The sequence below is a fragment of the Paenibacillus sp. UMB4589-SE434 genome, assembly GCF_030226685.1.
Taxonomy (GTDB): domain Bacteria; phylum Bacillota; class Bacilli; order Paenibacillales; family Paenibacillaceae; genus Paenibacillus_B.
In genome coordinates, this window is sequence record NZ_JASOYK010000001.1 from 346,029 (window position 1) to 403,699 (window position 57,671).

A 57,671-nucleotide genomic window follows, 5' to 3' on the forward strand; every position below is an offset into this window, starting at 1 on the left:
TTAACAATCCAATAGTTGGCATTTTATCATACAAAGACCCTCATCTGCAATCTGAAACTAGGTACAAAATAGGTAGGCCAAAATAAACAGCAGAAAGGACCATTCCTATGAAAGCGTTGAAGCAACAAGACAAGGTAGTGGCAAATGCCATTTCGCAAGAACTCGCACGTCAGCAGAATAAAATCGAATTGATTGCATCTGAAAATTTTGTGAGTCCAGCTGTGATGGAAGCTGCAGGTACGGTATTGACAAACAAGTATGCGGAGGGCTATCCAGGCAGGAGATATTATGGGGGGTGTGAATATGTTGATGTGGTTGAGGAACTAGCCATTCAGCGTGCCAAAGAACTTTTTGGTGCTGAACACGTCAACGTCCAGCCTCATTCGGGCGCTCAGGCGAATATGTCGGTCTATTTTGCTTCCGTAAAGCCCGGTGACACCATCTTGGGTATGAATTTATCCCATGGCGGTCATTTGACCCATGGAAGCCCGGTGAATTTTTCAGGTAAGCAGTATCAGTTTGTGCCTTATGGCGTGAGTGAACAAACCGGACGTATTGACTTGGACCAAGTGCGCAAACTTGCCCATAGGCACCGTCCGCGCATGATTGTAGCTGGCGCAAGCGCTTATCCGCGGACAATTGAGTTTGATAAGTTTGCTGAAATCGCGGACGAAATTGGTTCCTTGTTTTTTGTGGATATGGCGCATATTGCAGGGCTAGTTGCAGCGGGGCTGCATCCGAACCCACTGCAGCATGCCCATTTCGTTACAACCACTACACATAAGACGCTGCGTGGACCAAGAGGCGGTATGATTATGTGCCGCCAACCGTGGGCGCAGGCTATTGATAAAGCGGTGTTTCCAGGATCGCAAGGCGGGCCGTTTATGCATATTATTGCTGCAAAAGCTGTAGCATTGGGGGAGGCTCTGCAATCGGATTTCAGAACCTATATGAAGAACGTGCTGGTAAACGCCCATGTATTGGCAGAAGCGCTACAAAGTGAAGGGCTGACTGTCGTTTCCGGTGGGACGGACAACCATCTTGTATTGCTTGATTTGCGAAATTGGGGGCTCACTGGGAAAGAGGCGGAAACGATACTCAATGACGTGGGGATTACGGCCAATAAAAATGCCATTCCGCATGATACGGCAAGCCCGCTTATCACCAGCGGCATTCGCTTTGGAACACCAGCCATGACAACACGTGGATTAGGGCCAAAAGAAATGAAAGAGATCGCTCGCCTAATTGGATTTGCCTTCAAAAATCCCAAGAGTGAGACGGTCAAAGCACAGATTGCAGGCAGCGTTCGCGAGCTGACATCTCAATTCCCGCTGTACTCAAGGCTCTAGGGGCGGTGGGCAGGCACTTTCCCTCACAGCTTTGTTTTGGGGCATAGTGTGCTTGCTGCAATAAAAGCAGTTAGGCGGGGTAGAGTAGAGACGACATATTTTGAATATAGGCATCGTGATGCTTCGGCAAGATATTGTGACTGACGGGTATATTAGAGATAGCAGCGTTTAGCATGCTTCGTAAACAGATTTGGCTGCTGAATTGCGTCTGGAGTATGCTTTGTCCAAATAGAGCAGCGTGACAGGGAAAAGAAAGATTCAATTTACTTGCATGGCTATAAAGGTTGCTAGCAGCCTTTATAGCCATGTTTGTTGTGCGGCACTCCAACACCGAAACCGCGTCAGCTGCTGGAATTGGAAACTGATTTTCCCGGGTAAAACAGGTTTTGCTCGTGGACAGGATTTTCTTTCGCTGTTATTGTGTGTGGTTGCAAGCGATATACAGATACTGTTTGATTATCAAGAGAGGAACGGTATTTATCAACATGAACTTTCGACAATGGACGGTCGTAAAAACCGGGTACATACTTGTTCAGGAATTGTTGAAGAACATCTGTCGAATCGTCCAGTTGATTTACTTTTTCCACGCTTCCAAACAACATTACGCTCATGTAGGCTGTATCTGTTTTAGCTGGGACTGGATCAGTCACGGTGCCAAACTCTTCGAATACCGTAAAACAAGCAGTATTATTTTGCTCGATTATGGAAACTTTCCTGCCGCTGCTCAGGCCGTGGAAGTAGATGCATGAATTCCACCAAACAAAATTTAATGGGATGACATACGGTTGACGTTCATCGGTCAAGCCTAATAAGCCTGTTCGGGTTTTAATCAAAAAATCGTTAATCTTTTCCTGATCCTCGCAGTTTCTTTGTGCATGAATTATAGGTCTCATATTTAGTAGCTTCCTTTCTCTTCTCCATTAACACCTAAATTTTATTTTGCTATGATTCTATCCTAGCTCTTTTTTGATGGTTTACTACATCCAAAAAAATCAGATTGAAGCAGTCCATATTCGGTGCTTTCGTAGAAAAAACGGAAATTGTTTATATATTAATTGATAATGATTATCAATATCGATATAATGGAGACAACAATTCTGAATATGAGCAGGGAGGATTAAAAGGATATGGATCAGTATAAGTCTGTAGTCTCAAATGTAATCCGGGAAAGACGGACGATTCGGAGCTATAAGTCGGAACCGTTGTCTTCTGATCGTATAGAAGCCTTATTGGCTGCTGCTGCGGTATCCTGTGAAAAAGAATTTGGCGAACTGCCCTGTCGATTCTTGCTGGCTACGAGCGAAGAGGGCAAGCGCAAGGCAGGTGAAGCTGTCATGAGCATTTATACGGAGCAGAAACTGTATAAGTGGGTACCGAATAAAGTAAGTCAATTTATGATTAGCCGAATTGTGAAAATTCCAGCCCTGCTTGCGGTCATTACACGACGAGACGTGGATGTACAACAGAGGGAGCGAAATGAAGCAGCGGTGAGCTCCTTACTGCATACCTTTTCGCTGTTGGCTTGGGAACAGCGTATAGGGATGGTATGGGGTACGGATGAAATGTTACAGCATCCTTCCTTAAAGAAAGGCCTAGGGCTTCAGGAGGAGGAGCAGCTCCATTGCTTGTGTTATGTAGGAGCGTACGACAAAGTTCCAAAGGCAAAACCGCGGATAGCTGCGAACCAAAAATTTACGCTGTTGACTGAAAGGGATGAACTTACTAATGACAACGATCCGGTCTATGATACTCGACTGGCAACCGATTCAAGATTATACGGCGCAGCCTGTTCCGCAAGAGCTGATTATGGAGATTTTAGATGATGCAGTCTGGGCGCCGAACCATCGTAATCGAGAACCGTGGAGCTTTCGTTATACAACGGATGCCGCACAAAAGCGACTTGCCAAAGCTATAGCCAAGGAGCGCAGCTCGGAACTTGGAGCCATCATGGAGCGAGCAGCAGGAATACTTATCGTTGCAGCCCGCCGGGAAAAAGATGCCCACATTGCGAGTGAGGACTATGCGGCGGCCTGCTGTCTAGTGCGCAACGTGCAGCTGTTGGGATGGTCACGTGGCCTGGGCATGTATTGGGAAGCGGGTGATTTCTCCCCTTGCAAAGAGATATTGTCACTGACGGACATTGGGAGCCATGAGTGTGTAGTAGGGCTTATTGCGATCGGATATCGTGATGGGGAGAACGCTGTGCAGGATAAGGTGGGTTCACATTCATCAATGATTAAGATTGAGCATTGGTAGGTGCGGGATATATGTTCAGTGTACGGATAGCCTTTGTCCAATGGGACAGGGGCTATTTTTATGAGGAGTTGAGCTGCTTGCTGGGTATAAAAGTGACGTTGGGAGCGGGAGTGAAGGTGAGGATTAGGCCTGACGCTCAGACAAGATAGTTCTTTAATTCGGGGTGTAAGTAGGTCACTTGGTGGCTAAGCCAAGGAAAATTGAAATGACGTAACAAATTCGTGAAATCTTCGGATAGATCATAATGACAAGAAAGAGTTAGATAGACTGTTCTCACATCCTGCACACTTTTCTGGTTGGATAGCTGATAACTAAGGGATTAATCGGTGAACTTATGGATTAATACTAACTACAAGTGATATGTTAGAGATTGTATTACTGTATGTACCGGATGGGATATGGAACGACAAGATAGTAGTTACATATTCAGCGAGAAGCACTGTAAGACGGATTCTGTCGTTCCGGGTGCTAATGTTATGTATTGTATTTTGTAGTATAAAAAGGAGTAGTATGGCGATGAATAATTTTTATAAGGCGCTGACATTTGTAAATGAAACGCTGTACAAACCTAATGGTTTAACGGTAAGTTCTGTTCGTGAAGAAACTCAAAATTCAGATTATGGAGCCGGGGTATTTGAGCTAAATTCTAAATCGGTTAGATTTAGGGTTGCAAAAATAACACCTGCTAAGACAGGACAGTTTGTTGCCTTTTGGGAAAAAGATATAGATCATAAAAACCAAGCATTTTCATACGAGAATACTCCTGATTTATTAGTTATTAATACTTTTACTACTAATAATCAATATTTTGGACAATTCGTTTTCCCAAAAGAAGTCCTTGTACAACAAAATATTTTTAAATCAGCTACTGCAAAAGGGAAAATGGCAATTAGAGTTTACCCAAGTTGGGATATCCCGAATAGTAAACAAGCTATTGCAACACAAAAGTGGCAATTACCATATTTTATTGTTATCAACGATAAAAATAGCTTACAAATGGAAAAATTATTAAAACTATACTTTAACTAAAAACGTCATTTATTTTAACAAGTAATTAGTAAGAGCATACTTATTTAACGAAGCGGTTTTAAAAAAATAACGTAGCACCATTTTGCTGCTGTGTACCTCGTGGAGAAGTAGTAGCGCATGGAAAGCTTACTCCTGATATTTATTTGAAAATGGCAGAAGTGCTTGAATCAAAAGTAGAAGCGTGTCATGTATAGTATGCGAAACTCAAAGAACGGAGTATGTGCAGCGAAGACTGACGGAATGAAGTATATGTATAAAGCAAGTGAATGAATATTCACAAAGAAGGGTGACAGATAAACATGGCGACAACAAACAAAACGTTAAGGACTTGTAAAAAAGGGCATCAATACTATAAAAGCAGCGATTGTCCAACCTGCCCGATCTGTGAGCTAGAACGTAAATCGGTAAATGGATTTCTTGCGCTTCTCTCGGCACCAGCGCGGCGGGCATTGGAACACAATGGAATAACTTCACTAAAACAGCTTTCGACATATACTGAAAAAGAAATCTTGCAATTTCACGGTATGGGGCCGGCATCTTTGCCTAAACTTAGGGCTGCTCTGCAGAATGAAGGATTAGCTTTTAAAAACTAACGCTTGATATTTAAATACAGAATGTGAAAATGAATAAGCGGGATCGAGCTCGATCATGAAGATGAATATTCCAATTCCAAAGTTAATATAAACATCACATGCCGCGTAAATCGCGGTTTTTTTGTAGGATTAACTGATGTGCGATTTGGTATTTACGAAGTCTATCGAATCTCATAATATGGAATAGGCAATTTAAATGACAGTCACTGAGAGATTTATGTGGAGGGAATAAAAAAGTGATAAATGCAAAGAGGGTTCTATATGCGGTTGCAGTTTTTATGGTCTTGTTGATCATCATTCAAGTATTTGTTAATGCGTTTGTTTCAACTATGATTTCCGATTATCACTTAAAGAGCTTGATTGCTTTATTGTTGTCAGTTGGACTTTCATTTTATTTTACTAGATCGTTTCTGAACAAGAGCAATCGCAGGAAGTTGTAAATTCAACAGAGGGTGATCTTAAAAAATGTAGAACAACATAAAGGAGGCTGAACTAATGGGAGTGGCTTATCAATTGAGCTGCGGGCATTGCGCATACAGCCAAAATATATACATAGGATTCGGGTTCAACTATTGTAGTTTGAGTTCCATACTAGAATGGTACAAGGATGACGTCGGTCGACAACGAATCAGAGCGTTCATTCAAACGGACAAGGAAGCGTCGTTTGAATGTTTTGACGGCCTATATGTTTGTCAGTCGTGTCGTTATCTGCTAAATGAGGTGTATTTGCACATCAATTCAGATAGCGATGCTTACACCAATCGTTATACTTGTCCACGCTGCTCGGCTTTAATGCCACCAAAGCCTATTGACTACATAGAGGATATCCAACTGGACTGTCCTGATTGCGGAAATGAAAAGCTAAGTGTTCAATCGTATATGGATTGGGATTAGGATAGGAGCATTTCATATTAATTGTATATAAATACGTTCGATGGCAAAGCAAGCATGTTCTCTTGATGACACAATAGGAAAGTCACTGATGTTATATAGGCCTTGCAAACCGCTTAAATCGCGGTTTTTTTATATTCTAATATATACCCCTTGCCGATATAGGAGGTATTTACGAAGTTCATTAATTTTCATAATATGGAATTGTTGAAGAAGTTCGGACAAATAGTTTGGTGAAATACACGCAACAATGAAATGAGGGATACGATGCCGGAATATTCTCAAATCCAAACTTATATAAAGTGCGATCAAACCAATATAAAAGAGATCATGCATGACTTTATAAACGTATTACATGACTGTGGGATTAAAGACGCTGGAATTGTATCTACTTTTCTTCGACTAGAGTGGGAAATGGATGAGGAAGGCTCTATGTATGTGAGTGAAGGTGAAGATACAAAAGAACTTATGATGGATGGACATCTTTTACACATTCGTCCTTTTGTTATGGGTTGGACCTCAAAAAGCATCAAAGAATTGCAGCAATCTTGGCTTGAAGTTAGCCTTCTTTTTTGGACAGAGGAGATTGTACAAAGTTCTTACGACTACGTATTAAGAGAAGAGCATCGATCAATGATTTGGAAGGTAATAAGTGCATTCTCACATCTCCCTAATCATTCTGGTGTGTATTTTACTAATGAAGCAGCGGATGGTCGTCCTTGGGAAGCGTTAATGCAGAATGACTTGGATGATATATGGATGTTTGATGCTGCCATAATAAATAAAGGCAATATGAATTATGATCAAGTTATCGATAAGGCAATATTTTTCTCGAAGCTTCAGGAGAATGAATTATTTATAGCTCGAAGAGAAACATGGATTAAAGAACCTTGGTGATTGTATTTTATAGGGGCGTGTACCACATATAACAATTCCTTCACATAATATATAAGGGAGACATACTATGTACGATTTTATTTCAATTTGTTCTGATAGGTTGTATTCGAAGAAGATAAGAGTAAATCAACTCGATGAGTACATAGTAACAATTCTACAATTCACGAAGAAGAGCAACTTAATCTATATTAAGGAGATTGATGGAGAGGTTATTAGAATTATGGGTATCCCTGCGAATTCGCAAGGAAACTATGCGTTTGATTCACTTGATGGAATTGAAGAAATAAATTTAATTGAAATAGCAGTCCCTTGGAGTATCAATGATGTTTTGGAAAAGAAGATTACAGATCTTGCAAATGCAATTGCGAAAGATTTTTCATGGATGATAGATGAAAGCTAAATGAAGAATGAAAGTTAACTCCATTAAGCCTCACGGGCTCATCGATAGAAGAACGTTAAGTGAAATCAGACAAAAATAATAAGGGTGATGTCATGAATATATATGGCCATCTAAATAAGGTTAATGAAATATTTCTAGATCTTATTTCGCAAAGAAGTAACTTTGTTCCACTGGTTATTATTAATAAGTTTAAGGATTCTTGGGTTTATATCGAAAAATACATAAAAAATGCACATCCAAATTGGACAATCAACTGGAATCACACATTAAAGTCATTAGATCCAAACGATTTGGCTTTTTCAGAGGACATGATCAAAGATACATTTAAGAGAGTGGAGAAAATAGTAAAAGAGCGAAAAGTAAAAGAATATTTTAAATTGTATATTTCAATTGTTGAGGGTCTAACTATTTTTAATAGGTCGTATGAAGAATCATGTGATGTATGCCAAGGCGAACTCCAATATTATACAAATACAATTAGTAATACAGTATTAAAAGAATGTAGAACATGCGGTTGTTTATATAACAGTAAAAATGGAAATAAGATTGGATCAAGAGGGGCCGTTTCTTTAAGGCCAGCGACTAAAAGTGAACTACTAAGCCAAGGAATTATTGAATGAGGGGAACATAGGAAGTGGCCGAACTCGCTTAAGACCATATCTACGTCGGGCCGTGGCGGGATGCTGCTGTCTTAAGGCATTAAGGGTTCGGAGACACAAGCACGTTATATGAAGTATCGGCTGCAAATTATAAATAAGATTGAAGGGTGTTAGTCCAATGGCATTTTGTATCCTATTTAAATTACTAAAAATGGATGATAATAAAGCAATATATGTGTACGGGGATTGTTCTGAAAACTTTGAAGGGATGTTTCAATTAGACTTAGAAAAATTAATATCTGGTGAGTTACCAAGTGATACGAATATGACGGAAGTAGTGAAAGTAATTAGGCCATGCTTAAGTGATGGAAAATATCAACATAAGGCAAACAGAGCATTCAGTAAGATCTATAAACATTATAAAGAGACAACAACTTATCTGTTAGAAGGAGGTTATTATGCCTAGATTTAACTGGATAACAAAAATTCATATAAATACAATGATCATGAAAGTTATCCAAGAAGATCGATCATATAGCATCATCTCTATGCTGCGGGCTTTGCCATTTGAGGGTCCTTAGTGAACTCAAAGGTAGATATCAGATTGTAATTGTAACGAGAAAATTCTGTTGAAGCCATCAAATGAATAGCTCTCTGTAGGCGATTCATGGATAGATGGGAAGGCATAGAGATACGTAGGGATAAAGCTCATAGCTTACCGATCCGATATAACGCTTATTGTTGATTTTGCCTTGTTAAGTTAATGGGTTAGGTAAGCGCAACTTCAGTATTATTTGGCGAATGACATGGGGGCATTACGAGTGGTAAATAAAATTTGGATATTTCCACCTTATGAAAAAGACAAAGTATCGATTATTTCTGTAGTAGAACGTGTTGAACAACGGGCTAGATACATTAGACAGTCTGGGCCGCCAGGACGTTTCGCCATCATTGATTTCGTAATTGAGCCTTATGAAGGAGGCATCGTCTTTGAAAATGAGGCACGACTTCAAGATGATTTGAGAGGTGATATTGAATGGGAATTAGCATTCCCTATGGTTATATGTTCCATCTATGATGGTTTGAAAATGTTTATTCAATATAAATACAATGATAGTGATCTGGCAATAGGTAATTTCAAATTCAAACTCAAGAGCCTTGAGATCCACAAATATGATAGTAAATTAACGGATTTTGCAATAGCTACTACTATCGGTTTGAATGAAATCTTTATTAGTCAGAAACTGTCCAACCAGAATGATTAATGACAATCATCGTCTAACCAAAATGCAAATTGAGTAAGAACATCGATGAAGCCAAGGCCCCTATAACATTATATTCACGCTGCGGTTCGTCCGGGGATATTGGCTGAGATGTGGAGTCAGGTGGATACATCGATCTCCCTAAGATAAGAGATCTCTAAGGGCAATGGACGTTGCGAATAATAAATCGTTATATGATAGTGCAAGGAATTTAATAGTAGGAGGTATATGCTATGAAATTATATGAAGAACTTAAAACAAGAAAAGAAGCAGGTGAAAAATTAAATCTAGAAGAACTCACCCCAGAACTACTTAAGAACCTGTTTATTGAAGAAGAACTGTCAGATTACCTTATCTCACAATTATTTGAAGTTAAAGAATCTAAAATCACATACAGAAGAAGGAAATTCGGGATCACAATAAGGAATTCTATACTTGATGAATTACTTCTAGCGAAGACTGACGAAGCAAAGGAAGTTAATGAAAAATATAAAGATACTCTAATGGTTAGTGATAATTTAACAGTGATTTCAAAAGCAATTACGCATTTTGCTTTTAGAAATGGTCCTATTGAAGAAATGCATGCGGGTCCGAAGAACCAACTTTCTCAGGAAGATATGAAAACGCTTAATAAGTTTATGGTTAATAAAATCGCATATGTTTTTGAGTTGATTATTGAGAATCGATGGATTGAACTCGACTTTCTTATCAGACACACTGACATGATGTATGGTCAAGATTGGGATAATGCTGAACCAGATGCAGGCGATAATAGGGAACTCATTCAAATGATGATAAAGAGGCAATGATCTGGGTATTTTCAAAATACCATCGTATAACACTAACACTGTATCTACTGCTGTCTTCGCTGTGGGCTTTGCCCTAAGAGATAAGCAGTGCGGTGAAATCAGCGAACAACCCTTTTCCTAACTGCATCGTGGCCAGTCGCTATGCTACTAAGCCTTTCGGGTTCGTGATGGAAAGAAACGTTATATGAAATTCGAGAGGAATTAAAGAGATGGATAAAATCAAAGCTATAATAATCGAATTGGGCGGAATTGCTGATACATATTCATGGTGTTGAATATAGAAAAATGGAGGGGGTTACAACAAATGAAATTACGAAAAGAATTAGAACCGATAAATAGAACTGATGAATTTAAAAACCTATTAAAATCAAAAATCGAACAAATTGAGTTGTTACTAGAAAGTGGAAAAACAGCTTTTGCTGAAATTGAAGAATTCAATAAATTGACGGGAAGAGAATATGACGAGTATTACTTTTCAAATTACTGGCGTTCCATTTCGATAGATGATTTTGTAAACGAAGCTAGTAACCCTTATCCGGTGAAAATGAATGAAATTACGAAAGATGAATTAATTGAATTGGTTAGAAGAATCCTAGATATAGAGACATATGGAAATGACACTAGTTTTTATTTGGAAGTATTAACAGCGAATATGATGATGCCTGATATATCTGATTTAATATACTATCAAGATCTATCTCCGGAAGAGATCATAGAAGAAGGATTAAAATATAAACCAATCATATTGTGAGGGATATTCAAAGAAAATTCGACTAACACTGATCTGGATTATTCATCTTAAGAAAGAAAGGAAATAAAAATGGAGAGTTATACTGAAATATCCTTTTATTTGCCGTTTTTTGATTTGATAGATGAAGCAGATGAGGCATCTAGCTTTGAGGAATTAATAAGATTATTTCATATCAATATCGATCTAGCAGAATTGTATCATAAATATCTATCATATGGCGAAGGACCTTACAGTGTAGGTCAAGGGGATGTTTATGTATTTTTTGATAAAGATGATAGGGAAAGTTTTATATTAATCGATTTGTTTCATGATTTTACTGATCAATACAATATGGTGAAACTAGGAGTACGCAGTTCAATTCATAATTTTAGAGAAGTAAAGAATGTACTATATCGTATTTACTCAAGGGCAGAGGTTAAAAGCAAAATAAATGAGAGTAATGATTTATTGAAACAGGAGATATCTGATTATCCAAAGGTGATTCGTTATGGAGATCAGACGTACATAAAAAACATCTTTTACAACACAATCTAGGTAGAACGAGGTGAAGCTAATGAATAATTGGATTTCATTAGAGGATGATGAATATAGAAGAGTATGGGATAGATTCTATATAGATTTTTCATTCAAGCCAACTGTATATCCTAAGGACTGGCCTACATTTACTGTAAATAGTCCATTTGTAACTTTTGAAATAAAGAAGATCTATCATGATGAAGATATCGATGAATTTGAAGAATTTTGTGCAAGTTCTTTAAGAACTTGTTTAGAACCAGAAGAATACATATATGCTCTTGATTGGCAGCATGAATCGTTTTATTACTCTCCATATCTACAAGACACGTACCAAAGAATTTCATTTTATCCTGATGGAGATTATTCCTTATTCTTATCCAATGATTTTAGCTTTGGCCTTTTAGGTCATCCTTGGGAACGCAGTATTACAATATTTGGTGAGCAATTAATAGAACAATTTATTAAGCATAAACCAAAGCTTTTGGAGGGGATAATTAGAAGATGTGGATGAACTCATCTAAAATTGTATTTACGCCGCGTTGCGGCTGGACGCTGTCGATCCCTTAAGACATTGTAGGTTCGGAGACACAAGAACGTTATATGACATCAAGGCAAGTTAAAATTAATAATTGAAGTATAACTAGGAGGAATTGATATAAATAAAAGAATAAGAAAGAAAAAACATAAAGAGCATCTCGTAGATGTTGTGTATGCAGTAAGTGTATCTTCCGTATGGAGAGAGCGACTATTCGGCATGGATAATAAGGGTATAAAATTGGAGGTTAATAAGGGTCAATTGAAGGGAATTGAAGAGTTTACAACCAGGCTTATTAAAAGATTTGATTTAAGATATTATGTATCGAATGTTCCACATTCTAAAGCCGAAGGTTGGGATGATTGGTCTGAAGATAATGTATATTTTAAAATTGAATCACAAGAATTTCCATCAATACGATCCTATTCTGCGAATAACAAGGATGTAATATAGAAAAGAATTATCTAGTTGATCTAAGATGGCCTAGACCGTATATCCGCTCCGGCTACAACTTTGGTTCGTATGAATAGGTAAGCAGAGAAGTGGAGTCAGCTCACAATCCTATGAAGCATCCATTAAAAGGCATTGTATTTAATATGGATAATACTATTTTAAGATCAAGAATTGACTTCCAAGTCATGAAGAATGAAACCTATCAATTTCTCGTATCGAAAGAGATTCTAACCGATGGATATGATCTTAATTACCATACAACATCAACTATTGTTGAAGAAGCAATACAAACGAATCGAATGAGTGAAGAGTTACGAAATGATATGTGGGATATTGCTAAGAAGCATGAAGTGTGTGGAATGAAGGGGGCAGACTTGGAGCCTGGTGCTGTGGAGGTCCTTAGTAAACTCAAAGGTAGATATCAACTTGCAATTGTAACGAATAATTCTGTTGAAGCTGCAGGAATCGCATTAAGAGATAATGATATTTCTGAATACTTTGATTTCATTATTGGTAGGGAGTTAATCAAAGCATTGAAGCCTTCACCTGATGGATATTTGCGAGTGTTGGATGAGTTTCAGCATTCAGCGAATGAATGGCTCTCTGTAGGTGATTCATGGATAGATGGGAAGGCATCGATAAGCGCAGGGATAAGGTTCATAGCTTATCGATCAGATAAAGAAAAGTTGAAGCAGATGAAAGTATACCCGACTGGAGAAGTGTCCAATCTCTTGGAATTGATGATTTTGATTGAGCAATTCGAATAAGGCTGAGCCATCAGATAGCACCATGTTCATGCATCGGGGGACTGGTCTCCCCTTGGTCTGCAAGAGGCGATTCGGGGAAGTGAATTCAGCAGGCAGCCTTGCGAGGCTAAGCCCGTCGGACTCGGTCGCGTTGCTCCCTTAAGCTTCTCGGGTTCGTAGATACAAGAACGTTAGCTGAAATTGTCTAAATACTATAACAAAGAAGATTATCAAGGATGATGGTAAATGGAAGATAAGAACGCCCGTATGATTAGAATTGAACAACTTAAGAAAAAAATAAAAAAAGATGTTTCATATGGAAATTTGTTTAACGAGTGTATTGAGGTCCTTGATGTAAATTCTCGTATATATAGTCATGAAAAATCACAAGAACTAGTTAAGCAGATGGTTGACGAATTTATTTTTACTAAGTGGGGCAGGGTTGATTGGAACTTGACCCCCCATAAATTCACTATTAAAGAGCCTTTAGAGTTAAATATTTATTCTATTGATATAACCGAAAAATACTTTATTATCTGGAATGAGAACAACTTGCCGGTAATAGAAACGACTATAGAAGATATTATAAAAAATTTTGAAGATATAGTTGCTGTAGGATTTGATACATGGATTATAAATTTTGATGAAGGAATTATCATTGAGAATTACCATGAAGGAGAAATAACAATAGGAAAGAAAGGCAATATGTAAGCTGATTCAATGAAGAGACAACATCAGCTAACTGGACTGTCAACACCAAACTAGACAACTTTTTAAGGGCCAATTTTCTGAAATCAACTGGACTCATATAGCCTAGTGTTCCGTAAATTAGGTGTTCAATTTCAGATGCTGAAGGCATTACTAAGAGTGCAGCGTCTTTCGGCCCCACATTGAAATCAATAATTTCTCGATTAAAAAGATCGACCAACATACAGATGTAGTGCCATCTGTTTTTGACTTTGACATCGGTTAGGTCGCTGACTACAATGCGTTTAGCCTCATATTACTGGAATTGCCGATTCAGTGCAATTGTTCCTGCCTGCCTTTGTGCAGGTTTTTGATGTTTTAAACATAGCAATTCCCCTTTCTGGTAGGATTTAACTCGATTGGTGTCGAAGTATGGTGAGAAGATGAACAGGACGATATCACATGAAATGTAAATAGAGAAAGGGGATTACAATGAGAGATTTAAAAAGCCTTAAAGAACGAAAAGAGTGTATGCTTTTTCAAACGAGTGAAAAGGATAGCCGTAATGGATGGATCGGAGGGAATGCACCGGCTTATTTTGATGAACTAGAAGGCATGGTTAATAAGGATATGCAGAGGTATTTTTATTGTTCTATCGTTAACCCTTTTGATGAAACTGAGATGATCTCCATTTTTGCTCCTAAAGATTTTGAAGATCGTATTTCGAAAAATAGATATCCCAATTGTTCATTATTAACAATGAAACATCCTAAAACAGAAGAGAGTAAACTTGGTACTTTTGCCGATCCTGATTTAGTAAAGCACTATATTTCAGAAGCCAACATACTAAGTGATAAAGCGTCATTTGAGGAACGTTTTCTTATTAAATTCGGGGGAACTCCAAGGCATATTCAGGGAGAAAAGTATTATTATACGGAGTTGCATGATGACGGTTTTGATTTTCTATTTCAGGTCGATGAGGATGGGTATCCAGATACACTCATAAAACCAAGAAAAAGTTATCCCTTTGCGTTCGGTGCTATCTATTTATATGCACAAATGTTAGAAGATTCGATTGAGAACCCCATAAAAAGCTATTGGCAATATTCTTAAAAGTATATATGAAATGCCCGCCCTAAAAAGTGTAGAGAGGTTGATTTTGAATGAACGAGGATATTACAAAAATGATTGATTGCCTAAAAGTAGCTTTAAAAGAAGATCCTTCAGCTATTGTGTTTGGAAAATTAAATGACGGGATTACGGGAATTCATAAAGAAGCTGATTCGTTAAAGCTAGGGAAATACTACGACTTATTAAAAGTAACAAATGGAGCACGGTGCGGTGACATTGATTTGTGGAGTTACAGTGAATTAGAGGGTCATCAATATGTGCTCTCAGATATGCAAGATGATAAAGAATCATGGCTAGCAATAGGCCAGATTCTGTATGAACCAATACTCATGAACAGATTTGACGGGAATGTTTATAGATTGGATGAAGACGGAACTACGATGAATGGCTTTGGAGAATTAGATTTCTTTATGCAAAATGTTGTGTTTGGATCTGGATATTGCAGGGTGATCCCGGATTCTGAACAGGATGATTGGCTTTTGTTCCTGAAAAAGAAAGGAATCATTTCTGATTAGGAGGAGCGCTGCATGGATAAATGACATTAAAATGTGGGCACGCGAAATTCCTTTGAAAATGGATCATGGTTCAACAATAAAGCTTATTCTTTACGATTTGCTTGAATACGAACATACTGACAGACTGTGTTCATGCAGCACGGTCGTCTTTTAGAAGGATGTGAGCGAACAAGATGAACTGGGAGCGATATTTGCTGGATGAGAAATCTCCTGTTTCCTATTATGCTCATTTGGGTGTTATGGAGGGGACTAGGAGAGCAGAGAACTTTGATCTTGCTACATTGGAAGAAGATACTCGGATTGTTGATTTATTTACGCCTCTGAAAAAATTTAAGAAGGAATATGTGAATTATGAGTCGCTGGTCGGTAATCAAATGGTAGAGGGAATCTACCTCACTGATCTAGATGAAGAACGATTACGAATATTTTCTACATTGCCGAATCTAAAGTACTTACATATTTCCTCTGGAAAAATGGGGGATCTCCCCAATTTGTCATGTTTACATAGCTTAGAAGTGTTGATTCTAGCGAATTTGCCCCAAGTAAAAGATTTGAACTTTCTGATAGGGTTACAGAACCTACAAACCTTATATATCTATGGCATGAATCACTTGTACGATTTAACGGCGCTTGCATCATTATCGAATGTAAAGGAATTAAGTCTTAATCATGGACGAATGAGCGGGACGGGAAAGCCAGTTAAAAGCTTTGGGCCTGTTGGAGAATTAATGCGATTGGAGTATTTATCTTTGATGCTGGCATTAGAGAATAAGAGCCGAGATATTACGCCTATTCTAAAATTGAAAAATATAAGGAAACTTCATCTATTGCCGCGACACACCAAGGGAATGAAGGAAACAATTACAGCCAGTTTTCCAAATTTGCTGAACAAACAAGACTTTGAATAGGATCAGAATTGAAGTGATGATGTACATTGAGCGATATTTATACTACGTGCAAGTAAATTTGTGATTGAAGGAGTAATTATGAAGATAATAGAGGTTATTAAAAAAATTGAACAGGATAGTAATTGCAGACTTGTGAAGAGGACAACAGACTTCACAAATGAATCAGCTCCTCCAGAAGATTTGAATTATTTCTTTAGCCATTATGACTCCTTACAAATGTTTTCAGATAAGCCTTATGGGATAAAAATAGTTTCTTCAAATGAGTTTATTCCAACTAGTAAGAGGCTTTACCTAGAGGATGATGTTATTTGGGAGGAACTAGAAGGAGATATTAGTAACGAGTGGTATCTAATTGCTGAATCTGAACAAATAAACCAGTACATTAGCATCGACTTAAGCGCTTCTCATTTAGGTTATTGCTATGATAGTTTTTTGGAAACCCATGCAACACCAGGGGATAGTCAGATTATTGCTAAAAGCTTTACGGAACTGTTAGAGCATTTATACGCTAGTAAAGGTGGAAATTGGTTTTGGTTGGCTGACAATTTCGAGTCGTATGGGGATGCCTATGAGGGCAGACAACTGTAAAAACATCAACAATAAAGTCCGCAAAAAAACGAGCCTTTAGAATCGCTTCTAAGGCTCGTTTCGCATTTCGACTTCCATTTTACGGGAGTAATGGATGCCGTTCATATAAAGTAAAAATAAAAAATGGAGAAAATATTTAATTTTATTTATAAAATAAGCGGAAATATTCTTCCTTGAATGTGAGTTGTCTGTTATGATCAAGAGGAATACGCCATAATTATTGATGGAGGTGATGCTTGTAAAAAACTCGGCAAAAGTAGATCTGTAGATGAGATCAGTTGTACATAAGATGGAGTGCTTGGGAAGCTGTTTTTTCATGAACAACATGGGGAGGTTTGAAAATGAGATTAAAGAATACACTGTCTTTTATCTTATGTTTTGCTCTCATTTTTTCAGGGACGTCGTTGACTGTGTTGGCCGATGAAGCCATCACGGCGAAAGCTGCAAATGGCAACACCATCAGCATTTCAGCAGTGAATCGAGCCATCGGAGCTTCAGATGAAATGATTCTGTTTACCCGAGAAAATAGTAGTAAGCTCACAGATTCGAACCCTTATGCGGCTGCTGCAGTCGTGGTCTATCACGAAGGTAGTTACAGCGTTACGGACGTCACTTATCGTGAAGGTGCAGTACAAATACCGATGAATGGCTTTGTACTGTTTGGTCACGGATCGAGTGAACAGTGGATTAAAGACAATATGAGTCCGGGAGATCCGGTTGAGATTGTTGGCTACACGTTACCTGGACCGGTGGTTGGAGGTCCACAGCTCATCACAGAGCAGGGAACGATACCGATCGACGTTGTAGATCAGGATCAACCGACGAACACCATTGCGGTCTATACACGTCATTTTGGTGAGATAACAAAACCATTCTCTGAAGATACCGTTCAATATATCATCACCAATGATGTATCGGTCGTGAAAAGCACATATGGTGTTCATGGTCAGAGAGGAACCTACATTCCCGCGAACGGTTATGTCATTTCGGCTTCTGGCTACGCTGCGTCATCCTTGAATTTGGAGGTGGAGCAGTCTGTACAAGCGATTAACGTAGATATTCCTATTCTGCCTAGCAAATATTTGAAAGTGAATGGTATTGCAGTAGGCATTGATAAAATAAATGGACCGCGTGGATCGGGAGAAGTGGTTTTGTACCAGCCTACTTATGGCGCAACCACCAATCAGAATGCTTGGGGAATGGAGCTTACAGTTGTTGGGAATAAGGTGATCAACGCCGTGGCGATTGCATACGATGCCAACACAGGGGCTTATCTTGATAACAACTCCTCCATTCCATCGGATGGATATGTACTGTCGATTCAATCGGCAAGTCCATTCTATAACCAACTAGCGGGTCAAGTGCGCATTGGTGCAGAGGTTGAGCTCGTGACGGATAGTTTAATTTACCAAGCCGCTATAACCTCGTTTGATGCATTTAATCCGAAAGTAAAAGAAGATAATCCCGAAGGCTGGGACAATGTTGGCAATGTGCCTTATCCAGGATTTCGTGGGTCGAATCAGTTGATCGTCTATAATCGTAATTATGGCGAGGAGACTGGCACGAACCCATGGGGCAATGAAGTGATTGTTAACGCTGATGGATATGTAACAAACAATGGCGGGAACAACAGTAAAATTCCTGAAGGCGGCTATGTATTATCCGGTCATGGGGTTAAAAACGCATGGTTAAAGAACAACGCACTGGTCGGAGCTAAATTGAGTCTGGATTTTGCTAGAAAAGAAGTGTTGGTTATTTTTACGCCGGAATCTTACTTAGATAAAGCCTCCATAAGTATCGATAGCGTAGAGAAGGGGCTCCAGTTATCCAAGAATCAATTTATGGATGTACCTTATGCCGATATTGAACAGAAGATCGTAGAGGCAAAGGGCGTTTATGAATTAGCCAAACAGCGATTAAATGAAAGCGGTACCAACGGGTTAATGGATTTACTAAATGATTTAGATCAGAAAGTTACGGATGCAAGTTACATGAATTTTGAGTCTCCGAAAGTACAAACTCGAGGTCTCTGGATGAGGCCGAAGGAAAAGAACTTGGAGCAGGTTCGAGATCATGTGAAGAAAATTAAAGAGACCGGTATCAATGCCATCTATCTAGAAACATGGTGGAATGGATATACCACTTGGCCAACATCGTTGCCAGATACCGAATTAAATCCTTTGTATGAAGGCTTTGATGTACTTGGGGCATTCATTGAGGAAGGCAAGAAACAGGGGATTGAAATTCATGCTTGGGTAGAGAACTTCTTTGTAGGCGGACCGGTTGTGGTGAATCATCCCGATTGGCTTATGAAAAGCAGACAAGGTATTGATTATGAAAAAGGCAGTCACAAAGCCAAGTGGTATTGGCTTAATCCAGCGCTTCCGCAAGCTAGAGATTTCGTTGCTTCTGTATACGATGAACTCGTTACGAAATATGACATTGCTTCACTGCATTTGGATTATGCCAGATATCCAGGGTCTGGAGATTACACGAATGATTTCGGTTACGACACGTATACTCGCGACTTATTCAGCGAGAAGTATGGCGTTGATCCACTGAACCTTCATCCAGGAGATCAGTACTGGGATGAATGGCTGCAATTCCGTGCGGACATGATCAATACCTGGGTCGTTCGGGTAATTAACGAGGCGCATCAAATCAAACCAAAGCTACAAATTACAACTGCGGTATGGCCGAACTATGATGAAGCACCGAAATCGCACGCACAAGAAGCGAAATACTGGTTAGATCATAATTTAATCGATCACTTGTTCCATATGTCTTATGCGCCAGGCTCGGAATTAACGGTAACTGACTTGAGAAACTCCATGGCATTAGCAGGGGACAATGCGTTTGTCTCATCGGGTCTAGACACGTTCCAAGGCAATCCTACATCGACTGTTGTGGATCAAATTAACGATGCGACAAAGAATGATGGAGCTGGATCCGGATTATTCGAGTTCGAAGGACTATTTAATTATAAGTATGACAAGGTGCTGAAGATTGGAGTGTATCGTAATAAGGCAATTTTGCCTCAATATGATACGACCAAGCCGCTAGCGACCGTGATGGAAGAAATGATCCGTAAAATCAATGAAATTTACGTTCCTTTCCAAGGGATGAGCGGTAAGGACGGCAAGAAATTAATACAGAAACTTGAATCCGCTGTAAAAGATCTACATGTGAATCCTGATATGACGGATGAGACTGCAAGTGACGTGAAACTGAAGATCGACAGCATAAGCAAACTTCTTGCAAGCAACTCGATTAATAATGAAGTGAAGAATCGAATGAAGCATGATTTGGACTACGGCCGTAAAATGATAGACATTTATTTCTCCAAAACAGCGAAAACGCATTTAAGTAAATTGACGGTGAGCTCGGGGAAGAAGGTAATGAAGTTAACGCCTTCCTTCACACCATCAACGTATGATTACAAGGTAAAGGTCGGGCACTCGGTTACGCAGCTAGATATTATGGCGACTACAAGTAATCAGAATTCAGTTATTTCCGTGGATGGCAAGCATGTTAAAAATGATTCGGTCATTCCCGTACGACTTAAAGTGGGATCGAATCTGGTTACGTTACAAGTGATATCCGAAGATGGACGAATGAAAAACTACACGCTGACGATTCAGCGCGCTGGTAATGATAAAGGGAACCACGAAGAATGACGATAGAGGTAAAGCTGCAATATTTAGGATTTATCAATTCCTAAAGAATTCACGGGGTGCCGCAGATCAATTTGGCACTCCAAATTTTAAAAATTATAGAGTTGAGGTGATCCCAATATGAGTATATCTATGGAAAAAGGTGCAAATGTGTTGTGGGTTGATTTTATCGCGAATGGGGTTCGACTAGCGGATCGTGCAGAGAGGCAGCGCCTTGTGAACAGTGCGAAACAAGCTGGAGTAAGCCATTTGGTGGTGGATGCCAAAATTCCCTATGGACATACGACATTCCCAAGTTCTTATGCTTATCATGTAAGTTGCTGGTCGGACGGACGTTATCAAGTATGGGAAGGAAGAGATTTTCTTGCAGAAATGATAGAGGAGGCGAGTGGTGTCGGGCTTCAAGTCATTGCCAACATGGATGTATTCGCTGAAGGTACGACGCATTCAAGAGACGGTATTGCTTATGACAAGAAGGATTGGCAGGTCATGCTGTATAATCCGAGTCTTTCTTCGGAAGCGGTTGCAGCTGAAAATGCGGATGATGATACGATTTTTGTGAATCCGATTCATGAAGAAGTTCAACTGCACGAACTTGGCATTCTGAAGGAGATTGCCTCGAACTATAAAATTAGTGGTATTGTGCTTGACCGCTGCCGCTATCCGAATGTCTATGGTGATTTTAGCGAATTAAGCAGGAGAGCATTCGAACAATATATGGGGAAGCCGGTAGCACAATGGCCACAGGACATTTTTACCTTACTAGAAGGTACGAAACAAATTGAGTATGGTCCTTGGTTCGCGAAATGGACGGAATGGCGTGCGCTGAACATTAAACATTTCGTGCAATCGGCTAAGCAAGTTGTTAAATCCACAAATCCAAGTCTATCCTTCAGCATTTATGTTGGATCGTGGTATCCGTTATATTTCAACGAAGGTGTCAATTGGGCTAGTGAAACCTATCGTTCGAACTTGCCATGGGCTTCTGAAGAATATCATATTTCCGCCTATGCCGATGAATTGGATTTCATTATGACCGGTTGTTATTATCCCGAAGTGCGAATTGAAGAAGCCGCACATAATGGCAGGCCTGCGGAATGGTACAGCGTAGAAGGCGCGATCCAAATGAGCCTAGAGGCAATTAACGGGCAGATTCCAGTCATCGCGAGCTTATATTTGAAGGATTATGAAGGAAACATTGATCAATTTGAAAAAGCTGTTCGGATGTGCCGAGAACGCACGCACGGTGTCATGCTGTTCGATGAGAGCCATTTGGATGATTATAGCTGGTGGGAGCAGCTGGATTCAGTATTATCTGAGATGTCTTGAAGGGAGAGACGAATGAAGTCGGTCAGTTGCCATATTTCGACCCATTCAAAGGCAACATGAATAGGAGTCAATGCATTAGAAGAAAATAATCTCCTTTTGTTAAAAATATAGTGGAGAATTTATTCTATTCGTGTTACAATGAACATGCAAGAAGGGAGAAGGTTGCAGGAACGACTCTTTTTCCGAAATCATTTATGGATTGGAGCAATTACAGATATAGCTTAGAATAACAAGGTTTTTTTGTAAGCGCTACCGTTTCCGGACTTATAGTCATTTCTTCTCCTAGCTTTAAGAGATCGTTTATAAAGAAGAGAGGGTGTTGTGGTATGAGTTTCAAAGGCAGAAGGTTGATTTCATTAGTATTGGCATCAATGATGATGGTGGGGTTATTGGCGGCGTGTGGTTCGGATTCATCGGGCAACAAAGGGGCTGCTTCAAGTGAGAACAACGATAGCAAAAAGCCCGCGGAACAAGTCACAGTAGAGTTCTGGACCATCTCATTGCAGCCGACCTTCAATGATTACTTCCACAAATTGATTGCGGATTATGAAGCGAAGAATCCAAATGTCAAGATTGATTGGAAGGATTACCCTTACGATGCTGTGCTTAACAAGCTCATGACGAATATTGCTGGCGATGATGCGCCAGACGTGGTGAACCTTAATACGGAGCTGGCCAATCAGATGGGAACCAAGGATGCCTTGGTTGACTTCAACCAAGAGCTGACAGCGGACCAGAAGGCAGCTTATTTCCCGGGAATTTACTCCTCAACAGAAATGAACGGCAAAGGGTTCGCACTCCCTTGGTACACCGGACTGCCCGTCCTATTCATGAATAAGGATCTGGTGGTGAAAGCGGGACTGAATCCGGACAATCCGCCGAAGACGAAACAGGAATTAAACGAATGGGGTCGCCAGATCAAAGAGAAAACCGGCACCTACGGCTACATCTTCACGATGGAGGCGCGCACTCTGCTAGAAGAGAACTTGCCGTTCCTGACCGAGGATTATAAGAAGGCAGCTTTTAATACACCAGAAGTGGAAGAGTATGTTAATGAGAATTTACAGCTATTAAAAGAAGGCGTCATTCCAAAAGACATTATCAACTACGATAAACAAGTGCAATACTTTGCGAGTGAGCAAGTGGCCATGTCCTTATCCAGCTCGCCATTCATTAACAAGATCAAGACAGCCGCGCCGGATGTATATAACAAAATGCTTGCCGTTCCAAGTCCGGTTGGCAAAGCGGGCATTCGCTATTCCAACACGATGAACATCGTCGTGCCTTCGGCAACATCTCATAAGAAAGAAGCGGTTGACTTCGCTGTATTCGTAACAAATGCGGCCAATCAACTGGAATTCTCCAAGCTCGCTAATACATTGCCTTCCACAGTAGAGAGCGCCAAAGATCCGTTCTTCTCGCAAAATGACGGAACTCTGGAAGGGGTAGCTAAGACCGTATCTGCAGTCAGCCTTGATAAAGCCGAGGATTTCTACATCGGCGTTGAGAGTGCCAAAGATGTCAATCATGCTGTCACCAAAGCATTGCAGGAAATTTATTTAAACGGTGCTGATGCGAAGAAGACATTGAATGAGGTCGAGGGCGAGGTTAACAAAATCTTAGGCAACTAAATACGTCTGGTTGGGCAGGCTTGTCCTGCCCGCTTTCTATAATGAATGTTCAAAAGTGGACTTTTTGAACTACCTAATTAATGGTGGTGGAGGATTACTATCATGAAAAAATTCTTTACTAGATTCGGCAAGTCGGAAGCGTCGGTGGCTTGGCTCTTCATGACGCCGGGTTTGATTCTACTGGCCCTATTTGTCTTCTGGCCGATTATTTATAGCGTACCGCTGGCGCTGACGAATTACTCCGTCATAGGCAAGACCGAATTTGTTGGCTTGGATAACTTCGTTAAGGCGTTGCAGGATAAGAGCTTCATCACGTCACTGCTCAACTCGTTGCTATACGTCATTGTTGTGCCATTTATTCAGATTATATCTATTCTTATGGCGATTCTAGTCAACAGCAATGTCAAAGGCATTAAGTTATTTCGTACGGCTTATTACATCCCCGTAGTTACTTCTATGGTCGCGGTAGCGCTTATTTGGGGCTGGCTGCTCAACCAGAATGGGGTCATAAATTATGTGCTGACCAATGTAGGGTTAATGAAAGAGCCAATTACCTGGCTGTCCAACAAAGATACAGCACTGTGGACACTGATGTTCATTACGATGTGGAAGGGCCTTGGCTACTATATGATGATTTATTTAGCCGGATTGCAATCCGTTCCGAAGGACCTGACAGAGGCTGCGATGATTGATGGCGCGAACCGGGTGCAGACGATTCGTAAAATTACAATTCCGCTGTTGAAGCCGTATGTCTTTTTCTGCACGCTTATTTCTCTAATGGCAGCAATCCGTGTGTTCGATGAAGTGTTTATCCTGACGATGGGTGGACCGGGGGATGCTACCTTAACATCGAGCTTGTATATTTATCAGCAGGGTTTCCAACAGTTTAATTTCGGCTACTCTTCGGCACTTGGCTTAATTGTCAGCGTCATGATTGGTGCGCTTAGTATCGTCATCTTCAGATTCAACCGGAAGGGTGGTGTCAATCCATATTAATGGATGCATGATATGAGAAAAAAACCACTTCGATTATTGAAATTATTATTGTTGTATGGAGCTTTGATTCTGTTTGCCATTTTTATGATGGGACCATTCCTATGGATATTAAGTGTGTCGCTCATGCCCGGCAAGAATGTGTTCAGCTCTCCGCCGGCGATCTTGCCGACATTTATCGACTTTGATAACTTCATTCAAGTATGGAATTATATGGACTTTCCAAGATACTTAATGAATACCGTTATCATTGCGCTGATGGGTGTTGTAATGAACATCTTCTTTTCTTGTCTTACAGCCTATCCACTTGCCGTATTCCGTTTCAAAGGCCGGGATCTAATCTTTACACTACTGGTAGCGACGATGATTATTCCCGCTGCAGCCGGCATGGTAGTTAATTATTTGACGGTAAAAGCACTAGGCTTGATGGGCGGGTTTCTTGCAGTCGTGCTTCCTTCAGCAGTTACCGTGTTCAACGTATTCCTAATGAGACAGGCGTTTATGGGCATGCCACATGAGCTGCGCGATTCCGGCAAAGTGGACGGTGCCAGCGAATTTCGTATTTGGCTGCAGTTGGCGCTGCCGATTGTGAAGCCGGCGATCGCCGTTATCGGACTATTGGAGTTCATGGCGATGTGGAATAGCTTCCTCTGGCCGATGATTGTGCTTAATGATACGAAGCAGTATCCCATCGCGTCCGCGCTCAGCTTTTTAAATGGCCAATTTTCCTATAATTTTGGCTGGATTGCCGCCGGAACCGTCATTTCGGTTATACCGATTATCATCGTGTTCCTATGCACCCAGAAATATTATATGGAAGGTGTATCCGGGGCAGTTAAAGGATAGGAGGACCCTACTCAAATGAAAAAAATTATATATATTCCGCTGGATGAACGTCCGTGCAATTACGAATTTCCGGCACTTCTTGCCGCGGGAACGGATTATCATGTTGTCCGTCCGGATATGAGCATGATGGGGCTGAAGAAGCGCCCTGGAGACATCGAACAGCTATGGGCCTGGCTATTCGAGCAAGCGCGTGATGCAGACGGAGCGATTGTGTCCTTGGACACATTGCTATACGGAGGAATAATCCCCTCGCGGCTGCATGAGATGACAGCGGAACAATGTGCGGAGCAATTGGAAAAGCTCCGTCAATTGAAGCGGATCAACCCGGCTTTGCATGTATTTGCTTATCAGCTCATTATGCGTTGCCCGCGCTATTCCAGCAGTGATGAAGAACCGGATTATTACGAGAATTGGGGCAGGGAGATTTTCCGGCGCGGCTATGTCCGCCATCGGTTGGAGCTGGGCATCGCGACGGAAGAAGAGCAAAATGAATTGCAGCAGATTGAGGATGTTTTGCCTGAATCCATTCGGCAGGACTACACGGAGCGCCGTGCTGTTAATTTAACAGCGAATAAGAGAGCAATCGAACTGGTGCAGGACGGGGCCGTCGATTTCATGATCATCCCACAGGATGACTCAGCTCCTTATGGTCTGACTGCGGTGGATCAGCAGCACGTTCGCGAGCATGTCAAGAAGTGTCAGCAGCAGCTGTCCGTCTATATGTATCCCGGGGCAGACGAAGTGGGATGTACGCTACTCGCCCGCATGATCAATCATTTTGAGCGTCGTAAGCCACGGGTGCATGTTCATTTTGCCAGTGTGCAAGGGCCGTTAGTGATACCTCTATATGAAGACCGTGTACTATATGAATCGGTTAAATATCAGATTATGGCGGCCGGAGGACTAATGTCGCCTTCCCTGGCAGAAGCCGATATGGCCCTATGCGTTAATACACCTGGCGAGAGCATGATGGAGTCGAATGATCAAGGACAGCATTATTTAGGGTATCAGGTATACCGGAATTTAGTTGAATTGATTGAGGTGGCTGATGATATTGTTCACCGTCTCGACAAGCCTTGTGTTATCGCCGATATTGCCTACGCCAACGGTGCAGATCTTGAACTGCTGCAGCTGCTTCGCGATAAGAAGCTATTGTTCGAATTGGCCGGTTATGCAGGCTGGAATACAAGTGGCAACACGCTCGGAACTTGCATTGCTCAAGGCATGGTCTATGCCGTGTATGGCAATACGCCGCAGCATCGCGATTTCCTGTCACTACGCTACGTCGAGGATGGGGGCTATTGTGCCCATGTGCGTAGGGATGTAAGTGATCGGGTGCTGCCTGGTACGGGATACAATTATTTCTCAATCGACGGACAGCGGGGAAAAATCGCCGAGCGGGTCAAAGCTGAATTGACTCGGTTCATCGAGCAGCATTTGCATCATCCAGAGAATAATTATGAGATCGTGATCGACGATTGCTATATGCCTTGGAGTCGGATGTTTGAGGTCGGATTGAAGACCCATGTCCGTGATACGAAGCAAGGACAATAAAGTACGACGAGGGTTCGAGCTTCGCTAACGCTGCGAGGGTCTACAAATGTTGCAAATAACAGAAAAGGTGCATGAACAGCTCAGGTGGATGCTGGAAGCACCGGAGAAGGAGCCAGCGAGAGATGCATAACGAGCGAATGACAGACGTCGCCGTCCTAGGCGGCGGGTTGGGCGGATGCATGGCCGCATTGGCTGCAGCCAAAATGGGCGTGCGTGTGATCATGACAGAGGAGACGGATTGGCTCGGCGGTCAGCTGACAAGTCAGGCGGTTCCGCCGGATGAACATCAGTGGATCGAGGAATTCGGCTGCACAGAGACGTATCGCGAGTTTCGAGACCGGGTGCGTGCTTATTATCGAGAGAACTATCCGATGTCAGAGGAAGCGAAGAATAATGAACTGCTTAATCCCGGAAATGGTTGGGTAAGCCGCTTATGCCATGAGCCGAAGGTAGCGCTGCGCGTCATCGAGGATATGTTGGCCCCGTATGTGAACAGCGGCCGTATCACGGTATTGTATCATTTCAGACCAACTGCAGCCTCAGTGAACGAGGATCAGATAGAGAGTGTAACCGTCACACATATAAGCTCAGGTGAAGAAGTTGTACTAAGGGGATCATACTTCCTCGATGCTACGGAATGTGGAGACGTACTGCCGTTAGCGGGGGTTGAATATGTAATAGGCGCGGAGTCTAGGCATGAGACAGGGGAGCCGCATGCGCTGGAAGAGGCAAATCCTCTCGATATGCAGTCGATCACCCATGTGTTCGCCCTCGATTATATAGAGGGTGGCAATTTCACGATTGAGAAGCCTGAGCAATATGATTTCTGGCGTAAGTTCGTACCGAAGCATACGAATATTCCGCTGTTAAGCTGGTATGCGAACGATACGGATGACGCGGAGAAAATGAAGGAGTTCGCCCTATTTCCAGGTGAAGGCAAGGACGCTTCTGGGCGGGAACTTCTGTCGCTGTGGACGTATCGTCGTGTCATCGACCCGGCTTTATTCGAGACTGGTCTATATGAAAGCGACATCACCTTGATCAATTGGCCGCAGAACGATTATTTTCTGGGTTCCATTATTGACGTTCCTGTAGCAGAACGGGAGGAGCATCTGGCGAATGCTAGACAGTTAAGCCTCTCCCTGGTCTACTGGCTCCAGACCGAGACGCCTCGTCCGGACGGAGGGCGAGGGTATCCTGGCATCCGGCTGCGTACGGATGTACTGGGTACAGAGGACGGCCTGGCGAAGTACCCGTATATTCGTGAGTCGCGCCGGATTCAAGCGATGTATACGATCACGGAGCAGGATGTTAGTAAGGAAATCCGCGGAGAACAAGGGATTCGCCGTTACGACGATAGCATCGGTGTCGGCAGCTATCATCTAGATGTTCACCTGACGACCGTCACGAATCGAACTTTCTATATTCCGAACTATCCGTACGAGATTCCGCTTGGTGCGTTACTGCCGATCCGGGTCAAGAATTTGCTTCCCGCTTGTAAAAATATCGGCACCACTCAAATCACGAACGGATGCTACCGCCTCCACCCGACAGAATGGAATATTGGGGAATCTGTCGGTTATTTAGCGGCCTATGCGCTACAGAATCAAGTGACGCCGCATGAGGTACACGCCAATTCGGAGCATCTTCAGGCCTATCAAGCGCTGATTCAAAGGCAAGGGGTCCAAATCCACTGGCCGGACGATCTGGTTCTTTAATCGATAGAGTAGTATAAATCAGCAGACAGCCACTCTATTGATCATAAGGGATGGCTGTTTACTGATTTTAAGGAAATGGCAAATGAGCTACATATTACTCAATGAACAGTTTACGGAGGTTTGCACTATGTTAGATTCAATTATTGAAACTTTAAAAGGCGGACTCATTGTTTCCTGTCAAGCTCTTGGGGAAGAACCATTCTACGGAAGTGATTATATGGCCCGCTTTGCTCTAGCGGCTGAAATGGGCAAGGCGGTAGGGATCAGGGCGAATACGCCTCAAGATATTAGAGCGATAAAAAAGGTGACGAATTTGCCGGTTATCGGCTTATGGAAGAAGGAGTATACCGGTTCTGACGTTTACATAACTCCTACCTTAACAGAGGTTGAAGGAATAATCGCTGCTGGAGCCGATATTGTCGCTACGGATGCTACATTACGCAATAGGCCGGGCAATGTTTGTCTTGGGGATTTGGTTAAAGAAATAAGGGAGGAGCACCAAGTCCTATTAATGGCAGATGTATCTTCTGTAGCAGAAGGAGTAGAGGCGGAGAGATTGGGTTTTGATCTTATTTCTACTACACTATCTGGTTATACAGCCTACAGCCCGCAGAGTGAGGAACCAGATATTCAATTAGTTGCTGATTTAAGTCAAATGGTTAGCATCCCCGTATTAGCTGAAGGGAGAATTCATAGTCCTGAACAGACTGTTGAGTGTCTTCGGGCTGGAGCTTACGCAGTTGTAATTGGTGGAGCCATTACCAGGCCACAATTGATTACTAAGAAATATACGGATGCTATACTTCAATATCATAACATTCCTGAAATTTAGTCTTTATTAATTTATTTGCAGCAGCCTTTAATCGAGGAGGTTCTATGGATGGGATATACTGGGGAAGTAGCTATAGGTCTGGATATCGGTGGAACTAACATGAAGTCGGGGATTGTAAATGCGGAGGGAGTGGTCATTCACCATTTGAATTGTCCGACGAAGGCAAATGAAGGTGGAGAAGCACTGTTAAATCGAATTACCGAAATGACGAAGGAATTAGAAAGGTATTCAAGCAGTCAAGGATGGAAGGTAAAAGGTGTTGGCATAGGGACTGCTGGTCAAGTTAATAGTCGGACAGGCGTTGTAATGGGGGCCACAGCTAATTTGCCGGGATGGGCCGGAATGGAGCTTGAAAATCGGCTGCACTCCATGACAGGTTTGCCTGTATTGATCGATAACGATGCGAATGCCATGGCATTTGGCGAAGCATGGGTAGGGTCTGGCAGACAATGGAACGATTTCGTCTGTGTTACCTTGGGAACGGGAGTAGGCGGTTGCCTGATCCTTAATCATAGGCCGTATCAAGGACGGGATGGGTTTGCGGGTGAAATAGGCCATCATGTTATTGAGTACAGTGGTTATCCATGCAATTGCGGCAGATCAGGCTGTTGGGAACAGTATGCTTCTGTTACAGGATTGATGAGAATGGTAGAAGAAGCTGGGGCAGAGCTAGAAGGGATTAGGACCGCGGAAAGTATATTCGCATCTGCGCAGGAAGGAAACGAAGCATCTATTCACGTGCTGAGAAGATACACTCAGTATATTGCTGCTGGTCTGGCTAATCTGGTTCATACCTTTAATCCAGAGGGGATTGTCATTGGAGGGGCTATTACTCGACAAGGCGAATTTTTACTTCATCCGGTTCGTGAAAGTCTGTCGCACCAGCTGCTGCCTGTTTTTAGAGAGAGGGTTAGGGAAATTGAGGTTGTTTCGGCTTCTTTAGGAGATAATGGAGGTGTAGTTGGGGCTGTAGCAGGTTATTTTATTTGAAATTAAATTTGCATTATAATGTAACTTGTTATAGCATACTAGTTTGCCTTTTAAAGGAATTTGTGTGTATCCTAAATATAGGTTAGTCTACAGGTTCATTATTTGTTAGGCAACCTGAAAGGAGAATGGATTTGTCTAACGAGCAGGGAATGGGAAAGACGTTGTTATCGATAAGAAGTCATTTTAATGGATTAACCAAAACAGAACAAAAAGTTGCAAACTTTATTCTGGAAAACGCTCAAGATATTATTTATCATTCGGTGACCGAACTTGCAGAAAGAGCGGATGTCGGTGAGACGACGGTGATTCGCCTCTGCCGAAAACTGAAATTCCAGGGTTTTCAGGATTTTAAATTATCCCTGGCACAAGATTTGGTTAAGCCTTCCGATCGCTTATATAATGAAGTTACTGAAGAGGATGATGCAGCGACTTTAAACCGTAAGGTGATATCTATGCATATGGAGACACTGGAACAAACTTCGGAACTTATTAGCTCAGATCAGTTGGAGAAGACCATTGATTTATTGACTACAGCTACTCATATTCACTTTTTTGGAGTAGGATCTTCAGGATTGACGGCGTTACAGGCCGCGCATAGCTTCACCAGGATAGGCAAGCAAAGCTTCGCTAAGACAGATACGCACTTTCAGGCCATGACAGCTGCATTAATGCATCCAGGAGATGTAGCTGTTGGGATATCCATTTCGGGAAGCACCAAAGATACGCTGGAGAACTTAAGCCTAGCCAAGAAAGCGGGCGCCAAAATAGTCGTTATTACCAGTAATGCGCGTTCCCCTATAACCAAATTGGCTGATATCGAACTGTTAATGGTTGCTAGAGAAAATCCATTACAAGGCAGCTCACTTGCTGCAAAGATATCCCAGCTAGCTGTTATTGATATTTTGAATGTCGGGGTTTCTTTGAAAATAAAGGATGAGGCTCTGAAATACCGCGAGATAACGGCAAAATCAATCTCTGAGAAACTGTATTAATGATTAAATCATTAATTTCAATTATATTAGTCGATCAAATGAGAAGCTCTCCATCGTATGGTGAGCTTTTTGTCATTCTGTGGCCAAATATTAGGTATTGAAGCCGCATTGGTGCATCCGGTTCTTGGTGGTACGGTTGCGGTACAGCTCCGGAAGTCTAAAAAATTGAAGCAATACTAGTAAAATCATTACAACATAAACCTAAAGAGTATACAATTTACTTATTAGAACGTCTTTGAAATGAGGAAAGTAATCGCAAAAGAAAAGAATATTATACCTTATTAGAATCATTAAAAAATGGAGTGCCATAAGTCTGCGTTATATATGCTGGAGGCAAGTGTCGTGGAAAATAGTAATAGGCTTCATTATTTTGATAATTACTTGGATGATGAAGATGTGTATTCTGCTTTAGAAAAATATTGGATTGATATGTTTTTTATGTTGTTGCATAAAGAAAATGTGGACGGAAGGGATTGGATATCCCCTTATTATAACACTACCTTCAGTAATGGGGAAAAAATGATGGATGGAAGTCCTATATTTTCAGCGAAATCAACAAAAAAGAATAAAATAATTAAAATTATCCAAGAAAGCTCTAAGAATGCGGATTTATTATCTTATTGGATGAATAGTACTATGGACAATAGGAGCCAGAATGAATTGGTGATCGTTTGTACATTAAATAATAATACCTTGGAAAAGATAAAAGACTTAATCATAAGTTGGATTAAAGGAAATTTGAAAGATACACAATAAAAAGTCTAAGAGAAAATATAAGGATGAGAAGCCGCTTGACCTAAATAACTATAAACCTTTCGGCGTATGTATGGTTTTAAAAGGGGTTTCAAATAGTGCCCCGTAGGGAAAGTGAAAAATGTACAACCTAACTTGAATATCCCTATACCAGAGATTTTGATTAGTAGTGACAGGGAACAGTGGGGGGAATCGGTCCGAATTTTCACGTTACGGGGCTGACGTCCATTGGTTATTAGATGTATAATAATGGAAGGATATCAGACAACAAACGACCCAATCTCAGATAAGAACTATCTAGGGCTGGATGTTTAGCGAATACCAAAATATTATATGAAATCCCATTGAAAGATTTTTATTATTTTTTTAGAACACCAACGATTGGTGACTTTAAAACCTATATTTAGATCAATGAATTTAATCTTTGATGTTTATGGGGCAGGAATATAACTTTCAAGAATGAAATTGCCTGTGGATACAACTGTTAAGCTAGATGAAGCATCATTAACTTTTACAAAGAAAACAATAGTTATCTTAAAAATAATACTGCACTTGCTAAGTCCGTCGGATCCTGTAGCATGCGCTCCCTTAAGCCTCTTCGGTTCGTAGATACAAGATCGTTATGTGAAAGCTGGGCAAATCAATGTTTTAAGCGAGGTGTCCTATGAAGCATCCATTAAAAGGTATTGTATTTGATATGGATAATACTATTTTAAGATCAAGAATTGACTTCCAAGCCATGAAGAATGAAACCTATCAATTTCTCGTATCGAAAGAGATTCTAACCGATGGATATGATCTTAATTACCATACAACATCAACTATTGTTGAAGAAGCAATACAAACGAATCGAATGAGTGAAGAGTTACGAAATGATATGTGGGATATTGCTAAGAAGCATGAAGTGTGTGGAATGAAGGGGGCAGACTTGGAGCCTGGTGCTGTGGAGGTCCTTAGTAAACTAAAAGGTAGATATCAGCTTGCAATTGTAACGAATAATTCTGTTGAAGCTGCAGGAATCGCATTAAGAGATAATGATATTTCTGAATACTTTGATTTCATTATTGGCAGGGAGTTAATGAAAACATTGAAGCCTTCACCTGATGGCTATTTGCGAGTATTGGATGAGTTTAAGCACTCAGCGAATGAATGGCTCTCTGTAGGTGATTCATGGATAGATGGGAAGGCATCGATAAACGCAGGAATAAGGTTCATAGCTTATCGATCAGATATAGAAAAATTGAAGCAGATGAACGTATACCCGACTGCAGAAGTGTCCAATCTCTTGGAATTGATGAGTCTGATTGAGCAATTCGAAGAAGGCTCAGCCATCAGATAGCACCATGTCCACGCATCGGGGACAGGCCCCTCCCTCGGTCTTGCAGAAAGATTTCAAAGAAGCAAAGCAGCCGGACATACCTGGCATTGACCTGATCGTGAATGGTGGAGCGTTATAGGAAATAGGCATTAAGGAAAGCGAGGAAAAAATGAGCAAATATTCTTTTATAGTTTCAAATCGTTCATTACCAGAGGTAGATTTAACGGGTGTTGTGAGAATGAAGTATGGAGAATATAAAAAATTGGATATTCCATCTTCTGGAGAATCCCTTTTAGATCAATTAGATGAAAAGGACGATAATTTAGAAATACTAATATTGGATTCGACGAAAATGAATCATCTTAAGATAACTCTTTGTACCAATCGACCATATGATTTGGAAGCATACATACAACAAGAATTTATTTATTGGTTGGAAGGGAGTTCAGATGATGCAGCTTGGAAAGAACAACTTTATGAATATTTGAAAGGGCTAAAAAATATGAAAGACGGACTGGAAATATGGTCTATATGGTTCGGAGATGGCCCTCAAGAGATTGAAAAAATGAAATTTAAATTATCAGACTTACAATTAATTGATTTGGAAGCATTAAAAAGTATGAGCATGAATTACTGTATAAAATTTGAGTAGTGATTGAGTTGATTGGTCAATTCAAAGCAGATGCCTGCATCCTATAACGACATGTGAGACCAATTAGTTGAGAAAGCGATGGATTATCAAAGAGAGGTTGGTTGCTAGTTTGCGTAGATGGTTTTTATCAGGATTGTTACTCGTTTTTATATCATTAGTAATAGCTTGGATGACACGAATGCCTGAGATTTTAGTTTTTTTTAATTTAATAGTAGGGATGATAAGTCTAACAATAGCCCTTTATATTCATATTGGATTGCGGTGGTTTTATATTTACAACGAGCTTAGAACTAATCATGAAGGAGCTGAGTACCAGAAGAAGAATCGTCTAAAATATAAAATGATTATTTTTGGCTTGCCAAATGTAGGGTTCGGAGGGTTTGTTAATGAGATTTTTGAAATTTGGCCTTGGACTTAGCCGAGACTATTCCAAACCATCTGTATGACTAACAGATAACGATAGTTAGTTGACCTATGTATTTTAATGATGGCACTGACATCCTATAACACAGAATTCATGCATCGGCTATACGGCTCTCGGTCCGCAGAGGCATTTTCCATGAAGCATGAGCAGTGGACAACCCTGCACTGGCTAAGTCCGTCGGATCCGGCGAATTCGCCCCTTTAAGCCTCCCGGGTTCGTAGATTCAAAGCGTTTAATGAAATTGCTGAAAACAGTTAGTAAAAAGTAAACGGGTGATCAATGAAATATTCGAAATACTACTTGGACCCATTTTTCGATTCGATAAATGAATTTCATTCAAAAGTCGAATTATTAATCTTAGCCAATTCATTTAATCAAAAGACCAAAAAATAAGATGGGTTATTGCGTTAAACGAATTAATGAATTGGCAATCGATGTCAGAAAGATCTGGGGTTTGGACGTACTATGAAGTATTAGATATAAACTTGGCAAATGTGTTGATAAGTTTTCTTCAAGAATCCAATGAAAGAATGATTTTGGAGAATTATTGTAAAGGCATAGATCATGATCTTAATGAAGAATTAATGAACGAAGTTGATAGTTGGGTTGGATGTCATGAAGAGGAAATCAATAGATTTATTGAAAATATATTTCTAAAACATAGAGATTGGTTTTATAACTATTCGATTGTATAGCAAAGAAGTCATCAACTTCACCTAACACCGTATTCACGCGACGGGGCTGACGCCCCTTAGTTGTAAGGGGTATAATAATGGAATAAGGTCAGACAACAAACGACCCAGCCTAAGATAAGAGCTATCTAAGGCTGGGTCGTTTCGCTAATACCAAAACGTTATAGAAAATCAGTCCTATTAGAATAAAAATTGAATCAAAAAAAGGCAGTATAAGACAGAAGCATCATGTTTCTCAAAATAAGTCTTGGTTTAAAGGAGGTAAAAGACATGAATTGTACTTCACCGATTGAAGCGTCGTTAAAGATAAAATCGTGGCCGAAAGTTACATTATCGGCGGGGTGTCGTCATACCGTTGGTCTTAAATCGGATGGAACTGTGGCGGCTGTGGGAGATAATAAATATGGCCAATGTAATGTAAGCGACTGGCGCGACATGGTGTCGGTTGCGGCTGGTAATGTTCATATGGCGACGAATACGGGAAATGCTCATACAATAGGTCTTAAATCTGACGGCACTGCGGTGGCTGTGGGTTGGAATAAACATGACCAATGTGAGGTGAAAGACTGGCACGATATTGTAGCGATCACGGCAGGTTGGCGTCGTACCATCGGGCTTAAATCGGATGGTAAGGTCGTTGCTGTGGGTCGAAATAATGAAGGCCAATGTAATGTAAGCGCCTGGCGTGATATTGTAGCGATAGCGGCAGGTGACTGGCATACCGTCGGGCTTAAATCAAATGGCACAGTGACGATTGCGGGTAATAATCAGTATGGTCAATGCGATGTAAGCGGCTGGCGCGACATAGTGGGGGCAGCGGCGGGTTACCTTCATACCGTCGGGCTTTCATCTGACGGAACTGCGGCGGCAGTGGGTTGGAATAAGCATGACCAATGTGATGTACACGGCTGGCACGATATTGTGGCAATCGCGGCAGGTAGTTATCACACCATCGGCCTTAAATCGGATGGAACGGTGGTTGCTGTGGGTAATCATAAATATGGTCAATGTGATGTAAGTGGCTGGCGTGATATTGTGGCGGTAGCGGCGGGTAGCGCTCATTCTCTCGGTCTTAAATCAGACGGCACGGTGGTTGCTGTGGGTGATAATAAATATGGTCAATGCAATGTAAGCAGCTGGCGCGGCGTCCAACTGCCCGGCAATTCGTTTTAAATCAATTTAAAATGAGAGCTACATATGTAGCTACTTTATATGATTGATCTTTAGGTATCCTATTCCAACAGTGCATTCATGCATCGCAGCTTTACGGCCGCTCAGTCGTTAGATGCATTTCGAAGAGTGATTCAGGAGAGAAATTTACCATCCTAACCGCGTCGCCGTCAAACATCAGATTTAGAATATTATGGCGATGATTACTTAGCGGAAAGGATTGTCTAAAAACATGGAGGAGTGAATGAAGACAAAAATTATTGTCATCCTTACAATGATTACTGTTGTTATGGGCATATTCTTCATTTGGTACTTTACACCCAAGAAATATTCAGAGACATTAGATGGCGTTTATTATCAATTGGGGAAGGAAGGCATAATCGAGCATGTAAAAGTACACATTGATGGTAAGTTGGAGAATCATATTAATGGCAATAAAACCTTTCGTGGATTTATTGACTTTAAGGGCGATAAAATACCTCAAATTCCAAAAGAGAGAGCTGAATTAGAGTTACATTACGATGGTCAAAAATTCACTACGATATTTTCCCCTTTCCAAAAGATAAACGGAGATCTTAAAGGCAGAATCAGAACTGATATTTATCAATACGGTTGGATGTACACAAATGACAAATTCACGGATTTTACAATCAAATTAACGATGAATGGTTCCATATCTTTATCAGAGGGGTACATGATAACGTTTCCTGCGAAAGACAGAGCGGAAGCAATGAACAAGTCCCAGAGGCTTATTAAGGAGTTTGAACAACAATAGGAATCAAATCCCCCAAAATTAAGTCAGTTAGACAACCCGTGTCTTACCGCGTAGCAGCCGGTCGCTGTCGCTACTTTATGGTAGTGAGGGCTCGTAAATACTAAGCCGTTCGATAAGATTAATACTGAGATAACACTTAAAAACATCCTCTCGAGTGTGCTCCGCTTATCATAGAATGAGTGGTATTATTGAATGATTATAGAGATTGATGGGTACTATGATCCAGTGTATCAGTAGAAAAGAAAGACTTTAAAGAACTTTATCTAAAAAATAGGAATAAAAATTGAAGGCGGTAATTTATGAATACGCTAACAAATGAAACGATGGATGAATTATTGGCAGCAATGGACACTTATAAGGTAATTGCACAAGAACTCATTGACAAATTAATATTGGAAACTAACCAGTCTGAAAAGTCGGAGATCATAAAAGGAAGTTACTACTTACTCTCAAATGCGGAATTACTAAACGGTGAAGAGCATTTAACTGGTAATTGGTACTATGATGTTCATGGAGAGCATTGCATGTTTGAGAATGTAGAAACGGGGCAAAAATTGGAGGTTTCGCTTGGGCGTATAGACGATATCGGAAACATGGATCCCTATTTTTTTTATGATTTCTTGAAATCAACTAAAAAATTTAAACACCTTATTGAATATTTTGGAAATCCATTTGGTGATATGTTGAACTTTTTTGAAGTGTTAGAAAAGCAAAAAATGCTTATGAATATTCATGGTGTTGAGTACAGAAAGATTCTTCAAATTGAGAAATAAGTTTGCTGATTTAAAAGGTGAAAATAGAAATAAAAAGGAGTCTGCGGAAAAATGAGTGTTTTTAAGAAATTAAGAAATGATTATGTAATTTGGCATGCAAATCGCGTTAAGTTCCCCAAATTCACACCAAGCAGTATAGTCAGAAAAAACGTAGCTTTTTCTGGAAAGGTGCAAAAGGTAGGATTCCGCTTGGAAATATATTGTCTAGCTCGAAGGATGAAATTAACCGGATGGGTGAGAAATTTAAAAGATGGAAGTGTGGAAGCTGAATTACAAGGGGAAGAGTCGCATATTGATTTTTTAGTCAATTGCATGCAGTCCTTGAAACGGGCGTCTGTAAAGAAAATGACTATAATTGATCTGCCTTTTAGAGAGGGTGAAGAAAGCTTTACAGTAGTGGAATAAAGTACATGATCATTCCTTATTTCAATTTCGAACACTTGATTCAAACTAACTGCGGGACTTAGGCCAATGGTTGTCGAGATATACGATCATGAAAGTAGTTCACACAACCAACAGCCCAGCTTAAGATAAGAGCTATCTAAAGCTGGGTTTATATCGTGAATAAAAGTACGTTAGGTGAAATTATAGAAAAATCTAATTGATAGAATGATTCTGATAAATTTTGCGATGAAGGTATTTTCAAGGGGGATATAAAATGCATGAGTTAGCGCAAAGTGAATTTCGAAGGGTTAAACCATTACTTGCAGGAGGACATTTGCACCCTGAGATTATTTCAATAATCGAGCATAATAATCCCGGTTGGATATTTGTTGATCAAGTTGATAGACCAAATAGTGCTTTGGTTTGGAGTAAAGGAATACAAGGGTTCTACCTTATTGGGGATCATACAAACGAGGTATTTGAGAGTAATTTGGATCGCTTCATAAGGAGAATGATCGAACCGAGGATGAGAGAAGTTTCATTGAACCATTTTGAAGTATCGGGTCATCATGATCAATGGAGCATGGAAACGATATTTTCAACAAGGAAGCTGTACAAGTTTGAACAAGTGGTCTTGAATTTAGTGAATTCCCATCGTTTACTAAAAAGTGATGAGCTAGAAACCATCAATCTTAAGACAGAAGACTGGGAGAAGATGGAACTTAAGAATACAGAATTCATTGATGAGCATCTTAGCTTGTTTTGGTCGTCACCGGATGACTTCAAGAAAAAAGGATTTGGATTTGCAGCTGTAAAGGGAAGGGAAATTATAGGTGTTTGTTATTCTAGTTTTGTGACACAAGATACGCATGCAATAGGAATTGAAACGGTACCTCATTTTCAAAACTTAGGCGTGGGTTCGCATCTAGCTAGCCTTATAGTAGAGGAAATGGTACATCATGGACTTAAACCATACTGGGATTGTTCTCATGACAATAAATCCTCAAAAAAGCTAGCAGAAAGATTAGGTTTTACTGTGACTCACCGCTATACATGCAGCAGTTTTAATATTTAGCGGACCCAGTCGCTTTGCTCCCTTAAGTCTCTCGGGTTCGTAGATACAAATACGTTATTCGTTATGGGCATAAAGACAAAAAATCGATAAGGGTGGATACATATTTAATGAAGCTTGTAAGTACGCTTGAGCATTATGAATTGCTCATAGATGAGGGAAATGATCCAGTACAAGACCCACCACAATTACAAGCATATATGGAAAGATGGGATGGTACCTCTTTTTTTAACAGTGTATTGACATTTTTACACATTGAGGATAAGGAAAAAGCATTAGTAACATTTACTTATCACTAAAGAATAATGGCTCATTTGTTTTATCCGTTAGTAAAGATAATGAGTGGTTTGAGTGTGGTGATCGGAAGATAAAGCTTTACCCTATTGGATTAGAAGAATATATTCGTCTTTTCAAATCAGTTGGTTTTCAAATTGAATCCATTCAGGAAACAGAAAGCAAGTTTGCTACAATTATTAAAGGGAAGAAGTAGTGCTGAATTCAGCTGTTAAAAAGAAAATAATTCATTAGACTGAAAATTATCAAGACCTAAACTTAAGGAAATAAAACAAAGGGTTCTATATATTATGCATGACTAATATGTGGAACCCTTTATTTTTAACTACCGTTCCCAGTTAGTTGAGAAAACGGCAGTCCAAATAATGGCTGCCATATCTTCTTATTATTGATTAAGGGCCATCTTGTGCTGCCGCAACAATGTCGCAATATCGACGCCGTCAATCGTCAATCCTTCGATATCGCAACCTTCGATACTGACTCCTCGTAAATTAGTTTCACGCACGACGGCGTCCTCTAAGTTGCATGAAATGATTCGTACCGGAAGTTTCGCTGTGGTATGCCCGTCCTCAGACCGATTCTTGTCACCGTAACCGATATGTTTAAATTGCGCGCCACCCCATTGCGCTCCGTCGATAAAGATTCCTGTCAGATTGGCGTCGGATATCGCCATACCAGTAAAGTTGATGTCGTTGAACGTAGCGCCAGCCAAGTTACAGCATTGGAAGCTTACCCCCTCCGCCCCAACATTCTTGATGCTAGAACCACTAATGTCCGCATTCACGATGGTGAGGGTTTCTCTGACATTTTCGATACGCATAGATATTCCTCCTTTTAACAATTATTACCTACTTTATCAATATAACAAAAGCGCTTATTTTTGTAATTAATAAATATATTATCATTTCACTAAACTGCCCGTTAGCACAACACGGCTGCCGATCCATCCCGGCAGCCGCATTTTAGTTATTTTATTAAGCTATCGTTCCCAGTTAGTTGAATGATGTCAGCATAAACACAGTGGACACCTCAGTCTGAAAGAATATCCTACGTAATGTGCCACGGTGAACAACGAATATTGCAAAGGCGGGAGGTGAGTATGGAGATTTGGGCTTGCGGGCGAAACTGAAGTGTTGCTTTTCTACGGTTCAAATTAAGTAGATTGGGTGTGTGATAATCCGCTCTATTTACATCCCCAGTACAATTTTCCCTTTGGTTCGCCCGTTTTCAATATGCCTGTGAGCCTCTACAATCTGTTCTAATGGATAGCATTTCTCAACAACAGAACGTATTTTATTATCCTCTATCAGTTGACTCAAAAATTCCATATCCAAGTCATTCGGTTTTGTAAGATGTAACTTAGCCTTCTTGCGGCCAATCATAGGACCAACCATCAATTGAAATGGGTGGTATTTGGGGCGTAGGGGCTGTTCTGTAATATAGATTCCGGTCTCGGTAAGAGAACGCATACAACTGAAGTAAGTTCTCTTACCAACAGCATCTAGAATAAAATCATATTTTTTTCCGTTGTCCGTGAATTCCTGCTTGGTATAATCGATCACGTGATGTGCCCCGAGGCCTCGCACCCACTGGATATTTGAAGCACTACATACAGCGGTTACCTCAGCCCCATAGTATTTCGCAAGCTGAACAGCAAAGTGACCAACGCCGCCAGAAGCTCCATAGATTAATACCTTTTGACCCTCTTTAACTTGTGCTACATCTCGCAATGCTTGCATTGCCGTCAGGGCTGCACAAGGTACAGCCGCCGCTTCTTCAAACGAGATATTTTTGGGCATAAGAGTTAGTACATTCTGACGAGGACAGACATATTCCGCATGAGATCCAAAACAACTCCCAAATACATCATCGCCAACCTTAAATTTAGTTACGTTATTGCCAACAGCCTCTACTGTACCCGCAACGTCTATGCCCAATATGAGATTTTTAGGTTTCGTAAGACCATGCTCTAATCGTATTGGTAAAAATCCTTTACGGCACAGATAATCAAATGTATTGACCGAAGCATTACGTACCCGAATCAACACCCGAACGTCATCCTTGATGGATGGCTGTTGCACATACCTGATCTTCATAACCTCAGGCGATCCATAGGAATTAAAAATCGCTGCTTTCAACCTTTTAACCTCCTATATTATCAACTTAGAGATCGTTAATCCTAGGCAAACTCGTCTTTCCCAAAGAATAAATCCAAATGGTCAACCACAAACCGCTAATTCTTACTGCATTGAATTATCCTCATAAAAAAACACTTCTTCTAAAGGCAAACCAAACGCTCGTGCAATACGAAAAGCCAGTTCTAATGATGGGGAGTAGTTCCCCTTCTCAAGTGCAACAATAGTCTGTCTTGTTACTCCTACCTTGTCAGCTAATTGCTGCTGGGTCATTTCATCGCTGTTAAAACGCAATTTTCTAATGTAGTTGCCGACAAGATTTTTACCCATGTTAGACTCCTTTCCTGTAATGATAAAGTCTCGTAACCGAGCCTGTTACATCAGACATAAATCCCGAAATGATTAGGATAATGAACATTTTTTGTGACGGTTGAAACACGATGAGAGATCCCATTGAAAGAAGAAAACCTAATATAAAAACAAAAAACGAATTTCTTGTTGCTTTCAGAGTTATCATCCGATCAAGTTCGTCCTCAAAAGTTGGTTCCTTTTCTCCTGTTGTTATTCGATACACGATATTAAAAACGATACTGATTATAATGTGGGCAATTATTGAAACCAAAATTAAGATGAAGACAAAAGAACCCCAAAATCGAAAGGTCTCCATTGATTCTAGTCCGCTATTGGGATGCATCGGGTACATGTACAACCAAAAAGAAACGAATATGGTAATAACACTAACTAAAGAAACAACGCTTTTTTTCTCTTGATAAGTCATAATCTCCCTCCCTCAATATTCATCAATGTAAATTGTCTTATTCAGAATGTAAAGCATAGAATACTAAATGTCAAGCAAACTTTACATTGATAATTTGGCATAACTAAACCACACTCGTCCCATTCAAAACCACATAGTTCGGTTGAACTAAGCTGCCCGTTAGCTCAATGAAGTGCAACTAAAATTTTTCGTAAATTTGAGCATAAGCCTTTTTCATTTCTTCTCGTATTTCTTGGTTCTCGTACTCCAGTGCTTTGATTTTGCGTTTTAACGTATCGATGAGTATATCCTTATTCGCATCATTCATCTCCAACTTTAATTTCTTGCACATCACCGTTAAGGTCACAGCTAAAAACACCTTGAATAATTACAGTTTCAAGAGCCTTTCTTTTCGTATCGTCCAACAACTTTGCATACCGCAAGGGCATTTCAGGAGAAGCATGGGCTAATAACTCTTGAACAGCCAGAATGTCCGCTCCACCATTTAGCATCTTAACTGCATAAGTATGTCTAAACTGATGGGTTTTAAAGTGAAATACATTTCCATTTTCATTTGTGATATTCTTTTTCATAGCCAGTTCATTTAATTGTCTCAGAAGCAAATGCTAATTGAATAGCCTTCCTTTGCGGGCACCACGATAACGAACAAAAATTAATCCTGCTGGATTATTATCTTGATTGCTTTTTTCTTTTGAATGACGGTGCTGCTGAGCCCTGCCTGCACTGCATTTGACCAATACCGCAACTTTGAAGAGTGCGGGCGACACTTTGTAGGGCTGATCGGGACGCTGCGTCAGTCGGAGGGAAAGGATTGAATAAGACATGGGCGTTTTCCGGGAAACCTTGATTGCCCGCATGTGTGGCTTTATCTGACTTTTTTATTTTTAGCTCTTGATAAACTCTGAAAATAAAGTACTAGACTGACTTGGCGATAGTGTTGATTAACGGGCAAGATGGCGCAGTGGAAACAAAGATAGATTGACCCTCAAAACTTCCAATGCGTATTGATGTATAATACCAATATATCCAAGAAAGGAAGATATAAATGATGCTTAATGATTATTGCACGAACGGGAAAAGATAGCTCAATAAATACAGTTGAAGGCAGCTGACTTTTAAGGGTTAGCCGCCTTTACTTAACTAACGGCCAGGATAACGCAGTAATTTTGCAAATACTCCACATATGGACTTTTTTACAAACTTCACGAATAAGGCAAGGCGTTATCAGAAATCGATGAGGAACTCGAAGGAGCAGAAAACATGAAATGCCCTCACTGTAACAACGAATTAAGTGAACTTCCTTTATGTTACGGAAGTGAAGCACCCTATTATTTTTACACTGTACCAGAAGAGAAAAGAACAGAATTAATTAGAGATTTTTGTGTAATTGATGAACAGCATTTCTTTATTAGAGGACATATTGAAATACCAATCATTGATAGTAAAGAGAAATTTATATGGAGTGTTTGGGTTTCTCTTAGTGAAGAAAACTTTTTGAGATCTAATGAATTATTGCACGTAGAAGGCAGGGAAACTGAAAAACCTTATTTTGGTTGGTTATCGACAGAACTTTCAATATATCCAACAACTACATTATCGTTAAAGACAATGGTACATACACAAGAAGTTGGTGCTGTTCCGTTAATAGAATTAGAACAAACGAATCATCCACTTGCAGTTGAACAAAGAGAAGGAATTACAATGGGCAGAGTTAAAGAAATTGCTCATTTAATATATCATAGTCAGGATGAGCAAAATTTGAAATTATAATCGAAGAAGTCGCTGACATCTTATAACATCGTATCTACGCCGCGTCGCTGCTACTATTAAATTTTGACTCCTTTTCTTTAATGAGAAGGAGTTTTTTTATATAATACAGAATTTGAGAAGGATGGCATTTTTTAATGGAATAATCTTTGGTTGTCATTCACACAGAATTAACAAAAAGAATATAGGGGGAGTATTTATGATAGTCCTTAAGGAAATAGATCGAAGTAATTTTTATGATGTCATAAAGTTGAGTGTAGCTGATGAGCAAAATGAGTTCGTAGCAACAAATTTGTTTTCGCTCGCACAGGCTAAGGCATTCCCAGAGTGTGTTTGCTTGGCTATTTATCATAGTGATGTCCTAGTGGGATTTACGATGTATTGTATGGATGAAGATGACCATGAATATTGGATTTATCGGTTAATGATAGATGCGAAGTATCAGTCAAAAGGTTATGGGAAAACTGCTATGGAGAGGCTCATTGAAAGGATTAAAGAGGATACACACCATCGGTTCATATACATAAGCTTTGAACCAAACAATGTTTGGGCAAAACATTTATATGAAAAATTAGGATTTAAAGAAGATGGCCGCGTTATCGATGGTGAAGTCGTTTATAAACTGGAGTATTGATCAGACAAAAGAGCAATAGTAGTTCTGCTGTATTTGAGAATTTGTGGATGCAAGAATGTTAGATGAAACGTATGCAAATTGTAATGGAAAAATTGAATGATAATACTTATCCCAAAGCAAATTCTTGATGGTTAATCAAGAAGGCATATGCATCATCTAATACCGTAACTACGCTGGGGTCTTAGCCCATGGTTCGTAAAATGAGGTAAGCATGCAGCAGGCTCAGCTCACAACCAAGCGAGGCTAAGTCCGTCGGGCAAGACAGCTGGCGCAAATACGTGAGATAAAGCCTGAACCCCATCGGCAAGGCAGCATGGGGCTGGGCCTGTTTATCACGAATGATTTAAGAAATAATTTAGAAATTTCCCTATTTCTTCTTAACAAGTTTTCCCTAATCTTAGTTTCATGTAGTACCTAGGGAGAACGCAATGACGAAGAGGTAGGTTTTTTTTGTTTCTCCTCCAGCTAATGAGACCACTATGATTTTGATATAGATGTAGGAGGATTACAGATGGAAAAGTTAACGGTTGTCGTATTGTTTGGCGGCTGCTCGAATGAATACGAGGTATCTCTCATATCAGCTGCATCTGTAATTGAGCATATGGACTCGGATAAATACGAACTCGTGCTAGTTGGGATTACGAGAGAGGGAGAATGGTTGAGATATAGCGGTTCTCTAAAGGACATTCGCGATAATCAGTGGCATTTACATCCGAGCTGTATCCCCTCTTTTTTATCTCCGAGCCGCTCCATTCGGGGGCTCATTGAGATTGTGAATACGGAATATCACGTCACGCCCATAGACGTTGTATTCCCGGTTATGCATGGGAAGTATGGCGAAGATGGAACGGTACAAGGACTTATCGAGCTTGCAGGCATTCCGTATGTTGGCTGCGACATGCTGTCTTCTGCCATTTGTATGGATAAAGATATCGCGCATGCCTTAGTACAAGCATCTGGAGTCAACACGCCTTATTCGGTAACGATGTATAAAGGTGATCACGGAGAAGAAGGAGTTCAGGATTTTCAAGCATTGAAGTATCCCGTCTATGTAAAACCAGCGAAATCCGGCTCTTCCATAGGCATTACAAAGGCGCATGATATTTCGCAGTTGATGCAGGGCATCAAGCTTGCCTATGAGCATGATCATAAAGTGGTGATCGAAGAGGAAATTAAAGGATTCGAGGTAGGGTGTGCTGTGCTAGGGCATCGAGATCCTATGATCGGTGTCGTTGATGAAATTGAACTAATTGGGGATTTCTTCGACTTTACGGAGAAGTATTCCTTGCAATCCTCAAAGATTCATCTCCCAGCCAGAGTGGACGCTCCTACCGCAGACCGTATCAAGAAGATAGCAAGACAAATATATAAGACACTTGGCTGCAAAGGATTTGCCAGAGTGGACATGTTTGTTACACCTGATGGCAGCATTGTATTCAATGAGGTCAATACGATCCCAGGATTCACATCCAATTCAAGATATCCAAAGATGCTTCAGGCGAGCGGATATACCTATTCGCAAATACTTGATCAATTGATACAGCTCGCAGTTGTGGAGGGATTGTGACATGGAGATGCTGTCTATTAGAAAGGAAGATAACAACACCGTTTGTGGGAATAAGAACGTTGTAACCCTTACACGGTCAGATATCTATCGTGGGCATCTTCTTTTAGTGAATCGAAATCATGCATTAAGACAAATGGAGGGCTCACTTGAACTTCATGCTATTGATAATTTGCCCGTCTTTGATACAAAGAGAGAATCGATGAGGTTGGAAAAGACATGCTTGAAGCAGCTAACCGCGCTGCTTGAGGCTTGCAACGGGACGCAGGACATTCTGGTTGTAAGCGGCTATCGTTCACAGGACGAGCAGACGGAGCTGTACGAAGCATCGCTCAGAGAGAACGGAGCAGCATTTACATCCAGCTATGTGGCCCGGCCCGGCGAGAGCGAGCATCAGACTGGACTGGCTGTGGATGTTGGACAAAGAACGGAAGAGGTCGATTATATCTGTCCATCATTTCCTGACACAGGCGCTTGCCAAGATTTCAAGCAGCTTGCAGCCCTATACGGATTTATCCAAAGATACAAGGAAAGCAAGGAAGCGATCACGAACATTGCAGCAGAACCGTGGCATTTTCGATACGTGGGTTATCCGCATTCTGCCATCATGGAAGAGCGCGAATGGTGCTTGGAGGAATATATCGAGCATGTGAAGCAATATCAAGTCCATCAGGAGCATGCATACGTTGAGGATAAGGATGGAAGGGCAAAGGTTGAAATCTATTATGTCCCCATTTTTCAAGACATCGCCTGTATCGAGGTACCGAATGGAACACCATACACCGTCTCCGGAGATAATCAAGATGGATGCATCATCACGATTTATCATGACAAAGGCACCTTAGAAAAACGCAAGCACGTATCTTCGGAAAATGAGCATATGGATTTACATTATGCACCCCTTAGCGATTATTATCGTTCGAAAAATAGCCAAATTCAATGGGCTGAGTCATATGATGGTCGGTAACAGCCTGATTCACTTTATTCTGGTATCATTTTTTTCTTCTGCAGCAGCTGCCATTGTGGTTTCGCTATGGAAATCGAAGAAGACATCGAATCAATCAGGTCGGTATCGGGCATGGGCAGAAATTAACCTGGCTCATTTGGCGCAGAATGTAAAGGAGCTCAAGCGTCGATTGCCTGCTGATTGTCGGATTATGGCGGTGGTGAAGGCGAATGCATACGGGCATGGCAGTGTTCCCGTTGCAAAATGCCTGCAATCGATCGGCGTAAACGCTTATGCCGTCGCAGAGATTCGTGAAGGAGTTGTCCTGCGCAAAGCTGGGATTCAAGGAGAGATCCTCATTCTCGGATACACCTCACCATGGCAATTTGAAGATTTATACCAATATGAGCTCACGCAAACTGTCATAAATGCAGATTATGCCGCTGCTTTAAACCAATATAGCAAAAAGATAAAGGTTCACGTGAAGATTGATACAGGTATGGGAAGGCTGGGAGAGAACGTAGAGCAAGTGGATCGTATCCTCAGCATATACCGTCAGCCCCATTTAACGGTTACGGGTACCTACAGTCATTTTTGTGTTCCAGACTATGATCTGGAAGCGGATATCGCTTTTACAAAGAGACAAATTCAATGTTTCTATGATCTTGTGCATGTGATCAAGTCGAATGGAATCGAACCCGGCAGTCTGCATCTGCAAAGCAGCTACGGGATTTTTCACTTTTCACAGCTGCATTGCGACTTGGCTCGCCCAGGCATTGCTCTGTACGGGGCGATAAGTGCAGTGAAAGACAATGAAGAGTCTACGTTTAGCTTGCTGCCGGTGCTTTCCTTAAAAGCAAGAGTAACCATGGTCAAAAGTGTCAATGCTGGAACCAGCATTGGATATGGGCGCAACTATAAGACGACACAGGACAGTCTCATCGCTACTGTGTCGATCGGGTATGCAGACGGGGTACCGAGATGTTTATTCGAGCAGGGCGGCCATGTATTGGTGAAAGGACAACGAGCGGCTATAGCGGGCAATATATGCATGGATCAGATGATGATTGATGTGACGCATATCGAACATGTTAATGAAGGCGATATCGTAACGCTTATTGGACAAGACGGCGAGTATTGCATTGCTGCAGAAGAGGTTGCGGCACGTTGTCATACGATTCCGAACGAGTTGCTAACCGGCATTGGAAACCGAGTGGATCGAGTATACGTCAATTAAAGGTGCTAATAATGGATGCAAAGAATAGAGAACCTATGGGTGAGTTCCGTGATAGGAAACCATCCATAGGTTTTTTCTTTAGGCTGTTTTCTAAAATATTATTGCTTTTTATAAAATGAAGTTCAAACTATTCAAAACGTATAATTGAAACTAAAGGGTTAAATATTCGTATAAAATATTACAGATAGAAGGGGGCGTTATTTTGAAAAAGCATTTGATAAAAAGCTGAATGATTTTCTATTCGATGCCTCATTAGAGATAATAGAAGTACAATATTCTGCAAATATATTTTTCATAGTGCGTTGATTTTGTATAAGTAGAAAAGTAATGTGATATTTACAAGCAGGTGTCGTCATTTGACGGCATTTTTCACTTCAAGTTGTGGTATTTTTGAATCTAATAGGTTAAGTATTCCTATAAAAGTTTATAGTTTGGAAGGAAGTGTTACAAAATGGACTATACTAAAATATATAATGAGAAACTGATTGCCTCAGTAAAAGAGAAATTAAATTCAATTGGTGAAGTTAAAACGGTGAAGTTTTTGAGAGAAGAAACAGGTATGTCATTAATAGAGGCAAAAAAATTTGTAGATGCTTTTAAAGCATGAGCATAAATTAGAGTGAGTCACTAACTTGTGGCTCTTTTTTATGCACTTCTTACCTTGAAAATGTTCCATCCAACCTTTTAGGCGATGATGAAAGTTATTAACATGTTGAATGTGGTAGATTCCCTTTTTCACAAAGGAGAGATACAAGATGAAAGAGGCATGGGAAAGATCAAGTAAAAGTATGCAGATCAAATTTGAGACGCTAAGTGTTATGATTAGCCAAGTTTTCAGAGGCAAACGGCTCATAAAAGCTGAAAGAACACAAACAGGACTTAGTAATGGCACCTATAAAGTGGAGATTGAAGGGTCTACTACACCCTATCTTTTAAGGATCTTTTCTGGAGGTTCAGACATAGCTATAAAAGAAAAAGCAATCGCTGAGAGATTACGCGGCGTCGTGCCAGTAGCCGATTATATATATCTGGATACAAGCCGAAAGTTAGTGGAATATGATTGGGCTTTAATGGAGTGGAAAGAGGGAGTATTACTGCGTGATATTTTACAAAGAAGAGAAGAACGCCAGATTGCAGAAGTCGCGGAATCTGTCGGCAATATACTAGCTCGGATTCACAGTCATACGTTTGAAAGCCCGGGTCTTTTCGCAGGGGACCTTACGATCGCCCATCCATTTGACATGGATGAGAACGAATTTTTCTCTTTTATTACTGAGAGCTTGGATCATAGTGCGACCAGGCATTGGCTGGGAGCGGAAGCCACGGAAAAGGTTCGATCATTCTGTGTGTCTCACCGTTCGTTATTATCCGAAATTCATGAACCGCCAGTCCTCGTTCATTCGGACTTCAATGGTTTAAACCTTTTGATGATGGAAGGGCTAAATGGGTTCGAAGTATCGGCGGTATTGGATTGGGAGTTTGCTTTTTCAGGAAGACGTTATGTTGATATTGGGAATATGCTACGGTATGAACACGATAAATCCTTGTTCGAACGTCATTTTGTAAAGGCATACCGGAGTTCAGGTGGGTTCTTGAATGAGAATTGGGTTCTATTATCTAAACTGGAAGATTTGATTGCCTTGTGTGATTTATTGAATCGTTCGACTCCGGAAATGACAAACCGGATCGCGGATTTAAGACAGCTTATAAATCAGACTATAGTGGGGGCATAAGCCATGGAGATAACACCTATAAAGACGCAGTACGGCTCACTCGAAGGAAGAAATTGTATATTTTTAGATGATGTTAATTATAAGTACAATGAACGAAAGGTTGAATTGACTGGTGAAATTAGTGGTAGTTTAGCCAGTGAAGGTGAAGAGGACACTTGGATTAGTTATACGATGGTCTTTTCTAATATCCAATATTTTAAGATGGTAGGGCTTGATTTAAGTTATGATCATTTTGATTTGGACTACAGTGAAACGACATCATTTTTTGAAATGACGAACTCAAATCTTTTAGAAATTGTTTTGAAGACAATGGGTGTTCAATCTAGGCACTTTATTGTCGAAACTTACGACGATGTTTTTGAAATCGTTGCAGATCAATATGAAATAAAATTTGGGGATATAACTAGAGATTAAAGCGATTTATGAGTTATTGAGAAGAAGTCCTGAAAGTCACCTAACACCATATTTATGCGTTACAGTCTCAAGGCTGCTAGGTATTCTAGAGTCATTTTAAAGAGCTGAATTTGGATAGGCAACCCTACCAGGCTAAGCCCGTCAGATCCGTCACTTGCGCGTCTTAAGCCAGTGAGGGTTCATGAATAAGACAAGATTATAAGAAATCCACGCAAAATTTAATACTTACAATAGGATGTGAATTATTTGCAGAAAATTCGAAGAACAAAAGAAGTAGAGGGTGTAACTGTACCCGGGATCATTCATAATGGTGGTCATTATTTTTATATCAATGTTGATGTTTATGAAGACGGCATGTCAAATTGCTGGGAACTTGTTGATTTGAATGGACTTAAAGAAAAGCTTAGTTCCAATTGGTTAAATCCATCCATCCCAGAGAGCGAAGACCTATCTATACACGCTTTAGGTATGTATACAGTTCAAAAAGCCGAATGGATATTTGATAAGGATACATATTACGAACATATAAAAGACACAATTAAAACGATTAATCCTAACTTTGAAAATATCTATGAAATCACATCTTGGCAAAAACAATTGGCAGAGAAAAGAAAGATTATGTACTCGCCTCGAGCTACTAATTATTATGTTATGCGTGAAATGTTTTATGAAACTATAGATGGAGATCAGTTCTCCATCTTCATCAAATATGAAAATATAAATTATTTAGCAAATCTAGTTGTTTACGAAGATGGGTTAGTCATTTGTTATTTCCATGAAAATAAACTTACTTTTAGATTAGAGGAGATCTATGAGCTCTTTACGAATGGAACGTTCTTTACAAGCTTTGACGAACCAACAAAAGTAATGTTATCTGATTTAGGTGAAGTGACGTTCTCACAAGTTGTGTATTCAACAGAGATTGAAGATAAATATATCGAGCTGATGGATATTCATAAGAAGCTTAAAGGCGAAAAGACTTCACTGGAAGAGTGCCGAGAAGCATATTATCAATATTTAGAAGATCCAATTGAGTATTACCGTCAAAATCTGAAAGTCAAATATGAACTTGTTCCCGAACATGAACGAATCTTCTTAGGGGATATGGATAGTAAAGATTGGGATTATCAGAGAATCATCTACCGTCCTGAAGAAAAGCGCGAAGTATAAGTGACCCGAAGAAGATAGGGACATTTTATAATAGCATGTTCATACATCGGGCCATTCGGCTCTAGGTTCAGCCGGACACATCCGCATCACCTAACCGCCTCGCGGCCGCTCCTTCGGGGGTTAAGGTAGTAGGACGTCGGAAGCATTAACATTATAAGAAATCCCCGGAAGGGATTTTAAGTGAGGAGTGAGTAAGGCGTGTCGAACGTACATGATAATGAAATACTCTCATATGAGATCAATTTGAAACAAAATAAAATAGTAATCCATACCGAATATATAATTCCAAATAAAACTGAAAATACAACGATTTTCTTTTATGATGTTCTTGCACATTTTTTTGATACCCAATTACCAGGTAGTATTATATTAGATATCGATACCTATGATATTCATCATTTTATTACGGATAATAAAGAACTATTGGAAAAACATAAGAACTATAGTTGGCCTATGGACTATACAACGATCGATGAGCTAGAAGGAAAATTGATACAAGAACAATATAAGTATTTTATAATATCCTCGTCGTATGGATTAAGCGGATGGGTCTTAGCAAAAAAGTATGAAATAAATGTAATTGAAATGTAGAAGGATTAGAAATTAGTGTGATTCAACAACTTAGGTGTAAATACTAGGAGAGAGTTAATAAATAGGTCTGAGCAAGTATTGCTTAGACCTATTTATTTTCATTATTATACCGGATGCAGTAAAGGTCAATTACCAGACAATGTAGTTGACGACGTTTTAGTTTTTAGATCAGACGAAACTTTTTTTCTAACAACTGTGCACAATCAGACTCTTAGGATAGAGGACATAAAGTACCAAACAAGAAAAACCAATCAAACTTTACCAGCTTTTATAGGTACACATATTTCGCAATAAGGGTTGCTAATCATATCGCCAATATATCTTTCCAAGATGGGCTTGTCGTCCATTTTATAGCCCAAGCTTTGTAGAAAAGGAAAAATATCTGCATAGGCTTTTTGAATATCTTGTGCTGTGTGCTTCACTTCGAAAATAAGGTATTTTCCACCAGGGAGTTCACCTTCACATATAGAAGCATCGATTTGATAATCCTTTGAAATCACAATACAAGCATCAAATCTACAGTTCTCAGGGAGTGTTGTTTCAGGGTTATCCTGTGGAATTGCAAATAAGGTTGCCGATGTAAGAAGATTTTTCTCCTCAGCCCATTTTTTTAACTTCTCCATTACTTCAATATTAGCAGGACCGTATGGACCAACTCCACGCATATAAGCAATGCGATAGTTTGGAAGTGTTTCGACTTTAGATTTCATAAGTTCTTTCTTCCTTTCTTCATTGATATTTGTTGGTTACGTTTCGAATGTAACATGCTTTAAAAAGATATACATGATGATTTTAAAAATATTTGGATAAAATGTTAAAATGATAATGTAACAAACATGATCTAAGCTGTACAAACAACAATTTCTTATAAAAGGATCAAATAAAAAACCACCCTTAACGGGTGGCCAATGATGAAGAGATTCCTATGAATCAGTTTCACTTTGGTATTCAAGAATATCTCCGGGCTGACAGTCGAGCGCTTTACAAATCGCTTCTAAGGTCGAGATTCGAATTGCTTTTGCCTTTCCATTTTTCAAAATCGAAAGATTAGCCATTGTGATTCCAATTTGTTCTGAAAGTTCCGTCACACTCATTTTTCGTTTCGCCAACATCACATCAATATTTATAATTATCGCCATGGTATTCACCTCAAACCGTAAGTTCATTTTCCGACTTCAGATTAATAGCGTCTTGTAATAATCGTTCAAGTACAGCCCCAAATACGGCAATGACAAACGACGCGAAGGCTACAATCAAACCCAGTAAGATAATACCAGGTGCATCCATGTGCTGTGCCATGATGTACAGTACGGGTTCCATGGCTACAAAAATAATGCCAATACTGATGCCGCAGTATTTAATCTTCTTTAATGCCTGAACTGACAGCTCCGAAAAGGCGATATTTTTATCAATATAACTGAGTAATTTAAATGCCTGATACAGTGCGACGTAATAAGGTATGGTGGCTGCAAAAAATCCGATAACTATTGCATATAATTTGCCTGGGAACGGGTCGGTTGGTTCTTGAAATAAGGAAACAGCTGACACTACACATATAGCAAGCGCTGGTAAACCCATTACAAATACAGAAATCTTTAAAAACAATGTTGATGCATGTTTCATTGTTAAACACCTCATTTGTATAAATTCAATGTTATTATAATGTTAAATTTATCGTTTTACAATAAATAATAATTGTAATTAAATAAATATATATTGTTTTATGTAGAAAATTAGATAGCGTGAAATTATTAATCTGAATAGTAAAATGGATAATCTCAAAATTATTACAGAGCAAGAAACAGGGAGTGATGATAACAGCTAGTTGAACTCGCCTGTTCTTCAAACTGGATGTCTTGCAGTTGATAATCGGGAAGATGGGACTAAGGAAGTTGTATCTGATCGTGCAGAATTTAAGATGCTTAACGCTACCAGCGATTGTAAACCCATCGTTTGGATGTGAACTTATTCATCAACTAAATTATTTTGATTTTTAACATCCTCACCTTTATTAAAAAAATGCATATGATGCAGTTAAGGCAATTCACTTTTTCTATGATTGTAAGGAGGATATGAAATGAGTGGAAATGGAAAAAATTCAAAACAATCCTCTGACTCACAAGATATTCAGATCGCAAGACTTGCGTTTATTGGGGCTACTATCGCTACATTAGGAGATGGTATAGCTGCGATTGCTGCTGGTCTTGCATTAGAAGCTTTAGAAAAATCAAGTAACCAAAGTTCTCAAAATCTGGATGAACAATCAAAACAGTCAGAAACCATGCAAAAGCAGATAGACTATATAATAAATGAGTTAAAGCAAATTAAAAGAATGATGAAATAAAAATGTTTCCCTAAGCTACATCAAGAGAGCCTCAAATATCTTGTGGAAATAGATAAAAAGCAAAAAGGAAGACCTTTTCTTGTATAATGAAGTCACGATAACACAATTTCCTGAAAAGAGGTCTTCCCTATAAATCATTTTATGTCAGATTTGGTCCAAGCCCTAGTCACCAAACAGGATATGACTGAGGTTTTTTGCCTTCATTTAGAATTAGCTATAATCACTTGTTAGAAATGGAGTTAGCTGCCTTCCTAGACTATTAAAAGTATGACCGCATTGGGTTGAAATCAGGGAACTCACACAACGGTGGATACACACGTACACTTCACACAGAGTATGGTGACCTGCACCTCAGCCTCTCACGAGATCGTCACTGAGAGTTTAAGCAGCAGACTTTAGCCCCAAGGTCATTACATCGTTGAGTGAAATCCCGTATATCTTTACGATTTATAGCTTTCCAAAGCCAGGCTGGAGAAGGTTATTTTATTTACACATAATGCTTGACGCTACCCTTCAAGCACAATGATATTAAGTATTTTAATAAAGTCAGAGCCTTTACATAACACAGTATCTATGCTGTTTTGGGGGTGGAGAATGCCTTCTTGATCGTCTGTTGTATTGCGGAGAAGTGGGATCGGACAAACAATCCTGCAGGATTAAGTCCATTGGCCCCGGCGTGTTCGCTCCTCTCAGTTGCTCGGTTTGTAGATGTAGATACAAGACCGATATCGGCAATTTGCGTAATGATAATAAAAAAATGAGGGATGTTCAATGAAGCTTATAGATTTAACCCATGTTCTTCAGCATCAAGTCCCTGTATATCCAGGCGACAGTGAGATGGAGTTGGTACAAACGAAGTATTTGTCTAGAGATGGTTATTGTAATCACCAGTTAACGATGAATATGCACACCGGCACACATATAGATGGTCCCATGCATCTAATTGAGTCCGACCTATATTTGAGTGACTTTCCCCTGGATTCATTTGTGGGGAAGGGAACATTACTAGATGTATCTGGCATGAATCGCATTGAGTATAAAGAAGAGTATGAACACTTGATAGGTGAAGGGACAATCTTAATCTTATATACGGGATTCAGTGTATACTTCGGCCAAGAAAAGTATTTTACAGAGCATCCGATTATAACAAAAGAATTTGCAGAATTAGTAGTTCGAAAGAAAATAAAACTAATTGGAATGGACACACCATCTCCAGATCGGTATCCATTTGAAACTCATAAATTATGGTTTGATAACCAAGTGCTGATTGCTGAAAATCTCACAAACGTTGATCGATTATTGGATGTCAGTTCCTTTGAGATAATAGCCCTGCCACTTCTAATTAAGGCAGATTCTTCGGCTGCACGTATTATTGCACGTACAGAATGAATATACAGATAGGGAGCTGAGGACCCTTTTAGAGAAGTTGATCTTGTAGGATTTTCACCTATGAATGATGGTCCCGATAAAGCATCATTAAGCAGCATTCATTGGGTACTCAACCAGACTAAGTGACAATTATAAAGAAAAACAAAGACGCCTTCAACACACTGTATAGTCAGGGTGAAAGCGTCTTTTTTGTACGATGAATTGCATTTTAAATTAAGAGTTTCATTCCTATTTCATCCTCGTGTTAAACCACTCTCCTGACTTATCTCTTTCCTGATTTTCGCGCGGCTTTTTTTTATTGACAAGCGTTTTGGATTTTCGGGCAAGTGCGTGCACTGGGAAGCGATTGACAATCCTGTTTCGTTTGCTAGAAAAACCAAAGAATCCGTTGCATTCTTAGGTTAATGCATTGGAGCGGTGAAATTCTATTATTCATTTATTCTGAAAGGATGATTTCGTATGGCGGAACACGTGCAAGCAAGTCCCCGTTTTAGAAGACTATGCAACCAATTTTCAACCATTATAGGTGGAACAGAGCATGAAATTACAAAGGGACCGGTTTGTTTTGTTACCAGAAAAAGGATAATAAAAGCCTCAATTTTAGGAAGACGTACCACATCTCCATTGGTCCGTTATCAACTGTTCTCGTTTGAATCGCTGGAGTCTTCAGGCCACGCACTGTGTTTAGGGAAAACGGCTCTCTTCCAGAACCAAGTCAATCGATTGCTGTCAAACCTGCGCAGAAACGGGATCAAAGTAACAGCAGTCCATAATCACTGGCTCTTTGAGAATCCGCGTCTTATGTACATTCACTAGGAATCAATCAATAATTTTGTTGAATTTTAAATAAAAGTAAAACATTCGATTGCCTTCTTAGGTTAATGATGGGGAATCGTATGAACCTGAAAGGTCTTCTCCATCGCTGAAGGTTCTTTTATTGGCAATTATTAATATGGTCATCTAAGGGTAAGTCTTTCACGGGTCATTTGACACATATGGAGTGTTGCATTTACCTTAACTGTACCTTATGAGTTGAAATTCCATAACGGTTATTCATAAACATAAAGGGGTGGTGTTTCTAAAGCCATGTAATGGCTGCTGGGACATCCTCTTTTGCATGTGTTTGTTAGTACGAGCAGGTGAGGTATTCACCGTCTGCCTCAAGATCCACAAAAGATAGCACATTGA

At 40.1% G+C, this 57,671-nt stretch carries 63 protein-coding genes and 3 pseudogenes; 57 read left to right on the plus strand and 9 right to left on the minus strand.

The window, feature by feature from the left end; translation table 11 throughout:
- Positions 1-107: 107 nt before the first annotated feature.
- Positions 108-1,349 carry a serine hydroxymethyltransferase gene (locus QP775_RS01645; protein WP_239327285.1) on the plus strand — a complete coding sequence of 414 codons (1,242 nt, stop codon included), beginning with the start codon at positions 108-110 and terminating at the stop codon, positions 1,347-1,349.
- 341 nt (positions 1,350-1,690) lie between these two features.
- Here QP775_RS01645 and QP775_RS01650 read toward each other — a convergent pair whose 3' ends face one another.
- On the minus strand, positions 1,691-2,242 hold the full coding sequence (locus QP775_RS01650; protein WP_285103063.1) for a pyridoxamine 5'-phosphate oxidase family protein: 552 nt from the start codon (positions 2,240-2,242) through the stop codon (positions 1,691-1,693).
- Positions 2,243-2,476: 234 nt separating this feature from the next.
- Between QP775_RS01650 and QP775_RS01655 the strand changes: the two genes are divergently transcribed.
- From QP775_RS01655 to QP775_RS01860, 42 genes are all read left to right on the plus strand, one after another.
- The gene (locus tag QP775_RS01655) at positions 2,477-3,172 is read left to right on the plus strand and encodes a nitroreductase family protein (protein WP_285103065.1); all 696 of its coding nucleotides are present in this window, start codon (positions 2,477-2,479) and stop codon (positions 3,170-3,172) included.
- Positions 3,156-3,605 carry a nitroreductase family protein gene (locus QP775_RS01660; RefSeq protein ID WP_285103067.1) on the plus strand — a complete coding sequence of 150 codons (450 nt, stop codon included), beginning with the start codon at positions 3,156-3,158 and terminating at the stop codon, positions 3,603-3,605. The genes QP775_RS01655 and QP775_RS01660 overlap by 17 nt, the downstream gene beginning before the upstream one ends.
- 516 nt (positions 3,606-4,121) lie before the next feature.
- Complete coding sequence (locus QP775_RS01665) at positions 4,122-4,634, plus strand: MepB family protein (protein WP_285103069.1); 513 nt, start codon at positions 4,122-4,124, stop codon at positions 4,632-4,634.
- Between the two features lie 299 nt (positions 4,635-4,933).
- A complete protein-coding gene (locus QP775_RS01670) occupies positions 4,934-5,227 on the plus strand; it encodes an RNA polymerase alpha subunit C-terminal domain-containing protein (RefSeq protein WP_285103072.1) in 294 nt (97 codons plus the stop codon).
- Positions 5,228-5,722: 495 nt separating this feature from the next.
- Positions 5,723-6,121, plus strand: coding sequence for a hypothetical protein (locus tag QP775_RS01675; RefSeq protein WP_285103074.1), 399 nt, complete (start codon positions 5,723-5,725; stop codon positions 6,119-6,121).
- A 264-nt stretch (positions 6,122-6,385) separates the two neighbouring features.
- A complete protein-coding gene (locus tag QP775_RS01680) occupies positions 6,386-7,015 on the plus strand; it encodes a hypothetical protein (RefSeq protein WP_285103077.1) in 630 nt (209 codons plus the stop codon).
- 67 nt (positions 7,016-7,082) lie between these two features.
- A complete protein-coding gene (locus QP775_RS01685; RefSeq protein WP_285103079.1) occupies positions 7,083-7,415 on the plus strand; it encodes a hypothetical protein in 333 nt (110 codons plus the stop codon).
- Positions 7,416-7,474: 59 nt separating this feature from the next.
- On the plus strand, positions 7,475-8,035 hold the full coding sequence (locus QP775_RS01690) for a hypothetical protein (RefSeq protein ID WP_285103081.1): 561 nt from the start codon (positions 7,475-7,477) through the stop codon (positions 8,033-8,035).
- Positions 8,036-8,192: 157 nt separating this feature from the next.
- Positions 8,193-8,480: a hypothetical protein gene (locus tag QP775_RS01695; RefSeq protein WP_239327294.1), complete on the plus strand. Its 288-nt coding sequence runs from the start codon at positions 8,193-8,195 to the stop codon at positions 8,478-8,480.
- Positions 8,481-8,820: 340 nt separating this feature from the next.
- Positions 8,821-9,279, plus strand: a complete 459-nt coding sequence (locus QP775_RS01700; RefSeq protein WP_239327295.1) for a hypothetical protein — start codon at positions 8,821-8,823, stop codon at positions 9,277-9,279.
- Between the two features lie 230 nt (positions 9,280-9,509).
- Complete coding sequence (locus QP775_RS01705; RefSeq protein WP_239327296.1) at positions 9,510-10,085, plus strand: hypothetical protein; 576 nt, start codon at positions 9,510-9,512, stop codon at positions 10,083-10,085.
- A gap of 304 nt (positions 10,086-10,389) precedes the next feature.
- Positions 10,390-10,836 carry a hypothetical protein gene (locus QP775_RS01710; protein WP_239327297.1) on the plus strand — a complete coding sequence of 149 codons (447 nt, stop codon included), beginning with the start codon at positions 10,390-10,392 and terminating at the stop codon, positions 10,834-10,836.
- Positions 10,837-10,905: 69 nt separating this feature from the next.
- Positions 10,906-11,370, plus strand: coding sequence for a hypothetical protein (locus QP775_RS01715; RefSeq protein ID WP_239327298.1), 465 nt, complete (start codon positions 10,906-10,908; stop codon positions 11,368-11,370).
- Between the two features lie 19 nt (positions 11,371-11,389).
- Entirely contained in the window at positions 11,390-11,863 is a 474-nt protein-coding gene (locus QP775_RS01720; protein ID WP_239327299.1) for a DUF2716 domain-containing protein, read from the plus strand.
- A 243-nt stretch (positions 11,864-12,106) separates the two neighbouring features.
- Positions 12,107-12,340 carry a hypothetical protein gene (locus tag QP775_RS01725; protein ID WP_285103087.1) on the plus strand — a complete coding sequence of 78 codons (234 nt, stop codon included), beginning with the start codon at positions 12,107-12,109 and terminating at the stop codon, positions 12,338-12,340.
- 110 nt (positions 12,341-12,450) lie between these two features.
- Positions 12,451-13,107 (plus strand): HAD family hydrolase, encoded by a 657-nt coding sequence (locus tag QP775_RS01730; protein WP_285103088.1) that lies wholly within the window; start codon positions 12,451-12,453, stop codon positions 13,105-13,107.
- Positions 13,108-13,332: 225 nt separating this feature from the next.
- Positions 13,333-13,797: a CDI toxin immunity protein gene (locus QP775_RS01735; RefSeq protein ID WP_285103090.1), complete on the plus strand. Its 465-nt coding sequence runs from the start codon at positions 13,333-13,335 to the stop codon at positions 13,795-13,797.
- Positions 13,798-14,265: 468 nt separating this feature from the next.
- Entirely contained in the window at positions 14,266-14,886 is a 621-nt protein-coding gene (locus tag QP775_RS01740; RefSeq protein WP_285103092.1) for a hypothetical protein, read from the plus strand.
- A gap of 50 nt (positions 14,887-14,936) precedes the next feature.
- Positions 14,937-15,419, plus strand: a complete 483-nt coding sequence (locus QP775_RS01745) for a hypothetical protein (protein ID WP_285103094.1) — start codon at positions 14,937-14,939, stop codon at positions 15,417-15,419.
- 191 nt (positions 15,420-15,610) lie between these two features.
- Positions 15,611-16,327 (plus strand): leucine-rich repeat domain-containing protein, encoded by a 717-nt coding sequence (locus tag QP775_RS01750; protein ID WP_285103096.1) that lies wholly within the window; start codon positions 15,611-15,613, stop codon positions 16,325-16,327.
- Positions 16,328-16,405: 78 nt separating this feature from the next.
- A complete protein-coding gene (locus tag QP775_RS01755) occupies positions 16,406-16,915 on the plus strand; it encodes an SMI1/KNR4 family protein (RefSeq protein WP_285103098.1) in 510 nt (169 codons plus the stop codon).
- A 341-nt stretch (positions 16,916-17,256) separates the two neighbouring features.
- Positions 17,257-20,592 carry a family 10 glycosylhydrolase gene (locus QP775_RS01760; RefSeq protein WP_285103100.1) on the plus strand — a complete coding sequence of 1,112 codons (3,336 nt, stop codon included), beginning with the start codon at positions 17,257-17,259 and terminating at the stop codon, positions 20,590-20,592.
- A gap of 117 nt (positions 20,593-20,709) precedes the next feature.
- Entirely contained in the window at positions 20,710-21,918 is a 1,209-nt protein-coding gene (locus QP775_RS01765; RefSeq protein ID WP_239327307.1) for an alpha amylase family protein, read from the plus strand.
- Between the two features lie 326 nt (positions 21,919-22,244).
- Positions 22,245-23,549 (plus strand): ABC transporter substrate-binding protein, encoded by a 1,305-nt coding sequence (locus tag QP775_RS01770; RefSeq protein ID WP_285103102.1) that lies wholly within the window; start codon positions 22,245-22,247, stop codon positions 23,547-23,549.
- Positions 23,550-23,651: 102 nt separating this feature from the next.
- Positions 23,652-24,545, plus strand: coding sequence for a carbohydrate ABC transporter permease (locus tag QP775_RS01775; protein ID WP_239327309.1), 894 nt, complete (start codon positions 23,652-23,654; stop codon positions 24,543-24,545).
- Positions 24,546-24,629: 84 nt separating this feature from the next.
- Positions 24,630-25,388, plus strand: coding sequence for a carbohydrate ABC transporter permease (locus QP775_RS01780; protein WP_481857242.1), 759 nt, complete (start codon positions 24,630-24,632; stop codon positions 25,386-25,388).
- 15 nt (positions 25,389-25,403) lie between these two features.
- On the plus strand, positions 25,404-26,942 hold the full coding sequence (locus QP775_RS01785; RefSeq protein WP_285103106.1) for a DUF4127 family protein: 1,539 nt from the start codon (positions 25,404-25,406) through the stop codon (positions 26,940-26,942).
- 122 nt (positions 26,943-27,064) lie between these two features.
- The gene (locus QP775_RS01790; protein ID WP_285103108.1) at positions 27,065-28,660 is read left to right on the plus strand and encodes an FAD-dependent oxidoreductase; all 1,596 of its coding nucleotides are present in this window, start codon (positions 27,065-27,067) and stop codon (positions 28,658-28,660) included.
- 127 nt (positions 28,661-28,787) lie between these two features.
- Positions 28,788-29,492, plus strand: a complete 705-nt coding sequence (locus tag QP775_RS01795) for an N-acetylmannosamine-6-phosphate 2-epimerase (protein ID WP_239327313.1) — start codon at positions 28,788-28,790, stop codon at positions 29,490-29,492.
- A gap of 48 nt (positions 29,493-29,540) precedes the next feature.
- Positions 29,541-30,482, plus strand: coding sequence for an ROK family protein (locus tag QP775_RS01800; RefSeq protein WP_285103110.1), 942 nt, complete (start codon positions 29,541-29,543; stop codon positions 30,480-30,482).
- 149 nt (positions 30,483-30,631) lie between these two features.
- Positions 30,632-31,474: a MurR/RpiR family transcriptional regulator gene (locus QP775_RS01805; protein WP_285103112.1), complete on the plus strand. Its 843-nt coding sequence runs from the start codon at positions 30,632-30,634 to the stop codon at positions 31,472-31,474.
- 342 nt (positions 31,475-31,816) lie between these two features.
- On the plus strand, positions 31,817-32,230 hold the full coding sequence (locus tag QP775_RS01810; RefSeq protein ID WP_285103114.1) for a hypothetical protein: 414 nt from the start codon (positions 31,817-31,819) through the stop codon (positions 32,228-32,230).
- A gap of 661 nt (positions 32,231-32,891) precedes the next feature.
- The gene (locus QP775_RS01815; protein ID WP_285103116.1) at positions 32,892-33,566 is read left to right on the plus strand and encodes an HAD family hydrolase; all 675 of its coding nucleotides are present in this window, start codon (positions 32,892-32,894) and stop codon (positions 33,564-33,566) included.
- Positions 33,567-33,714: 148 nt separating this feature from the next.
- The gene (locus QP775_RS01820; RefSeq protein WP_239327318.1) at positions 33,715-34,197 is read left to right on the plus strand and encodes a hypothetical protein; all 483 of its coding nucleotides are present in this window, start codon (positions 33,715-33,717) and stop codon (positions 34,195-34,197) included.
- Positions 34,198-34,264: 67 nt separating this feature from the next.
- A complete protein-coding gene (locus QP775_RS01825; RefSeq protein WP_285103119.1) occupies positions 34,265-34,615 on the plus strand; it encodes a hypothetical protein in 351 nt (116 codons plus the stop codon).
- Positions 34,616-35,055: 440 nt separating this feature from the next.
- Entirely contained in the window at positions 35,056-35,316 is a 261-nt protein-coding gene (locus QP775_RS01830; RefSeq protein ID WP_239327320.1) for a hypothetical protein, read from the plus strand.
- Between the two features lie 267 nt (positions 35,317-35,583).
- A complete protein-coding gene (locus QP775_RS01835) occupies positions 35,584-36,486 on the plus strand; it encodes an RCC1 domain-containing protein (protein WP_285103121.1) in 903 nt (300 codons plus the stop codon).
- 241 nt (positions 36,487-36,727) lie between these two features.
- Positions 36,728-37,258, plus strand: coding sequence for a hypothetical protein (locus QP775_RS01840; protein ID WP_285103123.1), 531 nt, complete (start codon positions 36,728-36,730; stop codon positions 37,256-37,258).
- A gap of 299 nt (positions 37,259-37,557) precedes the next feature.
- Complete coding sequence (locus QP775_RS01845; RefSeq protein WP_285103125.1) at positions 37,558-38,031, plus strand: DUF6896 domain-containing protein; 474 nt, start codon at positions 37,558-37,560, stop codon at positions 38,029-38,031.
- Positions 38,032-38,082: 51 nt separating this feature from the next.
- Positions 38,083-38,436: an acylphosphatase gene (locus tag QP775_RS01850; RefSeq protein WP_285103127.1), complete on the plus strand. Its 354-nt coding sequence runs from the start codon at positions 38,083-38,085 to the stop codon at positions 38,434-38,436.
- 253 nt (positions 38,437-38,689) lie between these two features.
- A complete protein-coding gene (locus QP775_RS01855) occupies positions 38,690-39,490 on the plus strand; it encodes a GNAT family N-acetyltransferase (RefSeq protein ID WP_285103129.1) in 801 nt (266 codons plus the stop codon).
- A gap of 107 nt (positions 39,491-39,597) precedes the next feature.
- Positions 39,598-39,786, plus strand: a complete 189-nt coding sequence (locus QP775_RS01860) for a hypothetical protein (RefSeq protein WP_285103131.1) — start codon at positions 39,598-39,600, stop codon at positions 39,784-39,786.
- A 380-nt stretch (positions 39,787-40,166) separates the two neighbouring features.
- Here the strand turns inward: QP775_RS01860 and QP775_RS01865 are convergent, their stop codons facing one another.
- The 4 genes and pseudogenes from QP775_RS01865 to QP775_RS01880 all read right to left on the minus strand — a co-directional run.
- The gene (locus QP775_RS01865; RefSeq protein WP_285103133.1) at positions 40,167-40,601 is read right to left on the minus strand and encodes a pentapeptide repeat-containing protein; all 435 of its coding nucleotides are present in this window, start codon (positions 40,599-40,601) and stop codon (positions 40,167-40,169) included.
- 367 nt (positions 40,602-40,968) lie between these two features.
- On the minus strand, positions 40,969-41,919 hold the full coding sequence (locus QP775_RS01870) for an NAD(P)-dependent alcohol dehydrogenase (RefSeq protein WP_239327328.1): 951 nt from the start codon (positions 41,917-41,919) through the stop codon (positions 40,969-40,971).
- A gap of 102 nt (positions 41,920-42,021) precedes the next feature.
- Entirely contained in the window at positions 42,022-42,246 is a 225-nt protein-coding gene (locus tag QP775_RS01875; RefSeq protein ID WP_239327329.1) for a helix-turn-helix transcriptional regulator, read from the minus strand.
- Between the two features lie 750 nt (positions 42,247-42,996).
- Positions 42,997-43,389: pseudogene (locus QP775_RS01880) on the minus strand (tyrosine-type recombinase/integrase); the annotation flags it as partial.
- Between the two features lie 565 nt (positions 43,390-43,954).
- On the opposite strand from QP775_RS01880, the gene QP775_RS01885 reads away from it, so the two are divergent.
- The 10 genes from QP775_RS01885 (at position 43,955) to QP775_RS01930 (ending at position 52,750) form a co-directional block, all read left to right on the plus strand.
- The gene (locus tag QP775_RS01885; protein WP_285103136.1) at positions 43,955-44,464 is read left to right on the plus strand and encodes a DUF2199 domain-containing protein; all 510 of its coding nucleotides are present in this window, start codon (positions 43,955-43,957) and stop codon (positions 44,462-44,464) included.
- Between the two features lie 196 nt (positions 44,465-44,660).
- Positions 44,661-45,095, plus strand: coding sequence for a GNAT family N-acetyltransferase (locus tag QP775_RS01890; RefSeq protein ID WP_285103138.1), 435 nt, complete (start codon positions 44,661-44,663; stop codon positions 45,093-45,095).
- A 511-nt stretch (positions 45,096-45,606) separates the two neighbouring features.
- The gene (gene vanG, locus QP775_RS01895; RefSeq protein ID WP_285103140.1) at positions 45,607-46,662 is read left to right on the plus strand and encodes a D-alanine--D-serine ligase VanG; all 1,056 of its coding nucleotides are present in this window, start codon (positions 45,607-45,609) and stop codon (positions 46,660-46,662) included.
- Between the two features lies 1 nt (position 46,663).
- Positions 46,664-47,626, plus strand: coding sequence for a M15 family metallopeptidase (locus QP775_RS01900; RefSeq protein ID WP_285103142.1), 963 nt, complete (start codon positions 46,664-46,666; stop codon positions 47,624-47,626).
- Entirely contained in the window at positions 47,532-48,842 is a 1,311-nt protein-coding gene (gene vanT, locus QP775_RS01905) for a serine racemase VanT catalytic subunit (RefSeq protein WP_285103144.1), read from the plus strand. The genes QP775_RS01900 and vanT overlap by 95 nt, the downstream gene beginning before the upstream one ends.
- A 451-nt stretch (positions 48,843-49,293) precedes the next feature.
- Entirely contained in the window at positions 49,294-49,449 is a 156-nt protein-coding gene (locus QP775_RS01910; protein ID WP_239327336.1) for a hypothetical protein, read from the plus strand.
- A 148-nt stretch (positions 49,450-49,597) separates the two neighbouring features.
- On the plus strand, positions 49,598-50,575 hold the full coding sequence (locus tag QP775_RS01915) for a phosphotransferase family protein (protein WP_239327337.1): 978 nt from the start codon (positions 49,598-49,600) through the stop codon (positions 50,573-50,575).
- A gap of 3 nt (positions 50,576-50,578) precedes the next feature.
- Positions 50,579-50,989 (plus strand): hypothetical protein, encoded by a 411-nt coding sequence (locus tag QP775_RS01920; protein WP_285103147.1) that lies wholly within the window; start codon positions 50,579-50,581, stop codon positions 50,987-50,989.
- Positions 50,990-51,235: 246 nt separating this feature from the next.
- Complete coding sequence (locus QP775_RS01925; RefSeq protein WP_239327339.1) at positions 51,236-52,159, plus strand: DUF7638 domain-containing protein; 924 nt, start codon at positions 51,236-51,238, stop codon at positions 52,157-52,159.
- Positions 52,160-52,357: 198 nt separating this feature from the next.
- On the plus strand, positions 52,358-52,750 hold the full coding sequence (locus QP775_RS01930; protein WP_285103149.1) for a hypothetical protein: 393 nt from the start codon (positions 52,358-52,360) through the stop codon (positions 52,748-52,750).
- A 251-nt stretch (positions 52,751-53,001) separates the two neighbouring features.
- Here the strand turns inward: QP775_RS01930 and QP775_RS01935 are convergent, their stop codons facing one another.
- From QP775_RS01935 to QP775_RS01945, 3 genes are all read right to left on the minus strand, one after another.
- Positions 53,002-53,460 carry an AraC family transcriptional regulator gene (locus QP775_RS01935; protein WP_285103151.1) on the minus strand — a complete coding sequence of 153 codons (459 nt, stop codon included), beginning with the start codon at positions 53,458-53,460 and terminating at the stop codon, positions 53,002-53,004.
- A 213-nt stretch (positions 53,461-53,673) separates the two neighbouring features.
- On the minus strand, positions 53,674-53,889 hold the full coding sequence (locus QP775_RS01940) for a helix-turn-helix domain-containing protein (RefSeq protein ID WP_239327342.1): 216 nt from the start codon (positions 53,887-53,889) through the stop codon (positions 53,674-53,676).
- Between the two features lie 10 nt (positions 53,890-53,899).
- A complete protein-coding gene (locus QP775_RS01945; protein ID WP_285103154.1) occupies positions 53,900-54,373 on the minus strand; it encodes a DUF2975 domain-containing protein in 474 nt (157 codons plus the stop codon).
- 454 nt (positions 54,374-54,827) lie between these two features.
- Between QP775_RS01945 and QP775_RS01950 the strand changes: the two genes are divergently transcribed.
- Both QP775_RS01950 and QP775_RS01955 read left to right on the plus strand, forming a co-directional pair.
- Positions 54,828-55,094 carry a translation initiation factor 2 gene (locus QP775_RS01950; protein ID WP_285103156.1) on the plus strand — a complete coding sequence of 89 codons (267 nt, stop codon included), beginning with the start codon at positions 54,828-54,830 and terminating at the stop codon, positions 55,092-55,094.
- 129 nt (positions 55,095-55,223) lie between these two features.
- A pseudogene (locus QP775_RS01955) lies at positions 55,224-55,468 on the plus strand (transposase); the annotation flags it as partial.
- A gap of 197 nt (positions 55,469-55,665) precedes the next feature.
- Here QP775_RS01955 and QP775_RS01960 read toward each other — a convergent pair.
- The gene (locus QP775_RS01960; RefSeq protein ID WP_285103158.1) at positions 55,666-55,866 is read right to left on the minus strand and encodes a hypothetical protein; all 201 of its coding nucleotides are present in this window, start codon (positions 55,864-55,866) and stop codon (positions 55,666-55,668) included.
- On the opposite strand from QP775_RS01960, the gene QP775_RS01965 reads away from it, so the two are divergent.
- Entirely contained in the window at positions 55,866-56,483 is a 618-nt protein-coding gene (locus QP775_RS01965) for a cyclase family protein (protein ID WP_285103160.1), read from the plus strand. The genes QP775_RS01960 and QP775_RS01965 overlap by 1 nt on opposite strands.
- Positions 56,484-56,942: 459 nt before the next feature.
- Positions 56,943-57,329 (plus strand): annotated as a pseudogene (locus QP775_RS01970) (DUF1259 domain-containing protein).
- Positions 57,330-57,671: the final 342 nt, after the last annotated feature.

Bases quoted from the DNA above. Each gene is read 5' to 3' on its own strand.
- QP775_RS01645 (WP_239327285.1), top strand. From the start codon at position 108: ATGAAAGCGTTGAAGCAACAAGACAAGGTAGTGGCAAATGCCATTTCG.
- QP775_RS01650 (WP_285103063.1), bottom strand. From the start codon at position 2,242: ATGAGACCTATAATTCATGCACAAAGAAACTGCGAGGATCAGGAAAAG.
- QP775_RS01655 (WP_285103065.1), top strand. From the start codon at position 2,477: ATGGATCAGTATAAGTCTGTAGTCTCAAATGTAATCCGGGAAAGACGG.
- QP775_RS01660 (WP_285103067.1), top strand. From the start codon at position 3,156: ATGGAGATTTTAGATGATGCAGTCTGGGCGCCGAACCATCGTAATCGA.
- QP775_RS01665 (WP_285103069.1), top strand. From the start codon at position 4,122: ATGAATAATTTTTATAAGGCGCTGACATTTGTAAATGAAACGCTGTAC.
- QP775_RS01670 (WP_285103072.1), top strand. From the start codon at position 4,934: ATGGCGACAACAAACAAAACGTTAAGGACTTGTAAAAAAGGGCATCAA.
- QP775_RS01675 (WP_285103074.1), top strand. From the start codon at position 5,723: ATGGGAGTGGCTTATCAATTGAGCTGCGGGCATTGCGCATACAGCCAA.
- QP775_RS01680 (WP_285103077.1), top strand. From the start codon at position 6,386: ATGCCGGAATATTCTCAAATCCAAACTTATATAAAGTGCGATCAAACC.
- QP775_RS01685 (WP_285103079.1), top strand. From the start codon at position 7,083: ATGTACGATTTTATTTCAATTTGTTCTGATAGGTTGTATTCGAAGAAG.
- QP775_RS01695 (WP_239327294.1), top strand. From the start codon at position 8,193: ATGGCATTTTGTATCCTATTTAAATTACTAAAAATGGATGATAATAAA.
- QP775_RS01700 (WP_239327295.1), top strand. From the start codon at position 8,821: ATGGGGGCATTACGAGTGGTAAATAAAATTTGGATATTTCCACCTTAT.
- QP775_RS01705 (WP_239327296.1), top strand. From the start codon at position 9,510: ATGAAATTATATGAAGAACTTAAAACAAGAAAAGAAGCAGGTGAAAAA.
- QP775_RS01710 (WP_239327297.1), top strand. From the start codon at position 10,390: ATGAAATTACGAAAAGAATTAGAACCGATAAATAGAACTGATGAATTT.
- QP775_RS01715 (WP_239327298.1), top strand. From the start codon at position 10,906: ATGGAGAGTTATACTGAAATATCCTTTTATTTGCCGTTTTTTGATTTG.
- QP775_RS01720 (WP_239327299.1), top strand. From the start codon at position 11,390: ATGAATAATTGGATTTCATTAGAGGATGATGAATATAGAAGAGTATGG.
- QP775_RS01725 (WP_285103087.1), top strand. From the start codon at position 12,107: ATGGATAATAAGGGTATAAAATTGGAGGTTAATAAGGGTCAATTGAAG.
- QP775_RS01730 (WP_285103088.1), top strand. From the start codon at position 12,451: ATGAAGCATCCATTAAAAGGCATTGTATTTAATATGGATAATACTATT.
- QP775_RS01735 (WP_285103090.1), top strand. From the start codon at position 13,333: ATGGAAGATAAGAACGCCCGTATGATTAGAATTGAACAACTTAAGAAA.
- QP775_RS01740 (WP_285103092.1), top strand. From the start codon at position 14,266: ATGAGAGATTTAAAAAGCCTTAAAGAACGAAAAGAGTGTATGCTTTTT.
- QP775_RS01745 (WP_285103094.1), top strand. From the start codon at position 14,937: ATGAACGAGGATATTACAAAAATGATTGATTGCCTAAAAGTAGCTTTA.
- QP775_RS01755 (WP_285103098.1), top strand. From the start codon at position 16,406: ATGAAGATAATAGAGGTTATTAAAAAAATTGAACAGGATAGTAATTGC.
- QP775_RS01760 (WP_285103100.1), top strand. From the start codon at position 17,257: ATGAGATTAAAGAATACACTGTCTTTTATCTTATGTTTTGCTCTCATT.
- QP775_RS01765 (WP_239327307.1), top strand. From the start codon at position 20,710: ATGAGTATATCTATGGAAAAAGGTGCAAATGTGTTGTGGGTTGATTTT.
- QP775_RS01770 (WP_285103102.1), top strand. From the start codon at position 22,245: ATGAGTTTCAAAGGCAGAAGGTTGATTTCATTAGTATTGGCATCAATG.
- QP775_RS01775 (WP_239327309.1), top strand. From the start codon at position 23,652: ATGAAAAAATTCTTTACTAGATTCGGCAAGTCGGAAGCGTCGGTGGCT.
- QP775_RS01780 (WP_481857242.1), top strand. From the start codon at position 24,630: ATGATGGGACCATTCCTATGGATATTAAGTGTGTCGCTCATGCCCGGC.
- QP775_RS01785 (WP_285103106.1), top strand. From the start codon at position 25,404: ATGAAAAAAATTATATATATTCCGCTGGATGAACGTCCGTGCAATTAC.
- QP775_RS01790 (WP_285103108.1), top strand. From the start codon at position 27,065: ATGCATAACGAGCGAATGACAGACGTCGCCGTCCTAGGCGGCGGGTTG.
- QP775_RS01795 (WP_239327313.1), top strand. From the start codon at position 28,788: ATGTTAGATTCAATTATTGAAACTTTAAAAGGCGGACTCATTGTTTCC.
- QP775_RS01800 (WP_285103110.1), top strand. From the start codon at position 29,541: ATGGGATATACTGGGGAAGTAGCTATAGGTCTGGATATCGGTGGAACT.
- QP775_RS01805 (WP_285103112.1), top strand. From the start codon at position 30,632: ATGGGAAAGACGTTGTTATCGATAAGAAGTCATTTTAATGGATTAACC.
- QP775_RS01815 (WP_285103116.1), top strand. From the start codon at position 32,892: ATGAAGCATCCATTAAAAGGTATTGTATTTGATATGGATAATACTATT.
- QP775_RS01820 (WP_239327318.1), top strand. From the start codon at position 33,715: ATGAGCAAATATTCTTTTATAGTTTCAAATCGTTCATTACCAGAGGTA.
- QP775_RS01830 (WP_239327320.1), top strand. From the start codon at position 35,056: ATGTCAGAAAGATCTGGGGTTTGGACGTACTATGAAGTATTAGATATA.
- QP775_RS01835 (WP_285103121.1), top strand. From the start codon at position 35,584: ATGAATTGTACTTCACCGATTGAAGCGTCGTTAAAGATAAAATCGTGG.
- QP775_RS01840 (WP_285103123.1), top strand. From the start codon at position 36,728: ATGAAGACAAAAATTATTGTCATCCTTACAATGATTACTGTTGTTATG.
- QP775_RS01845 (WP_285103125.1), top strand. From the start codon at position 37,558: ATGAATACGCTAACAAATGAAACGATGGATGAATTATTGGCAGCAATG.
- QP775_RS01850 (WP_285103127.1), top strand. From the start codon at position 38,083: ATGAGTGTTTTTAAGAAATTAAGAAATGATTATGTAATTTGGCATGCA.
- QP775_RS01855 (WP_285103129.1), top strand. From the start codon at position 38,690: ATGCATGAGTTAGCGCAAAGTGAATTTCGAAGGGTTAAACCATTACTT.
- QP775_RS01860 (WP_285103131.1), top strand. From the start codon at position 39,598: ATGAAGCTTGTAAGTACGCTTGAGCATTATGAATTGCTCATAGATGAG.
- QP775_RS01865 (WP_285103133.1), bottom strand. From the start codon at position 40,601: ATGCGTATCGAAAATGTCAGAGAAACCCTCACCATCGTGAATGCGGAC.
- QP775_RS01875 (WP_239327329.1), bottom strand. From the start codon at position 42,246: ATGGGTAAAAATCTTGTCGGCAACTACATTAGAAAATTGCGTTTTAAC.
- QP775_RS01885 (WP_285103136.1), top strand. From the start codon at position 43,955: ATGAAATGCCCTCACTGTAACAACGAATTAAGTGAACTTCCTTTATGT.
- QP775_RS01890 (WP_285103138.1), top strand. From the start codon at position 44,661: ATGATAGTCCTTAAGGAAATAGATCGAAGTAATTTTTATGATGTCATA.
- vanG (WP_285103140.1), top strand. From the start codon at position 45,607: ATGGAAAAGTTAACGGTTGTCGTATTGTTTGGCGGCTGCTCGAATGAA.
- QP775_RS01900 (WP_285103142.1), top strand. From the start codon at position 46,664: ATGGAGATGCTGTCTATTAGAAAGGAAGATAACAACACCGTTTGTGGG.
- vanT (WP_285103144.1), top strand. From the start codon at position 47,532: ATGAGCATATGGATTTACATTATGCACCCCTTAGCGATTATTATCGTT.
- QP775_RS01910 (WP_239327336.1), top strand. From the start codon at position 49,294: ATGGACTATACTAAAATATATAATGAGAAACTGATTGCCTCAGTAAAA.
- QP775_RS01915 (WP_239327337.1), top strand. From the start codon at position 49,598: ATGAAAGAGGCATGGGAAAGATCAAGTAAAAGTATGCAGATCAAATTT.
- QP775_RS01920 (WP_285103147.1), top strand. From the start codon at position 50,579: ATGGAGATAACACCTATAAAGACGCAGTACGGCTCACTCGAAGGAAGA.
- QP775_RS01935 (WP_285103151.1), bottom strand. From the start codon at position 53,460: ATGAAATCTAAAGTCGAAACACTTCCAAACTATCGCATTGCTTATATG.
- QP775_RS01940 (WP_239327342.1), bottom strand. From the start codon at position 53,889: ATGGCGATAATTATAAATATTGATGTGATGTTGGCGAAACGAAAAATG.
- QP775_RS01945 (WP_285103154.1), bottom strand. From the start codon at position 54,373: ATGAAACATGCATCAACATTGTTTTTAAAGATTTCTGTATTTGTAATG.
- QP775_RS01950 (WP_285103156.1), top strand. From the start codon at position 54,828: ATGAGTGGAAATGGAAAAAATTCAAAACAATCCTCTGACTCACAAGAT.
- QP775_RS01965 (WP_285103160.1), top strand. From the start codon at position 55,866: ATGAAGCTTATAGATTTAACCCATGTTCTTCAGCATCAAGTCCCTGTA.